This is a genomic window from Bacillus sp. 007/AIA-02/001 (genome assembly GCF_004634455.1).
Lineage (GTDB): Bacteria > Bacillota > Bacilli > Bacillales > Bacillaceae_G > Bacillus_A > Bacillus_A cereus.
The window spans coordinates 1-57,671 of the sequence record NZ_SEIY01000004.1 but is presented as its reverse complement, the minus strand read 5'-3'; the positions used below and the strand labels follow the sequence as shown (position 1 = coordinate 57,671).

Below are 57,671 nucleotides of genomic sequence, written 5' to 3'. Positions count from 1 at the left end.
ATTATGTAGTATTTCCATATATCTTGCAGCGAGAGCAACTCCACTTGATAGAGAGACTGCAGGTTTAATAGGAAGATGCTTTCCAAGGATTGTACTCACAAATAAAAAACTACGTTTCTTATTTATTCTCGCAGCCATTTGAAAAAGATTGTCTAGCGCTAAATTATATGGATTATCACGTACTTCTACATGAACTTGTATAGTATTTAAAACGTTATACGTGTTGCTTTGCGTTTGTAATAAGGAGATCGGTGAATTGTTTGTTTTCATGTAGCACCCCGTAAATATTAGATTTTAAAATGGTTTTGCGAGCCCACCCATAATGAGGTTTTACTTCATTCATTTTGTTAGAAAAACTGCTTTTTAGCACTCCATTATACGTATCTGCATTTTGTAAAATTAATCTCGCATCTAAATAATCTTCCATTGTGACAATGTGCATTGCCTGTACAACTTTAATATGAGATGGGTGAATAACTGTCTTTCCGATTAAGCCATTTGCATGGTCAAGTGATACCTCTTGAATAAGCCCTTCTTCATGATCATTAGAAAAATATTCCCATACACATCCTGAAATAATATATTCATTTGTTGTCCTTGAGAAAACGTTAATAATGTCTGAAATACAATCACGGACAACAGTAATATGATAGATAGGTGTGTATTTATTACGCCGAATACTAAATATACTTGAAAAATCAGTAGCACCAATACGTACATTTAAGATGTAATCGTGATAAGAATCTAGTAAATCCTTTATTTGTAATAATGATTCTGCCCGTGTTTCCTTATACATAATTTCGGGTGATTCTAAAATCGGCATGCCATATAGCGATAATGAGTATAACTCGTTTATATATGCAAGCTGATCGATATAAGTCTTTCCGTTAATCGGTGTGAATTTTGGAAAGACAAAACCACATAAACAATGAACGGCACTACCTAATTCAGTAACAATTTTCTTCATTTGACTTGGCTGTCGAACTCTAATAAAAAGGAGTGGGATGTCTGCTTGATTTAGTATGTTGGCACTGACTAAGTTAGCGATTTGCTGTATTTGAACGACGATGTTTTGCTCTGCAAGTTTTACTTCCTCATCGCTGATAGCGTCCTCTAGACAAAGAATAATTGAGATAGCATCCACATGTTTCCTTCTAATTATATCTTCCGCAATCGTTTCTTTCGTGCCAGGAGTATATAGTGTAGCGCCTAGTGCGTAAGCTAGTTGTTCTTTTCCTATATTTTTTGAAAAACTAAGAGGTTCTTTATAGAAAAAATTTTGCCGTTCTTCTGAGGAGAGATAAGAAAAGTAATTCAAATTGTCACCACCTTATTTATAATGATTCTGTTTAATCGTAACATAATAAGAAAAATCTTCCATAAAAATGAAGCAAGAAATTAAAAAATATATTGAGAAAGATGAATTATAAGATGAATATCGAATATTGTTAATAGAAATATAATAGGGGGAAAGAGAAAGTGGATATACATAAATTAACAGAGGTAGAAGCAAATGAGATAAATACTTGGACGTACGAGGAACCATATAATTTATATAGTTTTTCAGGCGAGAAAGAAGTAATGGAAGAGCTATTAGATGGAACGTATTATGGCTGTTGTGATGATCAAGGAGACCTCATCGGTTATTTTTGTTTTGGAGCAAATGCACAAGTACCAGGTGGAAGAGATGCTCATTTATATGGTGGAGAAGATGTGATTGATATTGGACTTGGCATGAAGCCGGCGTTAACTGGGAAAGGAATGGGGAAAGAATTCTTCCAAGCTGGAATAGCGTTTGCCACGAAAGAGTTTAATGCAAAAATGTTTCGATTAAGCGTAGCGACATTTAATACAAGAGCGATTACGTTATATAAAAATATCGGATTTAAGCAAGGGCCTATTTTTTTGAGTCGCGGAAGAGAATTTATGCTGATGGAATATGAAAGACCGTCAGCATGAACCTGACGGCCTAGAAAACACTATTATTCTGAGTGCTCAGCTCGGTGTGCTAAACGGCTTGAAGCAGCGGCAGCGATTCCGCCAACGATATCATCAAGGAACGTGTGCACCTTTCCAGTTGATTTATCATTTAAGTATTCTAAAATACCAGGTTTTAATTTATCAATATATCCAAAGTTCGTGAAACCGATAGAGCCGTACACATTCACGATAGAAAGTGCGATAACTTCATCAATTCCGTATAAGCCTTCGTCACGTTTTACAATATCTTGTAACGGTTCACTTAGCATTCCCTTTTCAGCAAGGATATCAAGCTCGATACCAGTAATCAGTGCGTTTTGTACTTCACGTTTTGATAGTACACGTTCTACATTGTAACGGCATTCTGACATCTCTAAATTTGGATGATATTTTTTTTGAAGAAAATGAACAAGTTCAGCAATATCGTCAATTGTTACACCGCGTTCTTGTAATAGTTTTAATGCTCTTTCTTGTAGTTGATTTGATTCTTTCATGTTTATCACCTTTTTTTCTTTTTAGTATTTGTATACGTTTCGTTGCTTTATCATGTGCATAGGAATGAAAGGCGAGCACAAGCTCATATATATAAAGAAAAACCATAGGTGGCGACTGCGATGATTCAGCATATTTATGAGCATTATCACATGCATGTTAAAGAATTAATCCCCCTTGGCCCCTATAAAAGCTTTTGGATTCGCAACAAAATTTATGTACTTGTTCCAATTGGAGAAATGGAGGAAGAAGTACTTGTAGAGATGAAAAAGCTCAGTGATTATATGAACCAGCAAGGGGATATAACTGTAGCGACTTTCGTTCCGACTATACACGGCTACTATGTAAGTGAGATAGAAGAACAAAATTATTGCTTATTAAAAGGTATGCGCACGTTAGAACGACATGCTATGTCATTAGGAAGTGAGCTTTCTATATTCCATAAACGAGGTGCATTCTTTCCAGAAGAAATTGAGCAATTAAGCCGAATTGGTGAATGGAAAGCGTTATGGGAAAAAAGGCTCGATCAATTAGAAAAGTTTTGGCAATCACAAGTGATGAACCACCCTTCAGATGTATTCGATCAATTGTTTATTGAATCCTTCCCGTATTACTTAGGAGTTGCAGAAAATGCCATTCAATATGTTGTCGATACAGAAATGGATGATACGCCGCAACTAACGGATGCAGCAACAATTTGCCAAGAACGATTCACACCTTTATTATGGCATCAAACGAAGCGTCTCAAACTTCCTTTTGATTGGGTGTATGATCACCCGAGTCGAGATATTGCAGAATGGATCCGCCATATGACGATAGAAAAAAAGAAAGACTGGGAGCAAACAATCGTTCAATTTGTTACGGATTATGAACGGAATTATTCGCTATCCTCATTTGGCTGGCGCTTATTATTTGCAAGGCTCCTGTTCCCGCTGCACTATTTTGAAACGGTCGAACGATATTACCAAACTGGAAACGAAGAACAAAAAAGCATATATAGAGATCGCTTAGAAGCCATTTTACACGATGTGAACCGCTCAGAGCAATTTATGAAGCATTTTTATGGTTCGCTTCGTTTACCAGTAGATAAGCTTGGGATTAGAAAATTAGATTGGTTATCTTAAAAATATAAAAAAGAGACCGAGTGAGGTCTCTTTTTTATATACCACAATTTTATGTAATACATTATGCCCCTACCTGCTGATCTGTACATATATTTAAAACGAATTGATGCTTTTCGAGCTTTTCATTTACTTTACCCAATAATTCTTGCTGGATTTCTTTAAATAAAAATTGATAGCTTGTATTCCACGTTGGTATAGCGGATGAAAGGCCTAATAAATACTCTTTTTTCTTTTCTAGTTCTTGAATTGTTAAAAAAGTGTTCCCCATTTTTGGCATGTGTCGTCCCCCTATGTTTTTTACTTTATATGTGTGAACGATTCACTATATAGTATTAATTATCGCATTTTTTGAGAGGGATTTCCAATTTTGTTTTATGATGTTAACGGATAAATGTGATTTGAATAAAAAAAGGAGACCAAATTTGGTCTCCTTTTAGCAAGTGACTTTGAACGAGCCGCTTCCGCTTTTAATTAAAATACTTGTTCTACTTCGATAACGCCTGGTACTTCTTCAAGTAACGCGCGCTCGATACCAGCTTTTAGTGTGATTGTAGAACTTGGGCAGCTTCCGCATGCACCCATAAGGCGTAGTTTTACGATACCTTCTTCAATGTCTACTAATTCAACGTCTCCGCCATCGCGAAGTAAGAATGGACGTAATTTATCTAATACTTCTAATACTTGTTCTTGCATATGTGGGTTTTCCATTTTTATCGACTCCTTTCATCAGTTTTATTATAATCAAGATAGAGGGGAAAATCTATTTTTTCTCTTCTTGTTTTATTGTCGAAATTTTGTATCGTGTTTTTTCAGTATAGGGGTATGGAATAAGTTTGTAAAACGATGTGCTTATGTAATAAGACATCTGAATATACTGTTGGGACAAGAAGTGGGGGAGAAGAAATGGTTAATGTTCAAGTGTATGGGACGAAAGTAATTTGTGCGAGCTGCGTTGGAATGCCATCTTCAACAGAAACGTTTGAGTGGTTACAAGCGGCAATTGGTCGTAAATATGAAGGACAAGAAAATAAATTTAATTTCGAGTATATTGATTTCCAAGAAGAACAAGAAGATGCGGATAAAAAAGCATTCGCAGAGCGCGTAGTGGAAGAAGATTTATTTTATCCGGTCGTTCTTGTAAATGGAGAAATTGTTGGAGAAGGAAATCCTCGTTTGAAGGATGTTTACGAAGAAATCGAGAAATATTTATAAAACAAGAAGTCTTTGCGAATTTGCAAAGGCTTTTTTTATTGGAGGGATAGATATGAAAAATGGAGTGAAGCATGCGTTACCAACGGAAGTAGAGCAGTTAATGGAGCGGTACACAGTAGAATTAAAAGAAATTTTTTTGGATGAAAAAATAGTCGGGGTATATATTTACGGATCCATCGCACTAGGTGCATTTCATAAGGAAACGAGCGATGTTGATTTTGTTACAGTGATAAATGATTCCGTGAATGAAGCTGAAAAACAGCAGCTTGTGGAACTACATAAGAAACTTAGTGATAATATGCTAGGTAAAAGAATGGACGGTATGTATATTCCGCTTGCTGACTTAGGGAAATACAATGATGAAATGAACGAGTATGTGTATTGTGCAGATGGTAAAGCTAATGTTGGTCATTGGGACATTAATGCGGTCACATGGTGGACGTTGAAAAATCAAGGCATTACAGTTACCGGAAAAGAAGCAGAAGATCTTCCACTGCAAATACAATGGAATGATGTAGTAAATACGATGAAATATAACGTAGAACAGTACTGGAGTGAAAAGGCGAAGAAGCCATATTTATTTTTTATAGAAGAGTGGGTAGAATCAGCTGTCGTTACGATGGGACGTATTTTATATACACTAGATCATAAAACAATCGTTTCAAAAGATAGAGGCTTGCAATACTTGTCACAACGTTCAGCGGAAGAATGGGAGCTTTTATTAAAAGAAGTAGCTAGAATACGGCAGAACCCAAAAGAAAAGCGAATGCTCTCAAGGTGGAGAAGGGCAGATATGACGAAGAGGTACTTACTGCATTTAATTGAGACGTGTAGAGAGAAATGGTAGGGAAAAAAATGGACAATACAGTGGGGGGTATTGTCTTTTTTATTTTGTAGTAGATAGAAAAGTATTTACAAGTATTGTGTAGAGGAAAAATAATAGAAAAAAATATGTGCATGGGGGAAGATGATGAGTAAATATAAATTACATATAGATAGAGAACAATTATGGAAAGGATGCGTTTTAAATTCGATTGCCCATGCAATTAATGTAGCGCATTGTCCAGATTTCTCACATGAAAGTTCATGGGATGGATTTAACTATAGTATGCAAGATAGCCAAGGCGGACAAGGGGCAATTACGTTTCATCCGAATTACACGATTGTATGTCTTCAAGATGTGAATAGTGAGAGAATGGATGAGTGGATTGATGCGAAAAGTTATTTTGAAGGGGCACCTTCGGAAGTAATAGATATTGTGAAAGAAGAAGCACTTCAATACGTATTAGAAGAAGTAGAAGGCGAAACAGTTCCTTTTATTACAACTGCATTTTGGATTGAGGATAGTGGTGCGTATTCAATTGATTCATTTGAAGAGATGGAAGAGCACGGTGGATTCTTATTAGAAATTCCATTACTTGATACAGAATCAGCAATGGAAAGACTGGAAGAAGAGTATGAACTGACAGAGGAACAAATAGAGCTTTTACAACTCGTGTATGAGAAAAAAATCCAAAGGCCAAATGAGGAAATTAAGTTGTCTAAAGAAGAAGTAGCAATGATTGGAACGGAAGATAGCGAAGGATTGGAAGCTAGTAAGGAGTCATTTGCAGAAATGAATATTACTTGGGAGTTGTAGGATAGGATATAAAATTGTGATAAAGGACTAGTAGAAAGAACAATGTGAAATTACATTGCACTTTCTACTAGTTTTTTTATATACATATCAATTTCATGAAAGAATACGGGCTCTTTTTCCTCGGTATTCAGATGCACGGCGCAATGTAAATATTGCTGTAAATAGTGATTAGCTTGTTCGTACTGTTTTAATTTGTAGAAAGAAAAACAGGTAAGAAGTAGAAACGCTTTTTCTTCTAATATTGGAACGACAGCTAGTACCGGAGTAATGGAATGTATATTTATTTCCACTAAATTTTCATAAGATGTCCACGTTTGAAACCAGTCGAAAATAGTAGAAAGGTAACCCGGAATGTTGATAGTTTCATGTGAAACATTATGCAGAGGAAGTTAATAATGAACTATTCATGAGTTGTGTAAGTGGAAATATGTTTGAAATAGTAGAAGGCTAATTTGTGAGCTCTTTTAAGTCGAGATGTTTGTTTTAAAATAGTAGTATATATTCACTAAAAAAGATGTATAAAAATGATTTTGATGCATCCTTTTTAGTGAATATATAAAATAATTAACTTAGTGTATTAAATATATGATACATGATTATTTTAATATATTTAAAAGTAAAATGAAATAAGAAACGGATAATTGTCGGAATATATTCGATTTCCGTTCATTTTTATGAAATATGTGTACTTTTTGTTAGATTCCTTCATTTTGTGCATATACAATAAATGTATATAGAAATAAGAAAAGGATGATGTACGTGAAGGACACTGTTTTAAAAGAAACGATTTCTCCACAAGAATTACATAAAGTTGTTCAAAAGAATACAGCTTATTATGACTTTAAGTGGGGGAAAGTAGAAAATCCAGCGCAAGGGAATACATGGAATTGGGTAGCCTTTTTCTTCCCAACTTTTTGGTTAGCTTATCGAAAAATGTATAAGTTATTTATTATATTTGCGTTATTGGCTATACCTAGTATATTTATACCCCCTTTTATAGATATTCCAGATGGGATTTATGTAACATTTAGTTTAGCTCTTCAATTAGGAATGATGATATTTACTGGATGGCAAGGAAACCGTTTATATTATAAGCATGCTGTTCGTGTTTTTCGTAAGGGAGAAGATGCGTCTGATCATGAGAAGGCGTATTTCTTACAATCAAAGGGTGGCGTGAGTATTGCTGGTATGATTGGTTTACAGATTATAGTCGGGATTGTGTTTGGGTTAGCTGCGTTCGGGCTGTCCTTTTTACCAACTGAACCGAATATTAAAAACGTTGTTCGTTCAAGTGGTGAAGGGGTTACGTTAGAGATTATGACTGATAATCCAACTTGGAAGTTTGTGAAGAAAGAAAAAGATTATGACGTAGTAGAGTTTACTGGTTATGATTATACAGAGAAGAAAAACGTGAAAATTAAATTTGCTGTTTATTTCGATGAAGATTATTTCGAGTGGCAAGAGGTATATGAAAATAATAAGAAGTTAAGTGAAGAAGAAGTGGAAGAATATCAAATTTACATTGAAGAAAATAATTTGGGTTTCTAGAGAGAACTCGTTCATTTTGAAAAGAAGAATCTTGTGAAGGTTCTTCTTTTGTTTATTAGGGGGAGAGCAATGATTTCAGCATGAATAGAAGCTCTAATAGGATCTATTAGTTTAAGTACGGGTTTACACACGAAAAAGATTGATGTTAACATACGTTACTTGCAGCAGTATGAATGGTTTCGAATGATATATGAAGACGAGAAGTATCGAAAGTTATTTATTACGAACTACAAAGTTCGCTCATATTTACAAAGTAAGCTAAGAGTTCGATTGCTCGTAAAAAATAAAAATGCACAACGAAGATTTTTAAAATTAGTAGAAGAGCAAATAGAAAAACGGCATACAAATTGAAATTTTGTAAAATACAATAAAAAATGAGAATTTGAGGTAGGGTTGTCAATAACGTGAGACTATGGCACTATAAAGAAATGCTATACAAATTTTATTTATCGAGATGTAAACATCAATTTTGATTTTTACGTATAAATAATGAACGGAGGAAATGAATTTATGGCTACTTTACCAAATTGTCCAAAATGTAATTCAGAATATACGTATGAGGATGGCGTTCTTTTCGTATGTCCAGAATGTGCTCATGAGTGGGGCCAAGAAGCAGAAGCTGAAAATAATGATGGTGCAAAAGTTGTAAAAGATGCGAACGGAAACGTTCTTCAAGATGGCGACGCTGTTACTGTTATTAAAGATTTAAAAGTAAAAGGAACTTCTTCAGTTGTGAAGATCGGTACGAAAGTAAAGAGTATCCGTCTAGTTGATGGCGATCACGATATCGATTGCAAAATCGACGGTTTCGGAGCTATGAAGTTAAAATCACAGTTCGTTAAGAAGGCATAAGTAAATAGAAGAGGAGGCGAATAGCCTCCTCTTTTTATTATGTCACTTTTTGTCGGTAAATCGATATTTCGTACAAAATCGTTGATATATTCTGAGTTATGATAGATATATTTGAAAAATCGTTGATATATTGCAAGTTATGATAGATATATTGAAAAAATCGTTAATATAATTTCACTCACCGAGAACGATGCATCATTTACTGAGCGAAAGTTACGATTTACCTCGCATCATAGTCAACCTCTTTCAACTGACATCGCTTATTAAAGAACGTTTTATATCCAAGCTGTAAAAAGATAATGACAGCAAAGGCAGTACTTCCAGAAATACCGAGTATGATGGCGATTTGATATTGAATGGCTGTGAATGGTGATACACCGGATAATATTTGACCAGTCATCATGCCTGGTAAGCTTATAATTCCCATTCCGACCATAGAATTAATTGTTGGTAAAATAGCAGAGTCAAAAGCGTCTCGAATGAGCGGAGCAGCTGCTTCTTTCGGTGTTGCGCCGAGCATAAGTGCACCTTCAATTTGACCTCTTTGCGATTTCATATTGTTTAAGAACGTATTTGCACCAAGAGAAACACCAGTCATGGCATTCCCAACTAACATTCCTGTAATAGGGACGATATATTGCGGAGCATACCAAGGGTCATGACCGATAATAACAAAGATAAATAGTAGAAGTGGTCCAATTGATCCGGCGATCATGGAAAGGGCGGCTACTCGTTTTAATTCTTTAGACATTGGGATGTTAACCCGTTTATAAATATTAAAAATTGCAAAGGTAGTAATAGAAGTGATGAGAGCGATTGTATAAAATGGATTACTGTTTTCAAATACGTATGTAAGGACATATGCAACAAGTACGAGCTGAATCGTCATACGGAATGTTGCGAGCGCGATTTGTTTTTCGCGAGGTATTCCTTTTAATTTTACAAGTCCAATTAAAATAAGAATGAAAATATAGGCAGCTGCAAGTTGCCAAATTTGGAGTTCAATAACGCCCTTCAACTGAGAGCACTTCCTTTCTAGTTGCACCCTTTGTTTTGCTAATTTCAATAATATCGTCTGCAATTTCTTCTGGAAGTTGTTGCGAGTGTGTGATGAAGATAACTGTTTTTTTCTTTTTTCGTGCTAGTTCAGTAAATTGTTTCATAACGCGGCGTTCTGTATCACTGTCTAATGCTGAAGTGGGTTCATCTAATAAATAGACAGGCGGATCCATAAGTACGATACGTGCAAAGGCAAGTCTTTGTTTTTCACCGCCGGATAATGAGGAGGTGCTATCTTCTAATTGCTTGTCTAAGCTAACGGTTTGTAATGCACTCCGCAGGGCATCATCATTTGGAAATGGTTTTTCAGAAAGACGAAGTCCCATTAATAGGTTGTCTTTAACGGTTCCATCAAAAATAGGTGGAGTTTGCCCAAGCATAACTACGTCACGACGTAATTGAATAGGGTAATAATCAGAAATTAACTTTCCGTTATATTCAATTGTACCGGATGTTGGGGATTGTAAATCGTTTAACATGCGAAGTAATGTGCTTTTTCCGCTTCCGCTTTCACCGATAATACAAGTAATCTTTTCTTTTTGAATCTGTAAATAAGGAATGTGTAGTATATCTTTATATATAACGTCTTTTAATATAAACATAAATCGCTCCTTTCTGATTCTAGTTATATCGTATCAAAGAAAGAGGGGAAAATGGTTATAACGAACAACGTTTTTTCTTCGTCTTGAGTTTTATTAATAAGTTAAGTAAACGATCTAATTCTTGGCTGAAAGAAATCACTTTATCATGAGTGAATCCGTATCGTTCAACGAGATAGATTAGCTCTTTCTTTTTCGCTTCTATTCGATTGTTTAGTTTCGATAAGTTCATAAGTGGAATGTAATGCCTCCTACAAAAGTATTTATCACATAAAAAATAAGACCGAATGAACTCGGTCTTAAAGGAAGTAATAAAACAACTTACAAATAGCATACAATGTTTATCAATATTTTTTAATATAAAAATGAAAAATAAATCATTATAAATATTGAGAAAGATGTGTCTGATAATTTTTAAAAACTGATGCAAAGAGGCTGCCTACATAGTAGACAGCCTGTAAGGTATTAACCTTTATGATATTTGTACATCCAAAGAAGACCAGATTTTAATAATCTCGGTACACGTCCCATTAATGGTTGGTTTGCTAGTAAACCAAAGCCGTGCTTCTTACCAAGAGATCCTAGAACACCTTTTAATTTAATAACAGGTAGTTCATCCGGGAGTGGTTCATTATTCCAACGTTTTAATAATATTTGGACAATTTGTTCTCCTTGACCTTCAGCCAGTTGGGCAGATGGTGCATGTGGAAGTGCTGCGCAATCTCCTACAACGTAAACATGATCGTTATTTGGAATATTATGATATTTAGTTAAGACAACCCGTCCGCTACCATCTTGTTCAACTGGAAGGTTTCGAACAACTTCATTTGCTTGAATACCAGCTGTCCAGACGATTGCATCACATTCAAGTGGTTCATCGTGGTTGTACACAATATTTGGTTCTACTTTTGTAATGTTAGAGTTTCGTATAATGTTAACTTTATGCTTTACAAACCATTCTTCTACGTATCTACTTAATTTCTCTGGATATGGGAATAAAATTCTATCTTTTCGATCAAATAAATAGATTTTTAAATCAGAACGGCTTTCACGAAGTTCACTTGCTACTTCAACGCCACTTAAGCCAGCACCAACGACAGCTACTGTTGCATTTGGTTCTAGACTATTTAATTGTTCATATGTCTTACGTGTTTGTTCAATTGATTGTAGACTATGTGTATATTCTCTAGCTCCAGGAACGTTATGATATTTATCTTCACAGCCAAGTCCGATAATTAAATCATCATATTGGATCGCTTCGCCGCCATCAAGATGAACAGCTTTTTCTTCGAGGTCAATATTTGTTACTGTGCCGTATTGAATATTGAGGCGTGGGTGTTCAGGAAACGGTATACGAATATGCGTTTCTGAAATAGTACCCGCAACTAATGCATAATATTCAGTTTTGAAGCAATGATATGGTACTTTGTCGATTAATGTCACTTGTACATCATCTGGAAGTTGGTTGCTTGGAAGTAGCCTTTGCAGAATTCTCATTCCACCGTAGCCCCCACCTAGTATTACGAGGTGTTTCATGATGGATTACCCCTTTTCTGTTGAAATATCCCCTAATCATAAAATTTTATATTAATAAAATATTTTGACTTTACTCAATCAAATTATATCGAATTTGTGAACAAATAACAATGCATGAATGAATACTCTGTTGTACAATAAGAAGAAAAGTAAACTGTTTTTCTTTTTAAGTTACTCTTTCATTGTAAGTAGCATGTTATATAGAAGAAATCATCTACTTTGAAGTGAAGTAATGAAGTAACTAAATAGTTTAGACTGTGTAACGAAAACAACAAGAAACAGCTTAGTTTTCTTCTTATAGATAAAGTGAAAAGGTAATTTGTTTTGTAGTACAGGGGGGAGAATTTTGATTAAACCATTAATTGAATTTTGTGTAGGTAACCTTGCAAGTGGTTCACAAGCAGCTCTAGAAAAATTAGAAAAAGATCCGAATTTAGATGTAATGGAGTATGGTTGTTTAGGATATTGTGGCATTTGTTTTGAAGGACCATTTGCACTTGTAAATGGTGAAGTTGTACAAGGTGCAACAGTAGAAGAGCTTGTTAATAATGTATATGAGTATTTGGATGAAAATCCAATGTTTTAAGGTGTTGCGAATTAGTAGCACCTTTTTCATTAGATAAAACTTTATTTCGTGGGGAAGACTAATACTGAGTATTAGTCTTCCCCAATCGAAAATAGTAGGATAAATAAAAAAAGGCCCTTTTTAGAAGGGCTTTTTTCTTACACAAATTGTGTAAGAGTGGCTCATCGCCAAACGTTGTCAAATATGAGAAACGGGGGACATTCATATTGTGTTCTAAAAGCATGCATTTTATACTTAACATAACAAATTATTTTTGGAGTGAATATAAATGAGCCAATTTTCTTTTACAAAAATGCATGGCCTTGGCAATAGTTATATATATGTAAATATGTTTGAAGAGCAAATTCCTGAAGAAGATTTAGCCCTTGTGGCCGAAAAGGTTTCAAATATTAATACTGGTATTGGAGCAGACGGGATGATTTTAATTTGCCCTTCAGACGTAGCTCCGGTGAAGATGCGTATGTTTAATAATGATGGTTCTGAAGGAAAGAGCTGTGGTAACGGTTTACGCTGCGTAGCGAAATATGCGTATGAGCATAAACTAGTAGAAGAAACAGTTTTCACAATTGAAACGTTAGCTGGTATTGTAACGGCTGAAGTAACAGTAGAAGATGGTGTCGTGACATTAGCAAAAATCGATATGGGAGCACCTCGTCTAACACGTGCAGAAATACCGATGCTTGGTGAAGGTGAAACACCATTTATTCGTGAAAACTTCTTATACAATAATCATCGTTATGCATTTACAGCTGTTTCAATGGGAAATCCGCATGCGGTTATTTTTGTTGATGATGTAGAAAAAGCACCTCTTACAACACTTGGACCAGTTCTCGAGACACATGAAATGTTCCCAGAGCGAGTAAATGTTGAGTTTATCGAAATTTTGAATAATGACGAGATGAACTTCCGCGTTTGGGAACGTGGATCTGGTGTAACGCAAGCTTGCGGAACAGGAGCGTGCGCTGCAGTTGTAGCTGCTATTTTAAATGGAAAGATGGAACGTGGTAAGGAAATTACAGTCCATTTAGCTGGCGGCGATTTAATGATTGCGTGGACTGAAGAAGGAAACGTGTTGATGAAAGGACCTGCGGAAGTAATTTGCCGCGGAGTGTATGAGTACAAGATAGAAGCGTAAAGATGTATAATGAACTAAGAACAGAAAGGAAGGTGTATTTCATGATTGAAGTAACAGAACAAGCAGCTTTTCAAATTAAAGATATGTTAAAAGATGCTGAAGATGGAGAGAAGTATGTGCGCCTTGCTGTACACGGCGGCGGATGTAGCGGTCTTTCTTACGGCTTAGGATTTGAAGTAGAACCAAAAGAAGACGACACAGTGCTTGAGTTTTTCGGTGTTGAATTTGTTATCGATACAGAAAGTGCTCCAATTGTTAAAGGAGTAAAAATTGACTATAAACAATCTATGCTTGGCGGCGGATTCACAATCGACAATCCAAACGCAATCGCATCATGCGGATGTGGATCATCTTTCCGTACAGCATCGAATGCTGGTAAGCCAGAAGAGTGCTAAGTTTTTAGCAGAAATAGAGAAAGACCTTTTTAGCGATAGAATAAAATCGTTAGAAAGGTCTTTTCTTTTTGCGTTAAAACAGGAAATGTATGTAAAGTTAATCTAGATATTAATTTAAATGTTATTATATATGGTATATATGATTAATGCTGTGAATTCGAGATTCATATTGTTCATTTTAAGATAAGATTATGTAGAAAAAATGTAAATGATTAGCAAAAATATACTATTTATTAGTTATATTTAATGTTAATATTTGTAACGAAGATGATTGGCGAGGGCTGATTAAAGTTTCACTTTATACAAAAAAGGTGCATGAGCGAGAAGGCTATAGCAAATTGTATAGAACTGAATAGTTCCGTATTAATTAAAATACGTTGATTATTAGATATAAAAAACACCGGGGGGATTAGAGTGAAGTCATTTAAGAGAGTACTTATAGTAGGGATGGCGTTGACTACAGTATCGATTTTTGGAGCTTGTTCTAGCGATACAGACGTATTAACAAAAGCAGGAGCAAAGCAACCAGCGAAGGCGGAAGGTGAAGTACTAAAAGATCAGAAGAAAACACCTATGACTACGAGCAAACGTGAAAGTATTAAAAATGAGGATGCACCATCATCACAAAAGCATTATATTTCTCATGATGAATCTCAAAAGATTGAGGAAGGGATGACGTATACGGATATTCTTAATACGATTGACTATGGTGGTGAGAACATAAAACATTATAATAACCATGAAAAACGCGTATTTTATACTGAAAAAGATACGGATGGTACATATGAAATTATGGTTGAATTAAATACATATGGTTATGTTGTAAACATTGAACGTACTGCTATAAAGGATGAAGATAAAGATACAGATAAAGAGAATCAGGTATTTACGAAACGTAGTGAAGGGCCTGTAAAGGAATATGAAGAAAAAAACGATCGTGTACCGTGGTATAAAGATGTAAATAACAATTCGGCAGCAGTAAGTTACAATCATTATTTGAAAATCAAAAAAGGTATGCCCGCGAATCAGGTAAAAGCTGCAATTGGACAGCCACATGTGATTGAGAAATATAAATCTTATTCAGTATATGACTATACTGGTTATGGTGGAGAAGGATCATTACGTGTAATCTTTGAACCGAATGGAACTGTTACGGATGTAGTGGAAGACGGTTTACCACGATAATAAATTAGTTACGGGAAGAATTGTAGTAAAGTTGTCTTTGATTTTATAAAGTTTTTGGGAGCATCTCCGAATATAGGTGAAAAAATAATTCTCTTAGCCATGTTAACTACAGTATTAGTATTTACCGAAGTTTCTTCCAAATTCAATAGCGTTATCGTGGATGTTGTTGTCGTATTATCTTTGTTGATATATACCGCAGTAGGGCAGAAATTGTAACTGGACGCGGAGGAGTAGCAGCTTCCTTTTAAAAGAAGGAGGAAAATATGATGGAGGATATTCTTGAATTTATAGGGAGATACGTAATTAAACCTATTATTAGTTTAGTGAGATATCTTGTAATAGAGATTATAATTGAGGGCATAATAGAAGGCGTAATAAACGGTATAAGGAAACTACGTGATAAGTGGCGAAATTGGCGTGAAAGACGTTATTGGCGGTAGTGTAGCTGATGAGCGTGAGAAACAAAAACGTTATACAGAAGCTTAATGGAATGACAATTTCTAAAGTGAAGAAATAATTATTATCTTACAAAAGTGTAATGTTCATGTCATGTTTTTGAATTTCTTCTTTAAGCTCCGGGCTTTAAGATAAGAATATAAGAAAAAACATATGAGGTGAAGGAAATGAAAAGATACATTGCACTATTTAGTATTTTAGTTGTATTTGCAAGTTTGTTAGTTGGTTGTGATTTAAACCGTATGGGTAAAGATGAGTATTATGTTCAAATTACAGTAGATGGAAAAGAATTTGATAGTAAAGCTAGTAATGGGCAGAAATTTAAAGATTATGAATATAAGCTGACTGGCTTTGATAAAGACGGTAAAGAGAAAGAATTAGAATTCATAGCTCAAAAAAATCTTCGTAAAGAAGCATTCCTACGCGTATACCACTCAGATAAAAAAGGTGTAACAGCTTGGGAAGAAGTGAAAAAAGACGAGCTTCCAGCGAAAGTGAAAGAAAAACTAAGTGTGAAATAAGACAGATAAAAAGGAATTGACGAACAGGGTCAATTCCTTTTTTTGTTTTCAAATTCTTCTTCTGAAATGACTTTAAATCCGTGTCTTTTAAATAAAGCAGTTGTCACTCCGAAACCAGTTTGCTTATTACCTTTAAATTCTCCAGTGTAAATCGTAGAACTACCACAAGATGGGCTGCGTTCTTTTAAAATAATATATTCTGGGTGTAAATCTTTAATTTGTTCTAATGCTTTATAAGCACCATTTACGAAAGCTGCTGTGACATCTTCACCATTTTTTGTTATCACTTTCGCTTTTCCGTCTAAAACGTCGTCGCCATTCCCGCCAATAATTTCAGCGGAAGGACGAGGTGTTGGTAGTCCTCCTAATACTTCAGGGCAAATGAGGACTGTATCTTCTTTTTGCAGAAGCTCCTCTATTTTTGAAACAAGATTGTCATTCCCGTCATAACGGCAAGCAATCCCACCTAAACAAGCGCTAATTACGATCATATTTTCATCTCCATTAAAAAATATTAACTATCACGCCAATTTCGCTTCCTGCCTCTTACTTATAAATGAGGTGATATAAATGGGAAGCTTATATAATTTAATGAAACCATATAGTGAATTTCGAAGTAAAGAAGAGTTTAATACATATCAAAAACAAGTTTTGAAGTGCTACCGATTTCAATTGAATAAAACTGATTCTATCATTATTCATTTTTTAGGAAAATATGCGGTGAATGAGAAACAAAAAACAGTAGGAGTCGCTTGTCCATTAATGGGGACGATTGCGACGAATGTTGGAAAGAGTATTCGTACAGTACGCCGTTCAATTGCAAAGTTAGAGGAACTAGGAATTATAAAGCGTGTTGCAACAAAAGAAAGGCATAAACGCGGCGGGTATAGTGCGAACTTATATGTATTTCTTACATCTGCGATTGACCGCATGGATGACCGTATGAAAATGTCCGCTTGTAAAACTGAGGATAATGCAACTGGCTGTAGTAAAAATGAGCAAAAAATTGCTGGGAAAACAATTCTTTCTAAAAACATTTCATAAATAAAAGAGAAAAGAAAAGGAACGTATGAGCTTGATGAGACGTATTGCCGTCATGATATACCGAAGCCTTTTATATACGCACTGGTGCCGATGACGAGTAATCCGAAGAAAATTAATATATTTTGGAGTAAGGTCGAGCTTGCGTATAAAAAGAGTGGGTTACTAGAACAAGGTGTTTTACTAGAGCAAATATTAGCTGACGAAGAAGTGTATGGAAATTTAATTTGGCGCGTGAAAAGTGTTGTAAGAGCATATAAATATGGGGAAATTCGTAAAGACATTGGGGCACTTTTATACAGTACAGTGCGAGATTTATTTTTAGAGGTTGGATTAGAATGGGGAGCAGCATTAAGGAGAAGTAAGGGAATATCACTATTTGATCCATTCAAAAAAGAGCCATGCGTATAATACATGACTCTAAGTGGCTAATCGAACTTCCTTACAACTGGAATACGAATCGCTACAAATAGTACGAAGACGATAACAGCTATTGCACCACTTTTCATAACGGTTACGATTGGAATTCCCATTGCAAGTGCAAGTGATGTGAATGCATAAGAGAGCGGGATAAAGCCCATTGATGATAGCATAAGTAAACTCATTACGCGTCCCATCATTTCTTCTTTTACTGTCGATTGAATCATTGCCATAAGCGGTACAATCGCCATTGCGATTGTAATACCATAAAACATGCCGGCTAATAGTGCTTGCCAAAGTACGGTACTAAAGTTGATAGCTAAGAAGAATATACCAGACAATAGCATCATGATAATACAAAATAGACCGCGTCTACGATTAATATTTTTTAAACCGACAATGACAGCACCGATTGCCATTCCGCCACCTACAGATGCTTCTAAGTAACTAAAATGGAGCGAATCACCATGCAGAACGTTTTTAACAAAAAGCGGGAAACCAACTTGCATCGGGCCGATTAAAAATAAGTTTAAAAAAGCGCTACAAATAAGGAAAGTTGAAAGGAATGGCGATTCCTTTACATATAAGATTCCTTCTTTAATGGAAGTGAACATACCTTTATCTGTATCTTTTTGTTCTGGCATCGTAAATTGTATTTTTTGAACGAGTATGGCAGCGACAATCAGTAATAAAATCGTAATGGAAAAGATTGTCTCATAGTTCGTAAATTTAATGAGAATACCACCAAGTACAGGGCCTAAGATGACCGATGCTTGGTTCGTCATTTGTGTAAGCGAATTTGCTTGTGTTAACCGGCTTTTTTCTACCAATTCCGGTAAGATAGATCCATCTGCTGACCAGAAGAAAGCATCAGCAAGTCCAAAGAATAAAGCGAATAAAGCAAATGTATATAGTGTTACATCACCGACAATGAACCATGTGAGAATGGTTGCGACAAGAATCGCTCGAATGATATTGGAGTAAAACATAATGTTTTTTTTCGGGAATTTATCAGCTACAGCGCCGCCGACAATCATAAAAATAAGCCTTGGAACACTAAGAGCTACGAAAACAACACCGAGTGAAGCTTCAAGGTTTAATGTTTTTGCTATGTACCACGTTTGTGAAAAAGTAAAAAAGGCTAAAGCAAAGCTTGAAAAAAGAGTAGCTGCCCAAAGAAAAAGGAAATTCGTATTTTTTAATAACGGTTTTCCGCTTCCTTCTAAAGCAGTTTTATTTTGTTGTAGTTCCTCCATATTGCTTCCTTTCTATGTGACGAATTTAAACTAAAAAACTTATTAACAATCGTTTTATACAGTTTCTAATATTTCTATACTGCACTTTCTCATTGTAGACAATAATAATGAATTTGCCCAGTAGCTATTTAACGACAAAAAAAGATGCCGAATGGGCATCTTTTTTTAGGCTAACGCAATATAAATATCCAATTGAACGTTGTTTGGATCTAACGCTCTTTCATCGTAAAGCTCAAAGTCTGTTGTGAAGGCACGTTTATTTTCTTTCGACCATTTCCAAATATATTCCCAAGCTTCACAAACGACTTCAGCAACTGGTCCCTTTCTTGTTGTAAATACCGCATATGTAGCGGCAGGTATTGTTAAAGTTGTCATATTTTCAGGAACGTCTTCTAATGAAGAAACAGGCATACCGATTGTAAATTGATATGTACCGGTTTCATCTGATTCGTAGTTTGAGTAGAAAGCGAATGTTTCTTTCGTTTGTTGATTTGGGATGTGATGCATCATTTGTTCTTGAAAGTATCGGTTCCAAAGCCCGGGAATTTGTCCTTCAGTAGATGCCTCTTTTTCATTAGTCGTCGTAACCGAAACGCCGATTGCGTGGAAAGCTTCTTTTTTTACGATAATAGGTTCGTGTAGCATAAAAAATTCCTCCTTTTTTTTTAAAAAAAGAACGTTTGTTCTTGTTTAATATAACATATTTTTACATGTAACGATTGTTATTTTTAGAAAATTTTAATCATAAAAAACAAACTGAAAATAACTAAAAAATGGTAAATTTTCTATTGTATGTATAAATAGGATGAGGAGTATGTTAAAATTTTTAAGTATCCTTTAACTGTTATATAAACCTATACAGCACGGTGTTTTTACTATATTAAAAGTATGGTAAAGGTTTGTATAAGTGTCCGGTATATATGCTATTTTTGATAAATTAAAATAGTAATATTCTATGAGATTTATATTGTTGACATTGGGATTTCAACGATACATTTTCGTAGGTCGGATTGTTGCGAGTGGATATATATTGCTATGTATTCGTCTACTAAATGAAAGGGTTACTGCAATTTAGTAGACGGATAGCAAGTATATAGAAAGGAGAAAGGTAGAAAATATGAAGCAAGTATTGAAGTGTTTTAATGTCGTAACAATGATCACACTTCTTCTATCCATCATATTGCCTTCGCCCAGTGCTTTTGCTACAGAGATAAATAAAAAAAGCTGGGATGAGTTACAAGGAAATGATGTGAAAATTAAGGCAGATCAAGTGAATGCTGAAATGTATAAGGGAGAAGTAGCGGAGAGGGAGCACGTATTTCAATATAAGATTGAAAATACGGGAGATACACCAATCCGAGAATTAGTAATTAAACAAAATAATGACAATGGAATTGAGTTTCTTTCGCAATCTATGAAAGTAAACGGAGAGAAGTTACTTGAAAATAAGGTAGCGGATTTCTATGTAGAGGAAAAAGATAATGGAGGAAAGGTTCTTTCTTCTAATCTTAAAATTCAAGATTTAAAATCACATGAAAAAATGACTGTATTAATAAAAGCTCGTCGTGCGCAACATTTTAATAAAGAGTATAAGCAAAAAATTAGTGTGCAAAAGGATCAACTACAAATAGGAAACATGTCTGTAGATGTTGAAGGGCTTCCTTCTGAAGAGAAGTTAGAAGCTAATACCGATGATGAGGCTGACAGTAGTAAGAAAGCTATCGGATCAACAACTGATTCAAAAACTAAAGAAGTGGATGGAAAATTAAAAGTATCTGTAGAAGATAAAAATACATCTGCACAAAAAACAGAAATAGAGAAGATAAAACAACCTGAGGCTGAGAAGCAACTAGAAAAAGAGAAAAAGCAATCACCTTTAGCAGTAAAGCAGAGTGATGCAGAAGTACAAGCTGCATCAGAAAATGCTTCGAAGGTTCAAATCCAAACAGGAGATAAACAAGGATTTGGAGACCCGTTGTATTCTACAATTGCTCCTGGTAATTTAGTACAGACTGGTAATGTGACGCTTGGTTTGACATCTGATCATTATGGCAGACAAAGTATGGGTTATAAAACGAATAAAATGACGGTTGATGTTGATAACGATGATAGTACTTTTAATTCGTCAACAGGTGCATTTCCTAACATTCCTGCTGGAAGTAAAGTGAAAAAGGCTTACTTATTCTGGACAGCAGCAATGGGGTTACCAGGAAATATCGCTGATAGAAAGGTTACCGAGGATCAAGTAAGGCAACCAGTCAAAATGAGAATGGGAAATAAAGAATATGCAGAGGTAACTGCTGATAGCATAAGAAAAGCTGATTATCTACCTTATATTTCTAATTACTCAGGTAGTGGCGCAGGATATGTAGCGTATGCAGAGGTAACAAATATAATTGCACAGCAAGGTATTTCTCAAACGTTGACAGTTGCAAATGTGCCACAAATTAAAGATGTAACAGGTGGCGGCTATTACTGGGGTAACTGGAATCTTATATTAGTTTATGAAAACTATAAAGAAACAGTAAAAGACATGAAGATTTGGGAAGGGCTAGTCTCTCAAAAAAGTACAGCCTGGACAGATATTAGTGTTAATAAAATAAACACACCAAAAGAAGGCGCTTTTAAGGCGAAATTTAGTTATTTTTCATCGCAAGGTGATCCAGCTGATAATGATGGATATGCCTATGATTATGGAGAGTATGATTTTGGGTTAGGGTATCAAAAGTTTAAAAATATTAAAGGTAAAGATAATGATGTTAATGACTCATCTATGACAGAAGTACAAGTAGATGGCACTAACGAATTTGTTACGAAAAAATACCCAGGATATAATCCAGATTGGACAAATTCTTTCAGTACAGATATTCATACGTATCACCTTGAAGGACCCACTCAAGTAAAGAATGATTTGAAAGAAGGAAAAATGCGTTTTAGAGCATATGGTGGTGGCGGTGATATTTACGTATTAAACAACGCCACATTCGTTACAGAACATAATGCTCCAAACTTACAAGTTGATAAAAAGGCATTAGATAGTACCGGTAAAGAAGTTAAGGAAATTAAAGCTGGTGAAGAGTTTACGTATCAAATTGAAGTGAAAAATGATACGAAAAATAATCAAGCGCCGGTATCGAATGTAAAAGGTTTTGATAAATTAGATGACCGTTTAGAGTATGTTCCAGGGTCTATTCAATATGTTTCTGGAAGTAGTAAAGGAAATAAAACAGATGATGCAAGCGATGATGAAGCGGAGTTTGTAAATAATCAAATTGATTTCCGTGTTGGTGAAGGTGCTAATGCTAAAGACGGCGGTGTTTTAAAGCCTGGTGAAAGTACCGTTATTACATTCAAAGTAAAAGTGAAAGATTCTGTACAATCAGATACAACAGTAAAAAATGTCGTTGTTGTAAAGGGACAAGATAGTGCCGAGATAAAGTATGAAACTGAGGACGATGCAAATGTTACGGTTACTACCCTAAAAGAAGTTCCAGGGGAAATAGAGGCGAGAAAAATAGCTTCTAATAAAACACCGAAGTTAGGTGATGAGGTAGAGTATCGTATTACATTTAAAAATAAGACAAAAGATGGACGTCTAGATGTATTGACCATTGAAGACGAATTACCAAGTAGTCTTGAATACGTGAAAGATAGTTTGAAAGCTGAAGGTGTAAAACCAGAGCCAGTAGAGCTGAAGTTTGAAAATGGAAAAGTAATTGCAAAGTATCCAGAAATTATGGATATGGAAGAAAGAAGTATCGTCTTTAAAACAAAAGTAAAAGAAACTGCAAAAATTGGTGAAGAAATTGTTAATAAAGCAACCGTTAGAGATAAAACAAATCCACCAAAGAATCTAGAAGAGAAGATTACACCACAGCATAAGGCCGGTAAAATTGCTGCAAAGAAAAAAGCAACAAATAAGAAGCCGAAGCTAGGAGAAGAAGTTGAATATCAAATTAGCTTTAAAAATACGGTGGAAAACGGAAAACTAGATGCAGTTACAATAGAAGATGAAATTCCAGCTAACTTAGAATTTGTTCAAGGCAGTGAGAGAGCTGAAGGTACTGAACCAAATCCAGTAGAGTTAAAAGTAGAGAATGGTAAGGTAATCGCAAAATATCCAGAGATTACGGATACAAAAGAGCGAAGCATCGCCTTTAAAGTGAAAGTAAAAGAAGAGGCAAAAGCGGGAGAAACGATTGTTAATAAAGCGGTTGTGAGTGAGCCAAATGGACAAACTGAGCATCCAGAGGAAAAGATTACGCCGGATTATAAATACGGTAAAGTGGATGTAGAAAAAAGCGTAACGAATCAAACACCAAAACTAGGAGAAGAAGTGGAATACCGAATTACATTTTATAATACGGTAGAAAACGGAAAACTAGAAAAGGTGCTAGTAGAAGATACACTACCTAAAGGTGTTGAATACGTGAAAGATAGTTTGAAAGCTGAAGGTATAAAACCAGAGCCAGTAGAACTAAAAGTGGAAGATGGCAAAGTAATGGCCAAGTATCCAGAAATTACGGATACAGAAAAAAGAAGTATTGTTTTTAAAGTGAAAGTAAAAGATTCGGCAAAAGTAGGGGAGGCAATCGTAAATAAAGCAATTGCAAAAGATCCGAAAAATGAGCCTGTTGAATCAAAGGTTGTTATTACACCGCAAAGTAAAAAAGGTGAAATTGCTGCTACAAAGGTAGTTAATAATAAGAAGCCAAAGTTAGGCGAAGAAATCGAGTACCGCATTAGTTTTCATAATACGGTTGAGAACGGAAAACTAGAAAAGGTGCGAGTGGAAGATACAATTCCAAAAGGTCTTGAATATGTAGAAAATAGCATCAAGGCCGAAGGAGAAGCACCTGAACCAGTAGAATTAGCTGTTGAAAATGGGATAGTCAAAGCTAAGTATATCGATATTATGGATATGAAAGAAAGAAGTATCGTCTTTAAAGTAAAGGTGAAGGAAGAATTAAAAGTAGATAAAGAGATTGTCAATAAAGCAATTGTTGATGATACGAAAAATCCACCGATTGAACCGGAGGAAAGAATTACTCCGCAACATAAGGATGGAATAATTGATTCGAAGAAGACAGTAGATAATTCATCACCAAAACTAGGAGAAGAAGTAGAATACCGAATTAGCTTTAAGAACACGGTAGAAAACGGAAAACTAGAAAAGGTAATAATAGAGGATACAATTCCTAACGGTTTAGAGTATGTAAAAGGCAGCGAAAAGGCTGAAGGTGATAAACCAGCTCCATTAAAGTTAAGTGTGAAAGATGGAAAAGTTATTGCTGAATACGACAATATTACGGATATGAAAGAAAGAAGTATTGTCTTTAAGGTAAAGGTGAAGGAAGAAGCGGAAGTGGGGAAGGAAATCATCAATAAGGCAATTGTTGATGATATGAAAGATCCGAAAGAACCAGAAGCGAAAATTACACCATTACACAAAGATGGAAAAATTAAAGCGAAGAAAATCGTAAATAATGAAACACCGAAGTTAGGAGAAGAAGTAGAATACCGAATTAGTTTTAAAAACACGGTAGAAAACGGAAAACTAGCAGAGGTAAATATAAAGGATGCATTACCAAATGGTTTAGAGTATGTGGAAGGCAGTATCACGGCAGAAGGTTCTAAACCGAAACCAGTAGAGCTACATGTGAAAAATAATAAGGTAATGGCAAAGTATCCAGAAATTACAGATACAGAGGAAAGAAGCATTGTCTTTAAAGCGAAGGTAAAAGAAAGCGTAAAAGTGGGAGAAGAAATCGTAAATGAGGCAATTGTAGATGATACAAAGAATCTGCCAGAAGAGCCTTATGTACCGATTACACCACAATATAAAGATGGGAAAATTGAGGCAAGAAAAGAAGTAAGTAATCATGAACCGAAGTTAGGTGAGGAAATCGAATATCGAATTATTTTTAATAACACGGTGAAAGATGGAAAACTAGCAGAGGTAAAAATAGAAGATAAAATTCCAGCTGGATTAGAGTTTGTAGAAGGAAGCGAAAAAGCTGAAGGTGAAGAGCCAAAACCAGTGGAGTTGAAAGTAGAAAATGGTAAGGTAATGGCAAAGTATTCAGAGATTATGGATACGCAAGAAAGAAGTATTGTCTTTAAAGTGAAGGTAAAAGATTCGGTTACAATAGGGAAGGACATTACAAATAAAGCGATTATCCATGTTGATGATCCGAACCATCCAGTAATTGATCCGACAGCAAAAATTACACCACAATATAAAGATGGTAAAATTGCTGCTCATAAAAAGGTGAATAATCATAAACCGAAGCTAGGTGAAGAAATCGAATATCGAATTTCATTTAATAATACGGTGAAAGATGGAAAACTGGCAGAGGTTAAAATTGAGGATGAAATTCCGTTTGGTTTAGAGTATGTGAAAGATAGTCTAAAAGCAGAAGGTGATAAGCCGGCCCCAGTAGAGTTGAAAGAAGAAGCTGGTAAGGTTAGTGCGAAGTATGAAAATATCACTGACATGAAAGAAAGAAGCATTATCTTTAAAGTGAAGGTGAAAGATTCCGTTGAAGTGGACAAGGTAATTGTAAATAAAGCAATTGTTGATGATACAAAAAATCCACCAGAGCGACCAGAAGTAGATGTTACACCGCAGCATAAAGATGGTAAATTTAAAGCTAATAAAAAGGTAAGTAAAAAAGATCCAAAGCTAGGAGAAGAAGTAGAGTACCGAATTAGTTTTAAAAATACGGTAGAAAACGGAAAACTAGCAGAAGTGAAAATTGAGGATCAACTACCAAATGGATTAGAGTATGTGAAGGATAGTTTAAAAGCAGAAGGTAATGAACCAAATCCGGTAGAGTTAAAAGAAGAAGCTGGAAAAATTACAGCGAAGTATGAAAATATTACTGATACAGCTGAGCGTAGCATTATCTTTAAGGTAAAAGTAACAGAAGCAGTAAAAGTCGGGAAGAAAATCGTGAATACGGCAATTGTGGATGATGATAATCCGAAGAATCCTCCGCAAAAACCAGAAGCGATTATTACACCGGAGTATAAGAATGGAAAAATAAAAGCTGAGAAAACAGTAAATAACCCAGCTCCAAAATTAGGAGAAGAAGTAGAGTATCGAATTACGTTCCGTAACGTAGTTGAGCACGGAAAATTAGCGAAGGTGAAAATTAAGGATGAATTACCAAACAGTTTAGAGTTTGTAGAAGGTAGCGAAAGAGCTGAGGGGGATAATCCAAAACCGTTGCATGTAAAAGTGAAAAACGGCATAGTACTCGCAGAATATCCAGAAATTACGGATACGAAAGAAAGAAGTATCGTCTTTAAAGCAAAAGTGAAAGAAAAAGCTAAAATTGGCGAAGCGATTGTGAATACGGCGGTTGTGGAAGATACTATAAATCCACCAGAGAAACCGAATGTCGCGATACAACCTCAACATAAAGAGGGTGTATTACAAGCTGAAAAGACAGTGAGTAACCATGAACCGAAGTTAGGAGAAGAAGTAGAATATCGAATTAGTTTTGAAAATACGGTAGAAAACGGCAAACTAACTGAGGTAAAAGTAGAGGACGAAATTCCAGCTGGTTTAGAATACGTACAGGATAGTATAAAGTCTGATGGGCCGGAACCAAATCCAGTAGAACTTAAAGTTGAGAATGGAAAAGTAACAGCAAAGTATCCAGAAATTACGGATACGAAAAAAAGAAGTATCATCTTTAAAGTGAAAGTACAAGAAACGGTACAAGTAGGAAAAGAAATTATAAACAAGGCGGTTGTGGATGATAATAATCCGACAAATCTACCAGTTGAGTCACTTATACCAATTACACCTCAATATAAAGATGGGAAACTAGAGGCAAGGAAAGAAGTAAGTAACCATGAACCAAAGCTAGGGGAAGAAATCGAATATCGAATTACTTTTAACGGCACAGTAGATGGCGGGAAGTTAGTTGATGTAAAGATTGAAGATGAAATTCCGTCTGGTTTAGAGTATGTGAAAGAAAGTCTGGAGGCCGTAGGTGATAAGCCTGTACCAACAGAACTTAAAGTTGAGAATGGAAAAGTAACAGTGAAGTATCCAGAAATTACGGATACGAAAGAAAGAAGTATCATCTTTAAAGTAAAGGTAAAAGAATCAGTAAAAGTTGGAGAGGAAATAACAAATAAAGCGATCATTCATGTAGATGATCCAGATCATCCAGTTATGGAACCGACAGCGACAATAAAGCCAGAATATAAAGATGGTAAGTTAAAAGCGACGAAGACAGTAAATAATAAAGAACCGAAGCTAGGAGAAGAAGTAGAATACCGAATTAGTTTCAAAAATACGGTAGAAAACGGCAAACTAGCAGAGGTAAAGGTAGAAGATGAAATTCCAGCCGGTTTAGAGTACGTGCAAGATAGCATTAGATTTGAAGGGGCTGAACCAAATCCAATAGAGTTAAAAATGGAGTTTGGAAAAGTAATAGCAAAGTATCTAGAAATTACAGATACGAAAGAACGTAGTATTATTTTTAAAGTGAAGGTAAAAGCAGCACCAAGTAAAGGGATAACAAATAGAGCGGTAGTGGACGATAAAATAAATCCACCACTTGAGCCTACAGTTACAATTTTACCGAAAACAAAAGAAGATCTTAAGATACCAGAAGAGCCGAAGGAACCAGAAGTGAAACCGGAAGAGCCGAAAGAACCGAAGGAACCAGAAGTGAAGCCGGAAGAGCCGAAGGAACCAGAAGTGAAACCGGAAGAGCCGAAAGAACCGAAGGAACCAGAAGTGAAGCCGGAAGAGTCGAAGGAACCAGAAGTGAAACCGGAGGAACCGAAAGAACCAAAAGAACCAGAAGTGAAACCAGAGGATCCGAAAGAGCCGAAGGAACCAGAAGTGAAACCGGAAGAGCCGAAAGAACCGAAAGAACCAGAAGTGAAGCCGGAAGAGCCGAAAGAACCGAAGGAACCAGAAGTGAAACCGGAGGATCCGAAAGAGCCGAAGGAACCAGAAGTGAAACCGGAGGAACCGAAAGAACCAAAAGAACCAGAAGTGAAGCCAGAAGATCCGAAAGAGCCGAAGGAACCAGAAGTGAAACCGGAAGAGCCGAAAGAACCAGAAGTGAAACCGGAGGAACCGAAAGAGCCGAAGGAACCAGAAGTGAAACCGGAGGAACCGAAAGATCTGAAGAAACCAGAAGTGAAACCGGAGAAACCGGAAGTAAGACTGGAAAAGTTAATTAAAGAACCGCAAGTAAAAGTAGAAAAAGAATTACCGAAAACAGGGGCAGCACATTCATGGATGATGTCAGTTGGTGCGGGAATTTCATTCTTAGTTGGCGGAGTATTATTCGTATTAGGTAGAAGAAGAAAACAATAATTTTTTAGACGAAAAGCACACTGAGTTCGATAGTTTATTGGACTCAGTGTGCTTTTATGTTATATAAAAGGAAAGCTCCTTCCACGTATGGAAGGAGCTTTATTTTTGTATATTAAAACATACTTGAGCTATGCATCGGTTGAAGTTTTGCATTTGGATCGAAGTAAGCTTTTGCATTGTTTACTGCTGTCGGTGCTTCGCCAAATCCACAAGCGATAAGTTTTACTTTTCCTTCATATGTACAAATGTCACCAGCAGCGTAAATGCCAGGAATATTTGTTTCCATTTTTGAATTTACAAGGATGCTGTTTTTTTGTATATCTAAGCCCCAGTTTTTAATTGGGCCAAGAGAAGAAACGAAGCCGTAGTTTACGATTACGTCATCAACATCGATGATAATTTTTTCCTCCGTTTTTACATGTTGAAGAACGACTTGTTCAATCTTGTCATCACCAATGAGTTCTACTGGAACGTATGGTGTACTTACTTCTGCACGAGAATTCATTAAGCTTTCTACGCTATGTTCATGCGCACGGAATTTATCACGACGATGAACGATTGTAACTTTTTCAGCAATCGGTTCTAACATCATTGTCCAGTCTACTGCTGAGTCGCCACCGCCAAATACTACGACGCGCTTACCAGCAAATTTATTCATATCATCAACGAAATAATGTAAGTTTTTCTTTTCGTATTTCGCTGTACCTTCTAATTCTAAGCGGCGTGGTTGGAAAGCACCATTGCCAGCAGTAATAATAACTGATTTAGAATAGTGAGTTTGCTTATTCGTAACAAGTTTAAATATACCGTCAGCTTGTTTCTCAAGCGTATCGACAGCTTCTTCTAAACAAACAGTTGGGTCAAATTTCTTCATTTGCTCTTTTAAGTTATCAACTAATTCTTGTGCGCGCACTTTTGGAAATCCAGCCACATCATAAATGTATTTTTCAGGGTAGAGTGCGGATAATTGTCCGCCAAGTTGAGGTAAGCTTTCAATGATTTTTACACTTGCTTGTCTCATACCGCCATAAAATGCTGTGAACAGTCCCGTTGGACCACCACCAATAATTGTTATGTCGTAAACTTTTTGATTTTCTGCCACTTTCATTCCCCCTATAGATGGAATTTTGATATTGATTTCATATATTGTTCATATGTACACGAAAATCCTGCAAATGATGACACTTTCAAATAAATGATAGCATATTTGAGTTCATAATACTTCTGAAAACGACTGAATTGTGTGTAAGTTTTCGCATCGGTTCTTTTTTATTGTATAAAATATACAGAAAGGAAAATACATGAAAAAAAGGCTAAAAAACCCTTGAAAACGCTATGTTATTTTAAAATATTGATAATTCTCCAGACGCTTGAATTCTGGAATAAAACCGACTAATATAGGGAAGTATTATGTTAAATTTCTATGACAAAATTCGTACGATTTTTTGACTGCGTTTTGTTATGATATAGAATGTGATAAATTCCACATTCTTGACAAATAGAGTTTTTAGTACTTGGTATTATTTTTTATTACTATTATATAAAGAAAAGGGTTGTGATTTGGTGAAGACTCCAAAAATCGTAGTTTTAGGTGCAGGTTATGGCGGGATGATTACGACTGTTCGTCTGCAAAAAGCATTATCTGTAAATGAAGCTGAAATTACGCTAGTAAACAACAACAGCTATCACTACCAAGCGACTTGGTTACATGAGAGCGCAGCTGGTACATTACAAGATGAAAAAATCTGTCTAGATATTCAAGACGTTATTGATACAAATAAAGTGAACTTTGTACAAGACACAGTAGTAGAAATTAAAGCTGCTGAAAAACGCATTATCTTAAAAGATGGTGAGTTAGAGTATGATTACTTAGTAATTGGTCTTGGTTTCGAATCAGAAACATTCGGAATTACAGGATTAAAAGAGCATGCATTCTCAATCGCTAACATTAATGCAACTCGTGAAATTCGTGAGCATATGGAAGCTAGTTTCTCTAAATATGCAACTGAACAACGCGATGAGTTAGTAACAATCGTTGTTGGTGGTGCTGGATTTACTGGTATCGAGTACGTAGGTGAGCTTGCAAACCGTGTTCCTGAACTTTGCAAAGAGTATAATGTACCACGTGAAAAAGCACGTATCATCTGTGTAGAAGCTGCTCCAACAGCACTTCCAGGTTTCGATCCAGCGTTAGTAGAATACGCTGTAAAACAGCTTGAGAAAAAAGGTGTAGAATTCCGCATCGGTACAGCAATTAAAGAAGCAACTGAAGAAGGTATTATCGTTGCGAATGGCGATGACACTGAATTAATTAAGTCTGAAACAGTAGTTTGGGCTGCAGGTGTTCGTGGTAATGGTATTGTGGAAGAGTCTGGCTTTGAAGCAATGCGCGGACGTGTAAAAGTTGATGAGTACATGCACGCTCCAGGATACGAAGATGTATTCATGGTTGGTGACGCAGCGTTAATCATTAATGAAGAAATTAACCGTCCTTACCCACCAACAGCACAAATTGCAATTCAACAAGGTTACAATATTGCACACAACTTAACTGTATTAGTTCGTGGCAAGGGCGAAATGAAGAAATTCGCATTCGATAATAAAGGATCTGTATGTTCTTTAGGTCATGACGATGCAATGGGCGTTGTTATGGGTAAAAAGTTAACAGGTTGGAAAGCTTCCTTCATGAAGAAAGTAATCGATAACCGTTACCTATTCTTATTAGGTGGACCTTTATTAGTTCTTAAAAAAGGTAAATTAAAGTTCTTTTAATATATAGTAGAAAAAGCAGAAACGGCTAAGAGCTGTTTCTGCTTTTTTCATATTAAAAATATAGTATAATATATAAAAAAAGAAAGAATATTCTGTCCGTTCTGATGGAGGAGGTTATTACATCATGGAGAAACGAGGGAAGGTATGGCTAGCTGTTAGTGGTTTAGTAGCTACAAAAGATGGTAGGTGGCTATTTGTTAAGAAGAAATACAGTGGATTAAAAGGGAAATGGTCTTTACCGGCTGGTTTTGTAAATGAAGGTGAGACGGTTGATGAAGCTGTGAAACGCGAAGTGTTAGAAGAGACAGGCATTGTCGCTCATGTGAAGGGGATTATTGGTGTTCGATCGGGTGTTATTCGTAATGAGATTAGTGATAATATGATTATTTTCCTTTTGGAACCTGAAGGAGAAAATATTATTGTACAGGAGAAAGAATTGTCTGAAGTGGCGTTCTTACATCCGGATAAGATTGTAGACGATCCGAATACGTCTGTGCTTATTAAATATTTGTTAGAAGGAAGATCAGAACTACATCTTGAAGTGGACAAAACATTAAATCCAGGTGAACCATTTGGTTATACAGCTTATCACGTATTTACGGCACGTGCGGAGGAGAGGGGAAAAGAGTGAGTATACCGGTACTACTTATTTCAATGATGTTATTCTTTATTTTGTTCTTTGGAATTGGATTTTTACTCAATATGATTTTGCGAGCTACTTGGGTAATGGTTATTGTGTATCCGATTGTTTGTATGCTTATTATTAATAAAGCGAGTATGTGGGATTATTTTTCAAAACCGAAAGAAACATTTTCTTCATTTGGGACAAGTGTATCGCACTTAGGACAAGCAGACGTATTTATTCTATCTACTGGATTAGTAGGGGCTGCTTTAGCAGGAGTCGTAATCAAGAAACTTCGGAAAAGCGGATATCAAATGTTTTAATCTCCAATTAAGTTGGAGATTATTTTTTTGCATATTCCTTCATCGTATAGGGAATGATTAACGATGAAGGAGTGTGGAATATAAAAATGTTAAAACGATATTGTATTCGCATTATGATGACTTGTTTACTTGCAATTGCATTATGCGTAACATGGAATGCTTTCACAGGAGTTTCTTTATTAGAGATTGTAAAGAAATATGAGGGAATGAGTGCAAAAGAAGTACATGCAGCAGAAGTTAAGAGAAATGTTGCTCCGAGTAAAGAAGTGATAAATGCTTTAGAGCAGGCAAACGACTGGTCTAAATATCGTTCAATTGAAATGACTGCAACAGGTTATACATCGGGGATTGAGTCAACTGGTAAGAGGCCGGGGCATCCAGAGTATGGTATTACATATTCAGGTGTTAAAGTGAAAAGGGATTTATATTCCACAATCGCTGCGGACTTACGCGTATTTCCGATTGGAACGATTCTATTCGTACCAGGTTATGGATATGGTGTAGTAGCTGATAAGGGCGGTGCAATAAAAGGAAACCGTCTTGATCTATATTATGATACGGTGAAAGATGTTTATAGCCAATGGGGTAAGAAAAAAGTAAATGTGTACGTAGTAAAAGTAGGAAATGGTAAGTTTACAGAAGAAGAGTTAACGATGTTAAATCAAGACGAAACGATGCAAGTGTTTCGTGGTCAATATTTAAAACAAAGATAGTCTAGTCGTAATTACGCTAGACTTTTTTTCTTGGCTTATTTCATGATAGAGGAGATTTTGGATCTGCGATTTTACACGCCATATAACTGTAGTTAGAATTATCGCATTTTATCGAAAATAAAGTTATAATGGTGGTAGAGAAATTTAGGGGGTCTGAACATGTTTCAAGTACAAAAAGAATTAGCAGGTCATGAAGCGGTAATTGTTGCTTTATTTGAAGAAGAGAAAATGAGTAGTTTTGTACAAGAACTGGACAAAGCGTTTGAAGGGCAATTACAAGTTTTACTAGAAGAGAAAGAATTATCTACGAAGAAAAAGGCCATTTCGAAAGTACATAGCTTAGGGAAAACAAATGTGAAACGTTATTACTTTGTTGGTTTAGGAAAGAAAGAATCTTACATGACAGAAACGTTACGTGCGGCTCTTGGTAAGGCGTTTAAAACACTGCAAGCAGCAAAAGTACGAGATGCAGCAATCTTACTTGATTCTTTCGTAACAGAGAAATTAGACGCGATTGATGTCGCTCATATTGCGGCAGAGGTACAAGGCCTTGGTACATATGAGTTACAAACGTATAAATCAGATAAAAAGGATCGTGTAGAGTTAGAGAAGTTCACGGCTATTACAGCGGAAGATGCACAAGAAATTGAAGCAGCATTAACAGTTGGCTACGTACATGGACGTGCAACAAATTCAGCTCGTACACTTGTAAATATGCCGCCAAACGTATTAACAGCGACAAAGCTTGCTGAGTATGCTGTTGAATTAGCGGAGAAATATGATATGGACTATAAAGTTCTTGAGAAAGAAGAGATGGAAGACCTTGGTATGGGTGCGTTACTTGCAGTAAACCAAGGTAGTGTAGAGCCACCAAAAATGATTGCTCTTATTTATAAAGGAAAAGAAGAGTGGACAGATGTCATTGGGTTCGTTGGAAAAGGTATTACATACGATACTGGTGGTTATTCTTTAAAACCACGTGAAGGCATGGTTGGTATGAAAGGTGATATGGGCGGTGCAGCTGCTGTATTAGGTGCGATGGAAATTATCGGTGAACTTCGCCCAGAACAAAATGTGATCGCTGTTATTCCTTCAACTGATAACGTTGTAAGTGGTACGGCATTTAAGCCAGACGATGTAATCACATCTATGAGCGGAAAAACAATTGAAGTATTAAATACGGATGCAGAAGGTCGTCTAGCTTTAGCTGACGGTATTACGTATGCGAAAAAACTTGGTGCAAACTACCTTGTTGATGTTGCAACATTAACAGGCGGTGTAATTGTTGCACTTGGAAACTATACGACAGGCGCAATGACAAATAATGAAGAGTTATTTGAGCAAGTGCTAGAGGCTTCTATGGAAACAGATGAGCCAATTTGGCAACTACCGATTTTTGATCGTGATAAAGAACGTGTGAGAAACAGTAAGTTTGCTGATTTAAATAACTCACCAGGTCGTGAAGGACATGCGGTTATGGCAGGTACATTCTTAGGCGAATTCGCTGAAGATACACCATGGGTACACTTAGATATCGCTGGAACATCAGAAACAAAAGGTGCGCACGACTTAGGTCCAGCTGGAGCAACTGGCGCAATGGTACGTACACTTGCGACACTTGTGGAGCGTTTTGGAGAAGAATAAGAGTATAAGTGAAGACTGTTCCGATATTTTGGAACAGTCTTCTTTTTTGTAGGTTTGTTTATCCCACTATTTGCCGGGTAGTAAGACCCATAACTCAAAATTCAGCGAAAGGAAAGCAGTTAGGTCGGATTGCCGGTAAACGCTCGATTGGTGAGGGCTGATTAAAGTTTCACTTTATAAAGAAATCGTATACAAAACCCCATTTAAAGCAAAAGAAGTACGGCCCGTTTCTTCAGAGACAACTAATATAAGTGCATCACTCTTTTCAGATAAGCCAATTGCAGCTCTGTGACGTGTTCCTAGCTCAGGATCAACTTCTGTACTTTTCGTTAAAGGAAGAATATTAGCAGCTGAGACAATATGATTATTTTTTACGAGAACGGCACCGTCATGAAGAGGGTTACCTGGATAAAATATTGATTCGAGTAATGGCGCAGTTAAATGAGCGTTTAATGTCGTTCCAGTTTGAATGAGAGCTTCAAGCGTCTCGTTTCGTTCCACGACGATAAGAGCACCATGTTTTCTGGCGCTTAAATGTTGGATAGCTGTCGTAATAAAAGATGAACTTTCCGTATAAGGTGATAAATATGCCTGAATATAGTATGTAGCTGCCAATGTTTGTACATTTGCTAACATATGATGAATATCTTCCATTTTGCATAAAATACATTCGTCTTCTTTATCGATTGCGTTCCTCATAATCGATAGTTCTTTTTCAGCAATTTCAATCATTTGCTTTGTTTGTATTTTGAGCTCTTCTGACAAGCCCCATTCGTGCATAATCCTCATTCCCTTTAGTGGAGTATTTAACAATAGTGTATACAAATATTCCTAGTAAAATCCTGTTAGATTTTATAAAATATTGAGATACAGCATGTTTTTTTCATATAATAAAGGTATGACGAGCGAGAGGAGAGAGAAGAATGAATTGGAAACAAGAATTTAGTCGCTGGCTTTCTTACGCACAATTAGATGCAGAATTAAAAGAACAGCTAGAAAATATGAAGCAAGATGAGAAGAAAATCGAGGATAGCTTTTATAAAAATCTAGAGTTTGGCACAGGTGGTATGCGTGGTGAACTTGGTGCTGGTACGAACCGTTTAAATGTATATACAGTTCGTAAAGCAACAAAAGGATTAGCAAGCTTTATCGAAAATTTAGGTGAGGAAGCGAAAAAACGCGGTGTTGTTGTAGCCTATGATTCTCGTCATAAATCACCTGAGTTTGCAATGGAAGTTGCTGCTACACTTGGTGCATGTGGTATCACAACATATGTGTTTGAAAGCTTACGTCCAACGCCAGTACTTTCTTTCGCAGTTCGTCATTTACATACAGTAAGTGGAATCGTTCTTACGGCAAGCCATAATCCGCCTGAATATAACGGATACAAAGTATACGGTGAAGATGGTGGACAGTTGCCTCCAAAAGAGGCAGATGAGTTAATTAGCTACGTAAATGCAGTAGAAGATGAATTAACAGTTGAAGTCGCTGATGTAGAGCAATTAAAAACTGACGGTTTATTACATATTATTGGACAAGAAGTAGATGATGCATATGCTGCAGAATTGAACAATGTCATCATTAATAAAGAAATGGTGCAAAAGGTCGGCAAAGACTTAAAAATCGTCTTTACACCATTACACGGAACATCAAATATTTCTGTACGCCGTGGTTTAAAAGAAGTTGGATTTACAGATGTAACAGTTGTAAAAGAACAAGAGTTACCAGATCCAAACTTCTCTACAGTAAAATCACCGAACCCAGAAGAGCACGCAGCGTTTGAGTATGCAATTCGTGACGGTGAAAAGGTAGGCGCAGATGTATTAATCGCAACTGATCCTGACGCAGACCGCCTTGGTGTAGCAGTGCGTAATCATAATGGTGAGTTCCAAGTATTAACAGGAAACCAAACAGGTGCATTAATGCTTGATTACTTACTATCTCAAAAGAAAGAAAACGGAACGCTTCCAGAGAACGGTATCGTATTAAAAACAATCGTAACGTCTGAAATTGGTCGTACAATTGCAAAAGCATACGGTTTAGATACAATTGATACGTTAACTGGATTTAAATTTATCGGTGAGAAAATTAGACAGTATGAAGAAAGTGGACAATATGAATTCCAATTCGGTTATGAGGAAAGCTATGGTTATTTAATCCGCCCATTCTGCCGTGATAAAGATGCAGTACAATCTGTTCTATTTGCATGTGAAGTAGCTGCATACTACAAATCACAAGGGAAAACGTTATATGACGGTCTATTAGAAGTATTTGAGAAGTACGGCTTCTTCCGTGAAGACCTTGTATCGTTAACGTTAAAAGGAAAAGATGGAGCGGAAAAAATCCAAGAGATGATGGCAACGTTCCGTGAGAATCCTCCGAAAGAAGTGGCGGGCTTAACAGTCGTAGCAGTGGAAGACTATAAAGCAAGCATCGTTACATCTTTACAAGATGGACATAAAGAAGAGATTCACTTACCGAAATCAAATGTGTTAAAATATCAATTAGAGGATGGTTCATGGTTCTGCCTACGTCCATCTGGAACTGAGCCGAAGATTAAGTTTTACTTTGGTGTGAAAGATAGTTCTTTACAAAATAGTGAACAAAAGTTACTTACTATTAAAGAAGACATTATGAATCGTTTATAATACAAAGTAATTTTAAGTAGTAAGGAACAAAAGGGAGCGAAATCTCCCTTTTGTTTTATGTAGGAAATGCTTGCTATTGATTCCGACAGGAGAGAGGGTATTTTGTGATGAAAAAAGTAAGAAAAGCGATAATCCCAGCAGCTGGATTAGGAACACGTTTTTTACCAGCAACGAAAGCAATGCCGAAAGAAATGTTACCGATAGTAGATAAACCAACGATCCAATACATTGTAGAAGAAGCAGTGAAATCTGGAATCGAAGATATTATTATTGTTACTGGTAAAACAAAGCGCTCTATCGAAGATCATTTTGATAACGCATTTGAACTAGAACAAAACTTATTAGAGAAGAAAAAATATGAGTTGCTTGAAAAAGTACAAGCTTCTTCAAAAATGGTAGATATTCATTACATCCGTCAAAAAGAGCCGAAGGGACTAGGACATGCTGTTTGGTGTGCACGTAAATTCATTGGTGATGAGCCATTTGCAGTGTTACTAGGTGATGATATTGTCCAAGCTGAGAAACCGTGTTTACGTCAATTAATGGATGAGTATGAAAAAACACTTTCTTCTGTTATTGGTGTACAAACTGTTCCAGAGTCGGAAACACATCGCTATGGAATTATCGATCCATTAGAACAAGAAGGTCGTCGTTACCAAGTTCGCAATTTCGTTGAGAAACCAGCACAAGGTACAGCTCCTTCAAACTTAGCGATTATGGGGCGCTACATTTTAACGCCTGAAATCTTTATGTTCTTAGAACAGCAACATGTCGGTGCTGGTGGTGAAATTCAGTTAACAGATGCAATCCAAAGCTTAAATGAAATCCAACGTGTATTTGCCTACGATTTCGAAGGAAAGCGCTACGACGTAGGTGAAAAGCTAGGATTCGTTCAAACGACAATTGAAATGGCCCTGCAACACCCAGAATTACGTGATGACATGGTTGCAATGATGAAGAAAATTTTAGAAGAACAAGCGAATCAAGAGTCATAATAAAAAATGAGTTATTTCAGTATACTGAAATAACTCATTTTTTTATTATGAAATCGTCGAATGAGAATGCTGATAAGCAGAACGACGCACAGCATAATATATGCGAGGTGCGATAATAGCACCGATAATTGTAAATGCAATATCTTTTACTGCAAACCACATCATAATCATCCAAGCAGCTTTATAGCTCATATTACCGCCCATAAAGAGATTGACTGCCCCGTACATGTAAGTAGTACCGATTATATAAGTTAAAATAATTCCTGTGAAAGAGGCAATTGCAAATGTAATGAATGTTGGTCTTTCTTTTTGTTCTACTAGTTTTCCGGATACGTAAGCAACGATAATAAATGCGATAATAAAACCACCAGTAGGATCTAAAAGTGCTCCAAATCCAGCTTTGAAGTTAGCGAAGATTGGTGCGCCGGCTACGCCAACGAGCATATATACAGTCATGGATAAGGCACCAAGTCTACTTCCAAGAAGAAGACCTGCTAAAATTGCGAAAAATGGTTGCATAGATAATGGGATGCCTGCTACTTGAAGGAATGGTGCCCAAGATACAATATTTGCACCGATTGCCATAAGAGCAACGAACATGGCAGCTAATGCTAAATCTAAAACATGAAATCTTCTCATAATGTTAACCTCCTGTTGTTTTTAGGTTAACATTATCGTAGCGAAAATATTTACTTGTTGTCAATCAAAATATTTTGATAAGAAGGCTTTAAATAGTCTCTTAGCAACGTATATGGAATACGAAATTGCGGAATTCCACTTGAATAGGGAGCAATCTCATATAAAGGGAAATAAATGACGAGATTGTCTGGCTCTAAAAAGAAGTGGAATTTTTTCATACTCATTACTTTTTCAGTTGCATCAGGAAAATAAATGCTTTCATTTTGTTTAATTTGTCGTACAATCTCCGCACGGATTACATCTTTATATTTATCCTTTTGTTCAAATAAATCGTCTAAGTGCAGTACCTTTTTTTCGTTTAAATCGAATGTATTTGCCTTCCACGTATAAAGACCGTGTGCTCCGCCAGTATATTGATAGTAATTCACATATAGGCTAAGAAAAGGTGGTTTGTTTAAAGAGACTTTATAATCAACATTTGCTACGTACGGATGAAATGGTGTACTAGATCCTTCTGTCTCTTTATAATATTTTTTTGCTTCTTTTTCTAATTTGGTTTTAAATTTGTCAGTGGATTTTTTGTAGTATAAATTGAGTTTATTTTGAAATTTAGAGTCAGAAAATTTGTGAAAAGAAGGCCTGTTTATTTGATATTCTATATAAGGTTTCTTACCTTTTTGCGTTACAGTCTTAACATCGATTGTCAGGTTAGATGCTTTGGCTGTTATTGCACAATTTGGTACAATAGTCAGCAAGGAGAACATAAGCAGTAATATACAAAATTTCTGTTTCATTTAGGTGAAGCCTCCTTATATAAGTGTTATAAGTAGTTTGAAAATAAATAGGTAAAATTATACATTTAATTAAAGTAAGAGAAGGGGGAAGCGATATGGCAAAAACTTTAATGGATTCACTTGGAATTGAGTTGTTAGAGATGACAGAAGATAAGGTGGTTGCTACGATGCCTGTTGATGAGCGTACGCATCAGCCATTTGGATTTTTACATGGTGGTGCATCGGTTGCATTAGCAGAAACAGTGGCAAGTGTTGGTTCATATAATTTAATTGATCAAGAAAAATGTATTTGTTTCGGATTAGAAATTAATGCGAACCACATTCGCTCAAAGAAAGATGGAATTGTAACAGCGATTGGAACACCAATACATAGAGGACAATCGACAATGGTTTGGGATGTTCGCATTATTGATGAAAATGATGATTTACTATGTATATCAAGATGTACAGTAGCAATTAAAGAAAAACGTGAAAAATAAAAAAGAGGCGCTCTTATGAGCAGCCTCTTTTTCTTATAATTAGAACTGGATTTTCTTCTCTAAGAAACCTTTTAGTTCGCTAATTGGCATACGAACTTGTTCCATTGTGTCACGGTCACGTACTGTAACAGCTTTGTCTTCAACTGAGTCGAAGTCGTATGTGATACAGAATGGTGTACCGATTTCGTCTTGACGACGGTAACGTTTACCGATAGAACCAGTTTCATCAAAGTCTACCATGAAGTCTTTAGCTAATTCTGTGAATACTTCAGTAGCACCTTCAGATAGCTTTTTAGATAATGGTAAGATAGCTGCTTTGTATGGTGCTAAAGCAGGGTGGAAACGAAGAACTGTACGAGAATCGTTTTCTAATTGCTCTTCTTCATATGCATCACATAAGAATGCTAATGTTACGCGGTCTGCGCCTAAAGATGGCTCGATGCAGTATGGTACGTAACGCTCATTCGTTTGTGGATCGATATAGTTAAAGTCTTCGTTTGAGTGTTCCATGTGACGTTTTAAGTCGAAGTCTGTACGAGATGCAACGCCCCAAAGTTCGCCCCAACCGAATGGGAATTTGAATTCAATGTCAGTTGTTGCATTACTGTAGTGAGATAACTCTTCTTCACCGTGGTCACGAAGACGCATGCTCTCTTCAGACATACCAAGTGAAAGTAACCAGTTTTTACAAGTTTCACGCCAGAATGCGAACCACTCTAAATCTTCACCAGGCTTACAGAAGAATTCAAGTTCCATTTGTTCAAATTCACGTGTACGGAATGTGAAGTTACCAGGTGTGATTTCGTTACGGAAACTCTTACCGATTTGGCCGATACCAAATGGAAGCTTTTTACGCATAGAGCGTTGAACGTTTTTGAAGTTTACGAAAATACCTTGTGCTGTTTCAGGACGAAGGAAGATTTCGTTTGTGCTAGACTCTGTAACACCTTGGAATGTTTTGAACATTAAGTTGAACTGACGTATTTCAGTAAATTCTTCACTACCGCAATCAGGACATTTTACTTCATGTTCTTTCATTAAGTCAGCCATTTGGTCGAAAGTAAGACCGTCAACAACCATTTCGATGCCTTTTGCATCTAAAGCATCCTCAATTAATTTGTCAGCACGGTGACGAGCTTTACATTTTTTACAGTCGATCATTGGATCGTTGAAGTTACCAACGTGACCAGAAGCGATCCAAGTTTTAGGGTTCATTAAAATAGCTGCGTCTAAACCAACGTTGTGTGGAGATTCTTGAATGAATTTTTTCCACCAAGCTTTTTTAACATTATTTTTTAATTCGATTCCAAGTGGACCGTAATCCCAAGTGTTTGCAAGACCACCGTAAATTTCAGAACCAGGGAAAACAAAACCGCGATGTTTCGCTAAGTTTACAACTTGTTCCATTGAATACATAAGAAAATCCTCCTTTTGAAAGTTAACGTATTGGCGATGACATACTCTGATACTTTGGAAACGGGCAGTATATGTTAAAAAGAACATAAAAAAACGCTCATCCCAAGGCTTATTTGCCTAGGGACGAGCGTTTGCCCGCGGTTCCACCCTAGTTGATACACAAAAGGTGCATCCACTTTATCATGTATTGCTCGAGACTGCCGTTTCCTTGCGTCTTCAGGCTTTCACTATCCCTGAATCGCTTTTTATGCAAGTACTTATAAGTCCGTCATCGCTACTTATATTAATAATAATGAACATATTCTAACACGTTCTTTTTTAAATCTCAATAGAGGAACGCGTCTATCTATGATAGAGTCTCGCCTATTTTTTCATTATTTATTCCGTAATTTTGCTTAATATGCTTAATTGCTTCACGCTTACTTAATGGAGCGAGCTCATTGTTTTGCACGTATTCCCAAACTACATCCTGATTTGTTTTTGCATATTCACGAAGGACCCAGCCAATTGCTTTTTGAATGAAAAATTCTTTTGAAGAATGTAGTTGTCCAATAATCCAGAAAAGAAGTTCTTCATCCATCTTTTGTTTATATTTGAGTTGGAATAAAATAGTGGCACGTTGTAACCAAATGTTATCTGATGCAATCCATTTTGGGATATAGGCAGAAATCAATTCTGGATGTTGTAAAAAGATATTACCTAAAAATGTAGGTACGATGCTATCGACAGTGTCCCACCAAGATTTTGTTACAATCAATTCTTCTAAGAAGGGGATATGTGTTTCGTTTATATGCTTTTTATATTTTTGCATAATATCAAGTGCAGCCGCTTGGAATTCACGTTCTGGTAAGTCCCAAAGTTCACGTACGATAATTTGGAAGTCTCTTTTATCTGGGAGAGTATGTATTTGAATGATGTCTTTTAATAATTGGCGTCTTTCCGGTGTTTGAATACCTAGAAATGGGAAGTGATTTTTCATATAACGAGCCATGGGTTCTGCTTTTTCAAGATTTTGATGAGCTGTAAAATGCTCTTGTAATGCTTTTACAAATGGATGCATACGTGTTTCTCCTCTCTTATTCTCTTTCTTCTCTTATTATACAAAGAGTTTGGATAAATTTTAAAACATAACTTGCAATGTAATGAAATATGTTGAAAGTAGAGAGGAGAGGATAAGATGGAGGATCAAGGCGTACTAGCAGGTTTCTTTGCTCTTAGTTTTGCGTTTATTCTTGTTATATTGATTTGGGCAATTATTTCATATTTGTTAACGGCTTTTGCACTTTATTCGATGGCGAAAAATGATGGTGCAACGGACGGGGTGCTTGCGTTTATTCCGTTTTTGAATAGTAAGACGTGGGGGGACTTAGCGAAAGATAAATTACCAGATTTTTTGAAAGAAGAAGCAGGGTGGAAAGTATTCGGCATATATGTTGCATGTTTCATTTTTAATTTCGTACCAATTATAAGTTTACTAGCAACAGCTGTATCGATTGTATTGTCCATTTATCTTATCTACGCTATTTTAGACAGATACGGAACGAACTCTATATTATTTACGATTATTCATGTAATCACATTTTCGGTGTTCTTACCGATTCACTTATTTATTATTCGAAATGAACCGGTGAGATATAAAGAGTAGATTTTTCATTTTTGTTGATAAGTAGCTATAAGTAAAAAAGCGCCCTGATTATCAGAGCGCTTTTTCTACTACATAAGGTAGCGTAAATAAATATAAATGTGAGAAATGATTAATGAAACGATCATAATTGGGAAACCGACTTTTAGGAAGTCCATGTAACTAAATTTATGTCCTTCGCGGCTCGCGATACCTGCAACGATTACGTTAGCAGAAGCTCCGATTAATGTTCCGTTTCCGCCCAGACAAGCACCTAGTGCTAATGCCCACCATAATACATCGATTTGTGCGTCAGATGGTGATAAGCCTAGCCCAACTGCCATATCGTTAATAAGTGGAATCATTGTTGCGACGAATGGGATGTTATCAATTGTTGCAGAGGCGATACCAGATACCCATAAAATAAGGATGGATGCGTAAGAAATATCTCCGCCTGTTATACCAATTACTTTTTGAGCTAACATTTTGATAAGACCGATATCGATAAGTCCTCCAACAAGTACGAATAACCCTGCGAAGAAGAAGATTGTTACCCACTCTACGCTTGCAAATACTTCTTCAATTTCATGTTCTTTCACACCAATTAACATAAGTACAGTAGCACCAGTTAAGGCGATAATAGCGGCATCGATATGGAAAATAGAATGAGTCATGAAACCTACAATCGTAAGTCCAAGTACCGTTAAAGATTTTTTCATTAATACTGGGTCTTTAATGTACTGTTTTTCATCTAAGCTCATTAATTTTTTAACTTGTACAGGATCGGCAATTAATTGTTTGCGATACATGAAGTAAAGTATTATCGCTGTAACTGCAATAATAATAATTACAATTGGTGCTAGATTCAATAGGAAAGCATTGAAGTCTAAATGCTTATTTGCAGAACCAATCATAATGTTAGGTGGATCACCAATTAATGTTGCTGTTCCTCCAATGTTTGAAAAAATAATTTCAGAAAGTAAATAAGGAACAGGATTTACTTGCAGTATGCGCGTAATAGATAAAGTAACTGGAACAACAAGAAGTACAGTTGTAACGTTATCTAAAAATGCGGAGCCAAGCGCGGTAAGTAAGGAAAGTGAAATTAAAATTTTAATTGGATTTCCTTGTGCCCCTTTTGCTGCTTTAATGGCAACGTATTGGAAGACACCTGATTTACTCGTAATGTTCACCAAAATCATCATACCGATGAGTAGCGTAATCGTTCCCCATTCAATATGTTTCGTAAAGGCGTTATGTAAATCGACGACCCCCACAATTACCATGAGTGCTGCACCAAGAAGTGCGATGACAGCGCGATTAATTTTTTCAGAAATAATAATGGCATATGTAATTAAAAAGACTGCGATAGCAAAATAATACTGCCAGTTAGCGAGTTCTTGCGTTGTTTCGTGCAAAAATCTCATCTCCTTTCATTCACTTTTTCTTAGTGTGTCAAAAATGCTCTAGAAGAAACACACATAACGTCATTATAAAGTAGGAAAATGGCGGATGTAAATGAAAGGAGAGATTTTGTCATATTTTCTGCATAGGTCATTTTTTCTTATTTTTTAAAATATTTGTGGGCATTTGACATATATATAAGATACATCCAATCTGAATATTTAAAATGGAATTAGCATTCGAGCTTGTTCGTGTAGGAGTGTCAAATAGAAAGGAATGACAAAAATGATAAGGAAGGGATCGTATGGATGAACAACGATTTTTATTTTTAGACTTTGAGTTTACGATGCCCCAGCATAGAAAGAAACCGAAAGGATTTTTTCCAGAGATTATTGAGGTAGGACTCGTTTCAGTTGCTGGCTGTAAGGTAGAAGATACGTATTCATCACATGTTAGGCCGAAAACATTTCCCTCTTTAACGGATCGATGTAAGAAGTTTTTAGGAATAAAACAAGAAGTCGTGGATAAAGGGATTTCATTTCCTGAACTCGTTAAGAAGCTTTCAGAATACGAAACGAAATGTAAACCGACAATTGTAACGTGGGGAAATATGGATATGAAAGTGCTGAAGCATAATTGTGAAATGGCAGGGATAGCTTTTCCATTCTTCGGACAGTGTCGTGATTTATCGCTTGAGTATAAGAAGTTTTTTGGAGAAAGAAATCAAACAGGATTATGGAAAGCAATTGAGGCGTATGGAAAAGTAGGGACAGGGAAGCATCATTGTGCGCTTGATGATGCAATGACGACGTACAACATTTTTAAACTAGTAGAAAAAGATAAAGAGTATTTAGTAAAACCAGCACCTCCAACATTAGGAGAACTTGTTGATTTTTCAAAAGTGTTAAAGAAAGTGAGCACACAGTAACGACCAAATTGCACATTATGTAATTTGGTCGTTTTGTTTTTTAGAGTTTGTAGTCTTTCTTTAACTGTTCTAATGTTTCTAGACTACGCTCTGCAAAAGGTGAATCATCTTCAGAAAATGAATTCATTTGAGTTTCTAATGCTAATTTTAGTGAATCTGTATAATCCGGAATTTCTCCTTCATATTTCTTCACCATTTGTTCTGGAATGTTCGTTTGCTCACGAAAAGCTAAAGCACGTCTTTCGTGGAAAAATGGTACGTCAGCTTGTTTTACGTTATGTAAGTCACCTTGCACCGGATGTTTTAAAACAGCTAATACTTTTACGACGTAACTGCCAGGGCGGCTATTTGTAACCTCGCCAATGTATTTTCCTGTTTTATAAATACCAGTAACGATTTCACCAATTTCAAATGTTTCTCTCATATTTTTCACCTCAAGTTTATAGTAAGGAAAGTGAGGGAAGGAGTCAAAGAAATCCTTAGTTTTCAGAACGCCCCTTGAGAATATGGGTAGGTTGCACTATAATTTAAAATGATATAACAGAAAATTCTGATGTTTTATAAATCCTATAATAAGGAGTGTTCTATATGATGCCTTTATATTTTCCGGAAGATAAAACAGAATATATTATTCCGGGGATTGTTTGCGTTCTATTTATTATCGGTGCTATTGCCACGTGGCGTATGTTCATTCGTATATCAAAAAGAGAAGCAGACCGATTACAGAAAGTTGAAGAAAAACTATTAGCTGAAAAGAAACAGTAACTCATTTTTGTATGTTTCCTTCTATGCTCGGACAATCTAAGGGCAGAATATATTTTGGAGGGAATAAAATGAAAAAACGGCTTTTTTTCAGTTGTTGTTTACTATTTCTGATGGCAGGTTGTGACCAAGGAAAGCCGAAAGAAATTGACGTGAAATTACATAATGCTTCAGGTGATGAAGTGGGGACTGCGAAAGTAACTCAGCAAACAAGCGGAGTGAAAATTAAGATTAAAGGGGAAGGTTTCACGCCAGGCCCGCACGGCATACATGTGCACGAAATTGGTGAGTGTAAAGCACCACGATTTGAATCATCTGGGAATCATTTTAATCCTGATAATAAAAAGCATGGACTCCTTAATCCGAAGGGTGCAGAAAACGGTGATTTACCGAACGTAGTTGCAGATGGTTCTGGAAAGATTAAAGCAGAAATCGATGCACCTCACATTACACTTGAAGAAGGGAAAACGACGATTCATAGAAAAGATGGAGCGTCTATTATTATTACAGAAAACCCTGATGATGGTATGACTCAACCGACAGGTAAATCAGGGGATCGAATTGCTTGTGGCGTAATTGTAAAAAAAGCATCGGATATGAAGAAAAAGTAAAAGCTACCGTGAATGGTAGCTTTCTTTGTGAAATGTAATTGAAAATATATCAGCGATTATTGGAATATATCGACTGTAACTCAAATTATATCGGCGATTATTGGAATATATCGACCGTAACTTGAAATATATCAGCGATTATTGAAATATATCGACTTACCGACAAAATATGATAAAGGAGTCTGCCCAAGAATGATTAGGGGCAGACTCCTTTCTTATTATGAAAACGTATGACGCAGTCTGTTTAAAATTTCTTCTAAAACAGATTGTGGACAGCCGATGTTAATTCGAATATGTTCTTCGCCACCTAACCCGTATTTCTCACCAGGTTCAACGATGATTTTTCCTTTTTCCTCAAGTAGTGCGGTACGCTCGTTTTGAGAAAGCTTTAGACGAGAACAATCAATCCATAATAAAAAGCTACCTTCTGGCTTCGTTACGGAAAGAGCAGGTATGTGAGTTTTAATATATTCACAAGCAAATTGAGCATTATCTTCTATATATAATCGAATTTCGTTTAGCCAATCATTACATTCTGTATAGGCGCTTTGCATCGCTGTATAAGCGAAGATATTTAACCCGTGGAAGCCTTGTCTATACTGGATAGCTGTAAAGGCATGACGGAGCTTTTCGTTTGGAATGATAATGATCGACGCTTGTAATCCAGCGATATTAAATGTTTTACTTGGAGCCATGCAAGTGATAGTGCGCTCTGCTAATTCTTCAGATAAGGAAGCGAACGGTGTATGTGTATGGTCTGCATAAATGATATCGGAATGAATTTCATCCGCCACAACGATTACGTCATATTTAGTACATAACGATCCGAGCTGCACAAGTTCCTCTTTCGTCCAAACGCGTCCGATTGGGTTATGAGGGCTACAAAGAAGCATGAGTTTGATGCCTTGCTGAAACTGCTTTTCTAAATGCTTGAAGTCTATCACATATGTATCATTTTGTTTCTGTAATGGACTCACGCATAACTGCCTGTTGTTTGTTGTGACCATTTCAAAAAATGGAGGATAAATAGGTGGTTGTACGAGAACAGATTCGTTTTCTTTTGTGAAAGCCTGTATGCTCGTACTAAGAGCTGGAACGATTCCGGCGCTAAAGACAATCCATTCTTTTTGAATATCCCAGTCGTATTGTTGTTTTGTCCAGTTACAAATAATATCTCCAATATTTTCGGGAGGAAGTGTATAGCCAAAAATCGGATGTTCGATTCGTTGTTTTAAGGCAGTTTGAATTGGTTTTGGTACTTCAAAATCCATATCAGCAATCCAAGCATGGATAAGTTCTTCGTTTTTATATGTATCCCATTTTATACTATGCGTTCCACGTCGATTGATTGCTTTATGAAATAGTTGCATAAGTTTGCTCCCTTCTTCTGTAAAACCAATAAGTTATGAAAGTTCTCTCTCTTCTTATAGAATAGCTGATGTGATAGGATAAAGAAAAGTATTAAAAAGTGAAAAGGCGGGAAGCGAATGGGTACATATGAAAAGATGATAGAGGTTGTGAAGAATTGGGATCCGTTTCAAATGGGACCGGAGTTTTATGAAACAGAAGCGAGCGATGTTGTGAGCGTCATAAGTGTGTTTGACGATCCAAAATATATCGCAAAGAAGATTCAACATATATACTTTATGTCTTTTGAGGAAGTACCTGCGCTTGAAAAATGTGAGAAATTAGCTGTGAAATTACTTGTAATAAAAGAAGGCGGAAGCTGTTCATTATAGGCTGTCGGGATTTCCGACAGCCTTTTTTATATTATCCCGCTATTTGCTGGGTAGTAAGACCTTCACCTCAAAATTTAGCGGAAGCAAAGAAGTTAGGTGGAGGCTGATTAAAGTTTCATTTTATTGCGCGGAAAAAGCGATAATTTCTTCATAAACATGTTCAGGCTTTTCTTCAGGTAGTAAATGTCCTGTATTTTCGTAAGAAATAAATTTTGAATTCGGTAAATCTTTGTGTAGACGATGACCTACATGTACAGGGACGACGCGGTCTTTTTCACCCCAAATCAGTAGGATAGGTGTTTCAATTTTTTGTAATTCAGTTGAAGATAAGTCACCTTCACGGTCTCGTATCATGCGAGTTAAAGCGGGAAATATACGGTCGTCATAAAAAGGAGCGGAGTAACCTTTTTTCATTTCATCGTCAATTAATGAGTGATCATGAACGACATTCATTAAGTTATGAACAATGCCGCGCCTTATAATCCAGTTCTTTACGTATAAATGAAAGAACGGTAAATAAGAAGAGTATAGTAAAGGTAAGGTTGCGCGCGCTAAATAGCTCGAGCTACATAGTAAAATCGTCTTTGAAATGAGTTCAGGACGTATACGGTTTACATAGAGAGAAATTTGCCCACCCATAGAATGCCCAACTAATACAATGTTTGAGAGAGATAAATGTTCAATTAAATCAATAATAATCGTTGCTAAATTGTGATAAGAATACTTAAACAGATGAGACTTATCACTTTTTCCGAACGGTGGCAAATCAAGAGCAATGACTGTTCCTTCCTTCGATAGTAAAGGAATTAGACGGCGGTAACTGAATGAGGAAGATAAAAAGCCGTGAACGAGTATGAAAGTAGGACGTTCTGTTTTATTATCATGTTCATACAATTCGTAATGAACAGTAGTGCCGCGAGTGGAAAAAGTGAAATAAGGACAAGTATATTTATGATTCATTTTTTGTCACTCCATTGATTTTTGTTCATATCATCTCCAAGGAAGAAGAAAATATGTTAACAAAAAAAGGCAAGATGACGATGTCATCTTGCCTTTCGTTTATTCAGTATTACCCGCGAACAATATTAGGCGGTGTTTTTCCTTGTAACCCTGCAACTAAATTTTCAGCGGCGGTCATGGCCATTTGCTGACGAGTTTTTAATGTTGCAGATCCGATATGTGGTAAAGTCACAACATTTTGTAATGATAAGAGTGAATTATCTTTTTGAATCGGCTCTTGTGTAAATGTATCGATACCTGCTGCAAAGATTTTCTTTTCTGTTAAAGCATGGATTAACGCTTTTTCATCTACTGTTTTGCCGCGAGAAGCATTAATGAAGATTGCTGTGTCTTTCATTAATGAAAATTCCTTTTCTCCGATAAGGTGATATGTTTCATCTGTTAATGGAGTAAGAAGAACAATAAAGTCAGACTGATTCAGTAGCGTCTGTAAATCACAATATGTAGCATCGAATTTTTGTTCAGCTTCTTCTTTACGACGGCGGTTATAGTAAAGAACATTCATATCAAATCCGAATTTTGCTCGTTTTGCAACGGCTTCTCCAATTCGGCCCATACCGATAATACCAATTGTGCTATGGTGTACATCTAGTCCGAAGTGTTCTTTTCCGATTTCAGCGTTCCATTCACCATTTTTCACGTAAGAATCGAGTTCGCAAACGCGGCGCCCAGCTGATAGCATAAGGGCGAAAACGAGATCAGCTACTGTATCATCTAATACGTATGGTGTATTTGTTCCGATAACATTTCGGTTTTTCATCGCTTGTAAATCAAAATTATCGTAACCGACAGAAATGTTGCTCACTACTTTTAAGTTAGGAGCTACTGTCAGTAATTCTTCATTAATAGCAGATCCGAAATTTAATAACCCATCTTTATCTTGTATTTTCTCTAATAGAATATCACGAGGTACTTTCTCATTTTGATCCCATTTTTCATAATCACAGTGTTCTGATAAATAGTTTTCTACAAATGTTGGAACTGGTTCAGCAATATAAACTTTTGGTTTCACGGTTCCATCCCCTTTCGCTTTATCCCGCATTTTTCCGCTGATTAAAGTTTCACTTTATTTTGACATAATTCAATAGAAAAATCTTCTTTTCAAACTTGAAAGGGTATTTGTATAATTTAGACACAAACGAAAAGGAAGGATGATTTATATGGTGACAGAAAAAGAATTAGAATTATTAGTTTGTCTTGAAAAGAGTAGTCGATTATCTGTAGATACATTAGCGAAGCTGTTAAATATAGAAGTAGAAGAAGTAAAGAAGATGGTTGCGAGATTAGAAAATGAAAAGATTATTGTGGATTATGTAACACATATCGATTGGACGAAAGTGAAAGAACATACAGGTTTAACGGCAATGATCGATGTGAAAGTTACGCCAAAGCACGGCGTTGGATTTGATGCGGTTGCTGAGCAAATTTATCGTTATTCAGAAGTGAAATCCGTTTATTTAATGTCAGGGACATATGATCTTTCTATTACATTAGAAGGGAAAACGATGGGGGAAGTAGCGATGTTTGTTTCTGAGAAATTAGCAACAATTGAATCTGTCGTTTCTACAACTACTCATTTCATTTTGAAGAAGTATAAACATGAGGGTGTTATTTATGAAAAAGACGATGATGATAAGCGAATTGTGGTGACACCATGAAGCAATTTGAACTATCTAGATCAGCAGAATCTTTAAAACCATCTGGTATTCGAAAATTTTTTGATTTAGCAGCAAATATGAAAGGTGTTATTTCCCTCGGGGTAGGAGAGCCAGATTTTGTTACCCCTTGGAATGTAAGGCAAGCATGTATTCGTTCTTTGCAACAAGGGTATACGTCATATACAGCAAATGCAGGATTATTGGAGCTCCGTCAAGAAATAGCAAAGTATCTAAAAAAACAATTTGCAGTATCTTATGACCCAAGTGATGAAATCATTGTTACAGTTGGAGCGAGCCAGGCGTTAGATGTAGCGATGCGCGCCATTATAAATCCTGATGATGAAGTGCTCATTATTGAACCAAGCTTCGTTTCTTATGCACCACTTGTGACATTAGCTGGAGGAGTTCCGGTTCCTGTGGCGACTACTTTAGAAAATGAGTTTAAAGTACTACCAGAACAAATTGAAGCAGCTATTACAGCGAAAACAAAGGCGATTTTGCTTTGTTCACCAAATAACCCGACAGGTGCAATGCTAAATAAATCCGATCTTGAAGAAATAGCAGTGATTGTTGAGAAGTACAATCTAATTGTATTATCTGATGAAATTTATGCAGAGCTTGTATACGACGAAGTATATACAAGTTTCGCGAGTATTAAAAATATGCGTGAGCATACGATTTTAATTTCGGGATTTTCAAAAGGGTTTGCGATGACAGGATGGCGTCTCGGTATGATTGCAGCTCCTGTTCAATTTTCAGAATTAATGCTCAAAATCCATCAGTATTCAATGATGTGTGCACCGACGATGTCTCAGTTTGCAGCACTTGAGGCGTTACGCGCAGGGAACGATGAAGTGATTCGAATGAGAGATAGTTATAAGAAGCGTCGTAACTTCATGACGAAATCTTTCAATGAAATGGGCTTAACGTGTCATGTGCCAGGCGGAGCATTTTATGTTTTCCCTTCTATATCTTCAACAGGATTATCTTCAGCGGAATTTGCAGAACAGTTATTGCTGGAAGAAAAAGTGGCTGTTGTCCCTGGTAGCGTATTTGGCGAAAGTGGTGAAGGTTTTATTCGTTGTTCTTATGCAACATCGCTTGAACAACTTATGGAAGCAATGAAGAGAATGGAACGGTTTGTAGAGAATAAAAAAAGGACAAAACGTAATACGTTTTGTCCATAAAAGGGGGGGAATACTAGAAAGCCATGTGTTAGTAGTCTATCCCAATATTGGATAATTATACTTCTTTAAGGGAAATTTTTCATGAATTTTGAATGAGTTCTGTCATAGTGGTATAATTTACTAATATAAGGTATACGCATTCTAGATAACGTTATCTAGAATGCGTACTAACCAATCGGATATTTAAAATAAATATATCTGCTTTGCTCTCTATAATTGTAGAGAGAATGGTAAACGTATGGGAGTGTTTCATATGTCAGAACAATATACAACAGGAGTGGTTGTAACAGGGAAAGTGACTGGAATTCAAGATTACGGTGCGTTTGTAGCGTTAGATGCAGAAACACAAGGGCTTGTGCATATATCTGAAATTACAAATGGATATGTAAAGGATATTCATGACTTTTTAAAGGTCGGCGATACAGTAGAAGTAAAGGTACTTTCAATTGATGAAGAGCACAGAAAAATGAGTTTATCGTTAAAAGCGGCGAAAAGAAAACAAGGAAGGATTCTTATACCGAACCCATCTGAAAACGGATTTAATACGCTGCGAGAAAAGTTGGCAGAATGGATTGAAGAGTCCGAGTTAACAAAGTAAAAGAGGAACGCATATGAGCGTTCCTCTTTTACTTTATCTTATGATATATATTTGCAAATATGATTGCATGCAATCATATTCGTATGTCGGAGGTGAAAGGACATACTGATTATCGAATTTCGTTTGTTTCTGGGTGCGTACCAAGATTTTCAGATGGTTTAAACAGTAAACCAAGGTTGATAAGCCCAGATATACCAACGATGCCGTAAATAATACGTGCAAGAGCTGAATTTTGTCCACCGAAAATGGCTGCTACTAAGTCAAACTGGAAAAACCCGATTAGTCCCCAGTTCACAGCGCCAATTACAGTAAAGACTAATGCGATACGTTGTAAAGTACTCATGAAAAAGCCCCCCTTAATTGTGAAGCATGAGCAAGCGATGAGTTAATTAACTCTTTTATAGAATGGGGTAGTTATGTTGTTTTTATACATAAAAAATGTTTGAAAGAAGATGTATATACATCTATACCGAAAAATGCGAATTTTTATGCAAAAAATGAACTTTTTCTAAAAAATATATATTGGTTACGTTTACAATGTTTGAATCGCTTGATTTACAACTTCAGTTTCGCTAAAGTGAATACAGAAATACATATCCATAATTGGAGGGAAAAAGATGAGTACACATGTAACGTTCGACTATTCTAAAGCGTTATCCTTCATCGGTGAACATGAAATCACTTATTTACGTGATGCAGTGAAAGTAACACATCACGCAATCCACGAAAAAACTGGAGCTGGGAACGATTTCCTTGGGTGGGTAGACCTTCCGCTTCAATATGACAAAGAAGAATTTGCTCGCATTCAAAAATGCGCAGAAAAAATTAAAAATGACTCTGACATTTTACTTGTTGTAGGTATCGGTGGTTCTTACTTAGGAGCACGTGCAGCAATCGAAATGTTAAACCATTCTTTCTACAACACGCTTTCTAAAGAACAACGTAAAACTCCACAAGTGCTATTTGTTGGACAAAACATTAGCTCCACTTACATGAAAGATTTAATGGACGTATTAGAAGGTAAAGACTTCTCTATTAACGTTATTTCCAAATCAGGTACAACAACAGAGCCAGCACTAGCATTCCGTATCTTCCGTAAGTTATTAGAAGAAAAGTATGGAAAAGAAGAAGCTCGCAAACGTATTTATGCAACTACAGATAAAGCGCGTGGTGCATTAAAAACATTAGCTGATAACGAAGGTTACGAAACATTTGTTATTCCAGATGATGTTGGAGGTCGTTTCTCTGTATTAACGCCAGTTGGTTTATTACCAATCGCAGTAAGTGGCTTAAATATTGAAGAGATGATGAAAGGTGCAGCTGCTGGTCGTGATGACTTCGGAACATCAGAACTAGAAGAAAATCCAGCTTACCAATATGCAGTAGTTCGTAACGCTTTATACAATAAAGGAAAAACAATTGAAATGCTTGTTAACTATGAACCAGCACTTCAATACTTCGCTGAGTGGTGGAAACAGTTATTTGGTGAAAGTGAAGGAAAAGATCAAAAAGGTATTTTCCCATCTTCAGCAAACTTCTCAACTGATTTACACTCATTAGGTCAATACGTTCAAGAAGGTCGTCGTGACTTATTTGAAACAGTTCTTAAAGTAGGTAAATCTACACATGAACTAACAATCGAATCAGAAGAAAACGATTTAGACGGATTAAACTACCTTGCTGGTGAAACCGTAGACTTCGTAAACACAAAAGCATACGAAGGTACATTACTTGCACATAGCGACGGGGGAGTACCAAACTTAATCGTCAATATTCCTGAATTAAATGAGTACACATTCGGTTACCTTGTATACTTCTTCGAAAAAGCATGTGCGATGAGCGGCTACTTATTAGGCGTGAATCCATTTGACCAACCTGGAGTAGAAGCATATAAGAAAAACATGTTTGCTTTACTTGGTAAACCAGGATTTGAAGAATTAAAAGCAGAATTAGAAGAGCGTTTAAAATAATAAAAAGCGACCGGAATCCGGTCGCTTTTTATTATTTTATCGAAAAGTCCATCAGTATATTCAAACTAAAGTGGGTATGCTAAAGGAAAAGTCTAGGAGGGATGGGCTTGATTCCGATTCAATCAAATTTAGAAGGACGTACATATGCGTTATATAAGTTAGAAGAGATTATGAAACCACTTGGATATAGCATTGGTGGTAATTGGGATTATGATAAAGGATGCTTCGATTACAAAATCGATGAAGAAGATGGGTATCAATTTTTACGAGTTCCATTTACAGCCATTGATGGAGAACTAGATGTACCAGGCGTAATAGTTCGTCTTGGAACGCCGTATATTCTTTCGCACGTATATCAAGACGAACTAGATGATAATGTGAATACTTTAACAGCTGGAACAAGTGGAATGGATCAATTTGCTGAGCCGAAAGATCCAGATGGAGATGTGAAAAGAAAATATATCAATATTGGGAAAGTGCTCATGCAAGAATTAGAGCGTCATTTTACTAATGGTGAATAACAATGAGTATGTCGCTTTCAATGAGAACAAAGGAATGAACTGGATTAATCATATATTGTTCGTCGCGCTTTATACCTAGTAAGAGAATGTTTTGCTTTAAAAGAGTATAGCTACAATTGGCAAAAGTTTGTCCGGTGCAGGACGATGGAAGCTCCATCAGTTGTAATTTATTATCAGAGATTTCGTCGTAAAGTGAAAATAGTACACCTGAAATGGAAGGGAATAAAAGAGAAGCGGTAAATACATAGCTCGTTAATTTATTTCCTTCTATAATTTCTGACGCGCCAGCTCTCGTTGCATTTTGTATTTGTTCAGAAGTAAGAAGTTCAGCGATGCAGTGAATGTTTGGGTTGAGCCCTTTTGCAGTTAAAATATTTAAAATGGACTGTGTATCCGCTAAGCTTTCGTTTTTTTCTTTATCAGCTGTTATTAATATGGTGTGTGCCGTTGCAATATTAGCCTTTAATAAAGTTTGATCGTGATGCGGACAACCTTTTATAAATTCTAAATGATGAAATGGTTTTGGGAGTAAAGAAAGTGTTTCATCAATTAAAACGATATCAAGGTTTGGTTGTAATACGTGCATTTGCTTTACAACATGTTTTGCGCGCTCATTCCAGCCGACGATAATCATATGACCGTTAGAAGTAGCGGCTTCTTCACCTTTAATTTTCATATATTGTTTATTAATCATTTCAGTAGCAAACAGCACCATATAATAAGAACAAAAGCCAGTTCCTAATAAAATAATACTTATACCTATTAGTTTTCCTATCGTCGTATGGGGAGCAAAGTCGCCATATCCAACTGTAAAAATGGTAACGATTGACCACCAAATTCCGTCAAACCATGTAGTGAAATGAAAAGGTTCTAATCTATGTATAAGAAAACCGGAAAAAGCAGTCAGTACAATAATAAAACAAATTAAACGAAAAATAATGGAATCACGAAATGTATCTACTAAATTCGGACGGGATTTCAATTGCCTATTCCTCCTTACTTTGTAGGACTACATTCATTGTTGCCATTATAGAAAAAAGAAAAACTCTCTAATTAAAGAGAGTTTGTTTTACGTTACATACTTTCCACTTCAGTTTGTTGGACACTTTCAAGATGCTGGAGAGCATAGTAAACATCAGCGGTATGTCTTTTTTGATCAATGGACAGTTTAAGATGTAAATAGTGAGAACCGTTTTCTAATGTTTTAAGCTTCATATTCTTAACTTTTATATCCATTTCTTTTATTTCTTCAATTACGATTGGGATATTGTCCATATTTCGTACAACAAGTTTCACAGCGATATCACGTTGACGAAATGATCTAGGGCCTACATATTTCATTGCGAGTGGTATAAGTTCGACACTAATCATAAGGAAACACATTCCGAATATCGCTTCAATATAGAATCCGGCCCCAACAGCAATACCAATACCAGAAGCACCCCAGATCATAGCGGCAGTCGTGAGCCCTGCAATGCTATCGTTGCCTCTTCTTAAAATTACGCCAGCACCTAAAAAACCAATTCCTGATACAATTTGAGCGGCAAGTCGAAGTGGATCCATATTCATATGATCGGTATGTGGTAAGTTATAAGCTGCTTTAATAGAAACAATCGTTAGGAGGCAACTAATAATAGAAATAACTAAACACGTTTTTAAACCAAGTGGTTTCCGTTTTAATTCGCGTTCTAAACCAATGGCAAATCCTAAAATAGCCGAGAGACCTAGTTTGATTAATAAATCGGTATAGTCCATATATATTCCTCCTTGTATGATATGCTATATGAATAAAACGCTTATTATAGAAAGAAACGTCTTTTGATAGAGTAACTTTATATAAAATATATGTAGGAATTGCTCATACATGAAAGAGATATTTCGTTTAAGTATATGATATAAAAAAAGAAATGTGGGCAGTTTTAAAAAAAGTTTATAAAAGGTGTTGCATTTCATTTTTCACCATGATATATTAATAACCGTCGCTGATGCGGAAACGCAGAAAACGACAAAAAAGAAATTGAAAAACTTAGTTGACATCGAAAAACGAAGATGTTAACATAAGGAAGTCGCAAATGAGCGACCGAGTAGTTCTTTGAAAACTGAACGAAACAAACAACGTGAAACGTCAATTTTTATTTTAGATGCTAGACAAACTAACTTTATTGGAGAGTTTGATCCTGGCTCAGGATGAACGCTGGCGGCGTGCCTAATACATGCAA

General features: G+C 36.2%; 58 protein-coding genes, 1 rRNA gene and 3 pseudogenes (1 of these 62 running past the window's edge). 35 read left to right on the top strand and 27 right to left on the bottom strand.

Annotated elements, in window-relative coordinates:
• Positions 1-270, bottom strand: the beginning of a protein-coding gene (locus ES895_RS11915; RefSeq protein WP_118415290.1) for a phosphoribosyltransferase family protein. It extends 1,077 nt beyond the left edge of the window; the window shows 270 of its 1,347 coding nt (coding positions 1-270); it begins with the start codon at positions 268-270; its stop codon lies beyond the left edge, outside the window.
• The gene (locus ES895_RS11910; protein WP_097856203.1) at positions 215-1,318 is read right to left on the bottom strand and encodes an HpcH/HpaI aldolase/citrate lyase family protein; all 1,104 of its coding nucleotides are present in this window, start codon (positions 1,316-1,318) and stop codon (positions 215-217) included. The genes ES895_RS11915 and ES895_RS11910 overlap by 56 nt, the downstream gene beginning before the upstream one ends.
• A 161-nt stretch (positions 1,319-1,479) precedes the next feature.
• Between ES895_RS11910 and ES895_RS11905 the strand changes: the two genes are divergently transcribed.
• The gene (locus tag ES895_RS11905) at positions 1,480-1,959 is read left to right on the top strand and encodes a GNAT family N-acetyltransferase (RefSeq protein WP_000351155.1); all 480 of its coding nucleotides are present in this window, start codon (positions 1,480-1,482) and stop codon (positions 1,957-1,959) included.
• Positions 1,960-1,982: 23 nt separating this feature from the next.
• Here the strand turns inward: ES895_RS11905 and ES895_RS11900 are convergent, their stop codons facing one another.
• The gene (locus tag ES895_RS11900) at positions 1,983-2,474 is read right to left on the bottom strand and encodes a phosphatidylglycerophosphatase A family protein (protein WP_135238366.1); all 492 of its coding nucleotides are present in this window, start codon (positions 2,472-2,474) and stop codon (positions 1,983-1,985) included.
• Positions 2,475-2,594: 120 nt separating this feature from the next.
• On the opposite strand from ES895_RS11900, the gene yutH reads away from it, so the two are divergent.
• Positions 2,595-3,596 carry a spore coat putative kinase YutH gene (gene yutH, locus ES895_RS11895; RefSeq protein ID WP_000614218.1) on the top strand — a complete coding sequence of 334 codons (1,002 nt, stop codon included), beginning with the start codon at positions 2,595-2,597 and terminating at the stop codon, positions 3,594-3,596.
• 61 nt (positions 3,597-3,657) lie between these two features.
• Here the strand turns inward: yutH and ES895_RS11890 are convergent, their stop codons facing one another.
• Positions 3,658-3,873 (bottom strand): hypothetical protein, encoded by a 216-nt coding sequence (locus tag ES895_RS11890; protein WP_001125494.1) that lies wholly within the window; start codon positions 3,871-3,873, stop codon positions 3,658-3,660.
• A gap of 194 nt (positions 3,874-4,067) precedes the next feature.
• Complete coding sequence (locus ES895_RS11885) at positions 4,068-4,304, bottom strand: NifU family protein (protein WP_000431159.1); 237 nt, start codon at positions 4,302-4,304, stop codon at positions 4,068-4,070.
• Positions 4,305-4,499: 195 nt separating this feature from the next.
• On the opposite strand from ES895_RS11885, the gene ES895_RS11880 reads away from it, so the two are divergent.
• The 3 genes from ES895_RS11880 to ES895_RS11870 all read left to right on the top strand — a co-directional run bounded on the left by ES895_RS11880 (position 4,500) and on the right by ES895_RS11870 (position 6,447).
• Entirely contained in the window at positions 4,500-4,808 is a 309-nt protein-coding gene (locus ES895_RS11880; protein ID WP_000248588.1) for a YuzD family protein, read from the top strand.
• Between the two features lie 52 nt (positions 4,809-4,860).
• Positions 4,861-5,655, top strand: coding sequence for a nucleotidyltransferase domain-containing protein (locus ES895_RS11875; RefSeq protein ID WP_135238365.1), 795 nt, complete (start codon positions 4,861-4,863; stop codon positions 5,653-5,655).
• A 123-nt stretch (positions 5,656-5,778) separates the two neighbouring features.
• On the top strand, positions 5,779-6,447 hold the full coding sequence (locus ES895_RS11870) for a hypothetical protein (protein WP_098204741.1): 669 nt from the start codon (positions 5,779-5,781) through the stop codon (positions 6,445-6,447).
• A gap of 50 nt (positions 6,448-6,497) precedes the next feature.
• On the opposite strand, the pseudogene ES895_RS30105 reads toward ES895_RS11870, so the two are convergent.
• Positions 6,498-6,830 (bottom strand): annotated as a pseudogene (locus ES895_RS30105) (DUF4304 domain-containing protein); the annotation flags it as partial.
• A 367-nt stretch (positions 6,831-7,197) separates the two neighbouring features.
• On the opposite strand from ES895_RS30105, the gene ES895_RS11860 reads away from it, so the two are divergent.
• The 3 genes from ES895_RS11860 (at position 7,198) to phnA (ending at position 8,847) form a co-directional block, all read left to right on the top strand.
• Entirely contained in the window at positions 7,198-7,995 is a 798-nt protein-coding gene (locus tag ES895_RS11860; RefSeq protein ID WP_114159709.1) for a DUF2628 domain-containing protein, read from the top strand.
• 84 nt (positions 7,996-8,079) lie between these two features.
• The gene (locus ES895_RS29725) at positions 8,080-8,346 is read left to right on the top strand and encodes a hypothetical protein (RefSeq protein ID WP_224765022.1); all 267 of its coding nucleotides are present in this window, start codon (positions 8,080-8,082) and stop codon (positions 8,344-8,346) included.
• Positions 8,347-8,505: 159 nt separating this feature from the next.
• Positions 8,506-8,847, top strand: a complete 342-nt coding sequence (phnA, locus tag ES895_RS11855; protein WP_000212737.1) for an alkylphosphonate utilization operon protein PhnA — start codon at positions 8,506-8,508, stop codon at positions 8,845-8,847.
• Positions 8,848-9,067: 220 nt separating this feature from the next.
• Here phnA and ES895_RS11850 read toward each other — a convergent pair whose 3' ends face one another.
• The 4 genes from ES895_RS11850 to ES895_RS11835 all read right to left on the bottom strand — a co-directional run bounded on the left by ES895_RS11850 (position 9,068) and on the right by ES895_RS11835 (position 12,041).
• On the bottom strand, positions 9,068-9,865 hold the full coding sequence (locus tag ES895_RS11850) for an ABC transporter permease (protein WP_000679246.1): 798 nt from the start codon (positions 9,863-9,865) through the stop codon (positions 9,068-9,070).
• Entirely contained in the window at positions 9,849-10,508 is a 660-nt protein-coding gene (locus ES895_RS11845; RefSeq protein WP_000470265.1) for an ABC transporter ATP-binding protein, read from the bottom strand. The genes ES895_RS11850 and ES895_RS11845 overlap by 17 nt, the downstream gene beginning before the upstream one ends.
• 55 nt (positions 10,509-10,563) lie before the next feature.
• Positions 10,564-10,737, bottom strand: coding sequence for an aspartyl-phosphate phosphatase Spo0E family protein (locus ES895_RS11840; protein WP_001054089.1), 174 nt, complete (start codon positions 10,735-10,737; stop codon positions 10,564-10,566).
• A 233-nt stretch (positions 10,738-10,970) separates the two neighbouring features.
• The gene (locus ES895_RS11835; RefSeq protein ID WP_000682077.1) at positions 10,971-12,041 is read right to left on the bottom strand and encodes an NAD(P)/FAD-dependent oxidoreductase; all 1,071 of its coding nucleotides are present in this window, start codon (positions 12,039-12,041) and stop codon (positions 10,971-10,973) included.
• Positions 12,042-12,387: 346 nt separating this feature from the next.
• Here ES895_RS11835 and ES895_RS11830 point away from each other — a divergent pair, with 346 nt between their 5' ends.
• From ES895_RS11830 to ES895_RS11810, 6 genes and pseudogenes are all read left to right on the top strand, one after another.
• Positions 12,388-12,627 (top strand): YuzB family protein, encoded by a 240-nt coding sequence (locus ES895_RS11830; RefSeq protein WP_000595026.1) that lies wholly within the window; start codon positions 12,388-12,390, stop codon positions 12,625-12,627.
• A 268-nt stretch (positions 12,628-12,895) separates the two neighbouring features.
• The gene (dapF, locus tag ES895_RS11825; RefSeq protein WP_000077397.1) at positions 12,896-13,762 is read left to right on the top strand and encodes a diaminopimelate epimerase; all 867 of its coding nucleotides are present in this window, start codon (positions 12,896-12,898) and stop codon (positions 13,760-13,762) included.
• A gap of 41 nt (positions 13,763-13,803) precedes the next feature.
• A complete protein-coding gene (locus ES895_RS11820) occupies positions 13,804-14,157 on the top strand; it encodes a HesB/IscA family protein (protein WP_000573825.1) in 354 nt (117 codons plus the stop codon).
• A gap of 414 nt (positions 14,158-14,571) precedes the next feature.
• Positions 14,572-15,342: a hypothetical protein gene (locus tag ES895_RS11815; RefSeq protein ID WP_109102941.1), complete on the top strand. Its 771-nt coding sequence runs from the start codon at positions 14,572-14,574 to the stop codon at positions 15,340-15,342.
• 411 nt (positions 15,343-15,753) lie between these two features.
• Positions 15,754-15,822, top strand: a pseudogene (locus ES895_RS29720) (methyltransferase); the annotation flags it as partial.
• 143 nt (positions 15,823-15,965) lie between these two features.
• Positions 15,966-16,319, top strand: a complete 354-nt coding sequence (locus tag ES895_RS11810; RefSeq protein WP_000833145.1) for a YxeA family protein — start codon at positions 15,966-15,968, stop codon at positions 16,317-16,319.
• Positions 16,320-16,348: 29 nt separating this feature from the next.
• Here ES895_RS11810 and ES895_RS11805 read toward each other — a convergent pair whose 3' ends face one another.
• Positions 16,349-16,810 (bottom strand): 2-thiouracil desulfurase family protein, encoded by a 462-nt coding sequence (locus tag ES895_RS11805; RefSeq protein WP_135238364.1) that lies wholly within the window; start codon positions 16,808-16,810, stop codon positions 16,349-16,351.
• Positions 16,811-16,889: 79 nt separating this feature from the next.
• Here ES895_RS11805 and ES895_RS11800 point away from each other — a divergent pair.
• Positions 16,890-17,771 (top strand): annotated as a pseudogene (locus ES895_RS11800) (helix-turn-helix domain-containing protein).
• 17 nt (positions 17,772-17,788) lie between these two features.
• On the opposite strand, the gene ES895_RS11795 reads toward ES895_RS11800, so the two are convergent.
• Together ES895_RS11795 and ES895_RS11790 are read right to left on the bottom strand one after the other, a co-directional pair.
• Positions 17,789-19,036, bottom strand: a complete 1,248-nt coding sequence (locus ES895_RS11795; protein WP_098022390.1) for an MFS transporter — start codon at positions 19,034-19,036, stop codon at positions 17,789-17,791.
• 165 nt (positions 19,037-19,201) lie between these two features.
• Positions 19,202-19,681, bottom strand: a complete 480-nt coding sequence (locus tag ES895_RS11790; RefSeq protein ID WP_065702943.1) for a GyrI-like domain-containing protein — start codon at positions 19,679-19,681, stop codon at positions 19,202-19,204.
• Positions 19,682-20,153: 472 nt separating this feature from the next.
• On the opposite strand from ES895_RS11790, the gene ES895_RS11785 reads away from it, so the two are divergent.
• Positions 20,154-28,388 carry an isopeptide-forming domain-containing fimbrial protein gene (locus tag ES895_RS11785; RefSeq protein ID WP_135238363.1) on the top strand — a complete coding sequence of 2,745 codons (8,235 nt, stop codon included), beginning with the start codon at positions 20,154-20,156 and terminating at the stop codon, positions 28,386-28,388.
• Positions 28,389-28,500: 112 nt separating this feature from the next.
• Here the strand turns inward: ES895_RS11785 and ES895_RS11780 are convergent, their stop codons facing one another.
• Positions 28,501-29,490 (bottom strand): NAD(P)/FAD-dependent oxidoreductase, encoded by a 990-nt coding sequence (locus ES895_RS11780; RefSeq protein WP_000829788.1) that lies wholly within the window; start codon positions 29,488-29,490, stop codon positions 28,501-28,503.
• A 461-nt stretch (positions 29,491-29,951) separates the two neighbouring features.
• Here ES895_RS11780 and ES895_RS11775 point away from each other — a divergent pair, with 461 nt between their 5' ends.
• The 5 genes from ES895_RS11775 (at position 29,952) to pepA (ending at position 34,462) form a co-directional block, all read left to right on the top strand.
• Positions 29,952-31,160 carry an NAD(P)/FAD-dependent oxidoreductase gene (locus ES895_RS11775; protein ID WP_000856612.1) on the top strand — a complete coding sequence of 403 codons (1,209 nt, stop codon included), beginning with the start codon at positions 29,952-29,954 and terminating at the stop codon, positions 31,158-31,160.
• Between the two features lie 124 nt (positions 31,161-31,284).
• Entirely contained in the window at positions 31,285-31,791 is a 507-nt protein-coding gene (locus tag ES895_RS11770; protein WP_000415320.1) for an NUDIX hydrolase, read from the top strand.
• The gene (locus ES895_RS11765) at positions 31,788-32,105 is read left to right on the top strand and encodes a YuiB family protein (protein ID WP_000027016.1); all 318 of its coding nucleotides are present in this window, start codon (positions 31,788-31,790) and stop codon (positions 32,103-32,105) included. Before ES895_RS11770 ends, ES895_RS11765 begins: the two co-directional genes overlap by 4 nt.
• A gap of 86 nt (positions 32,106-32,191) precedes the next feature.
• Positions 32,192-32,818, top strand: a complete 627-nt coding sequence (locus ES895_RS11760) for a 3D domain-containing protein (protein WP_135238362.1) — start codon at positions 32,192-32,194, stop codon at positions 32,816-32,818.
• Between the two features lie 159 nt (positions 32,819-32,977).
• Entirely contained in the window at positions 32,978-34,462 is a 1,485-nt protein-coding gene (pepA, locus tag ES895_RS11755) for a cytosol aminopeptidase (protein WP_135238361.1), read from the top strand.
• Positions 34,463-34,636: 174 nt separating this feature from the next.
• Here the strand turns inward: pepA and cdaS are convergent, their stop codons facing one another.
• The gene (gene cdaS, locus ES895_RS11750) at positions 34,637-35,242 is read right to left on the bottom strand and encodes a sporulation-specific diadenylate cyclase CdaS (RefSeq protein WP_000545253.1); all 606 of its coding nucleotides are present in this window, start codon (positions 35,240-35,242) and stop codon (positions 34,637-34,639) included.
• 143 nt (positions 35,243-35,385) lie between these two features.
• On the opposite strand from cdaS, the gene ES895_RS11745 reads away from it, so the two are divergent.
• Positions 35,386-37,110, top strand: a complete 1,725-nt coding sequence (locus ES895_RS11745; RefSeq protein WP_135238360.1) for a phospho-sugar mutase — start codon at positions 35,386-35,388, stop codon at positions 37,108-37,110.
• A gap of 107 nt (positions 37,111-37,217) precedes the next feature.
• The gene (galU, locus tag ES895_RS11740) at positions 37,218-38,105 is read left to right on the top strand and encodes a UTP--glucose-1-phosphate uridylyltransferase GalU (protein ID WP_002097988.1); all 888 of its coding nucleotides are present in this window, start codon (positions 37,218-37,220) and stop codon (positions 38,103-38,105) included.
• 45 nt (positions 38,106-38,150) lie between these two features.
• Here galU and ES895_RS11735 read toward each other — a convergent pair whose 3' ends face one another.
• Positions 38,151-38,744: a biotin transporter BioY gene (locus tag ES895_RS11735; protein ID WP_001252163.1), complete on the bottom strand. Its 594-nt coding sequence runs from the start codon at positions 38,742-38,744 to the stop codon at positions 38,151-38,153.
• A gap of 50 nt (positions 38,745-38,794) precedes the next feature.
• Positions 38,795-39,538 (bottom strand): DUF3298 and DUF4163 domain-containing protein, encoded by a 744-nt coding sequence (locus ES895_RS11730; protein ID WP_000810322.1) that lies wholly within the window; start codon positions 39,536-39,538, stop codon positions 38,795-38,797.
• 95 nt (positions 39,539-39,633) lie between these two features.
• Here ES895_RS11730 and ES895_RS11725 point away from each other — a divergent pair, with 95 nt between their 5' ends.
• Positions 39,634-40,017 carry a hotdog fold thioesterase gene (locus tag ES895_RS11725; protein ID WP_001140612.1) on the top strand — a complete coding sequence of 128 codons (384 nt, stop codon included), beginning with the start codon at positions 39,634-39,636 and terminating at the stop codon, positions 40,015-40,017.
• Between the two features lie 39 nt (positions 40,018-40,056).
• On the opposite strand, the gene ES895_RS11720 is transcribed toward ES895_RS11725, so the two are convergent.
• Positions 40,057-41,433, bottom strand: coding sequence for a glycine--tRNA ligase (locus ES895_RS11720; protein WP_135238359.1), 1,377 nt, complete (start codon positions 41,431-41,433; stop codon positions 40,057-40,059).
• A 346-nt stretch (positions 41,434-41,779) separates the two neighbouring features.
• Positions 41,780-42,493, bottom strand: coding sequence for a DNA alkylation repair protein (locus ES895_RS11715; protein ID WP_000553303.1), 714 nt, complete (start codon positions 42,491-42,493; stop codon positions 41,780-41,782).
• A 117-nt stretch (positions 42,494-42,610) separates the two neighbouring features.
• On the opposite strand from ES895_RS11715, the gene ES895_RS11710 reads away from it, so the two are divergent.
• Entirely contained in the window at positions 42,611-43,078 is a 468-nt protein-coding gene (locus tag ES895_RS11710) for a hypothetical protein (RefSeq protein WP_000390061.1), read from the top strand.
• A 68-nt stretch (positions 43,079-43,146) separates the two neighbouring features.
• Here ES895_RS11710 and ES895_RS11705 read toward each other — a convergent pair whose 3' ends face one another.
• Entirely contained in the window at positions 43,147-44,472 is a 1,326-nt protein-coding gene (locus tag ES895_RS11705; RefSeq protein WP_000545231.1) for an ArsB/NhaD family transporter, read from the bottom strand.
• Between the two features lie 290 nt (positions 44,473-44,762).
• Between ES895_RS11705 and kapD the strand changes: the two genes are divergently transcribed.
• Positions 44,763-45,386 carry a 3'-5' exonuclease KapD gene (kapD, locus tag ES895_RS11700; RefSeq protein ID WP_000344358.1) on the top strand — a complete coding sequence of 208 codons (624 nt, stop codon included), beginning with the start codon at positions 44,763-44,765 and terminating at the stop codon, positions 45,384-45,386.
• 40 nt (positions 45,387-45,426) lie between these two features.
• Here kapD and kapB read toward each other — a convergent pair whose 3' ends face one another.
• Entirely contained in the window at positions 45,427-45,810 is a 384-nt protein-coding gene (gene kapB / locus ES895_RS11695) for a kinase-associated lipoprotein KapB (RefSeq protein WP_001209340.1), read from the bottom strand.
• A gap of 164 nt (positions 45,811-45,974) precedes the next feature.
• Between kapB and ES895_RS29265 the strand changes: the two genes are divergently transcribed.
• The gene (locus ES895_RS29265) at positions 45,975-46,151 is read left to right on the top strand and encodes a hypothetical protein (protein ID WP_000982755.1); all 177 of its coding nucleotides are present in this window, start codon (positions 45,975-45,977) and stop codon (positions 46,149-46,151) included.
• Between the two features lie 68 nt (positions 46,152-46,219).
• On the top strand, positions 46,220-46,759 hold the full coding sequence (gene sodC / locus ES895_RS11690; protein ID WP_000746503.1) for a superoxide dismutase [Cu-Zn]: 540 nt from the start codon (positions 46,220-46,222) through the stop codon (positions 46,757-46,759).
• Between the two features lie 218 nt (positions 46,760-46,977).
• Here the strand turns inward: sodC and ES895_RS11685 are convergent, their stop codons facing one another.
• Positions 46,978-48,129 carry a MalY/PatB family protein gene (locus tag ES895_RS11685; protein WP_135238358.1) on the bottom strand — a complete coding sequence of 384 codons (1,152 nt, stop codon included), beginning with the start codon at positions 48,127-48,129 and terminating at the stop codon, positions 46,978-46,980.
• A 117-nt stretch (positions 48,130-48,246) separates the two neighbouring features.
• On the opposite strand from ES895_RS11685, the gene ES895_RS11680 reads away from it, so the two are divergent.
• Positions 48,247-48,498, top strand: coding sequence for a YugE family protein (locus ES895_RS11680; protein ID WP_135238357.1), 252 nt, complete (start codon positions 48,247-48,249; stop codon positions 48,496-48,498).
• 120 nt (positions 48,499-48,618) lie between these two features.
• Here the strand turns inward: ES895_RS11680 and ES895_RS11675 are convergent, their stop codons facing one another.
• Together ES895_RS11675 and ES895_RS11670 are read right to left on the bottom strand one after the other, a co-directional pair.
• Positions 48,619-49,458, bottom strand: coding sequence for an alpha/beta fold hydrolase (locus ES895_RS11675; protein ID WP_001015858.1), 840 nt, complete (start codon positions 49,456-49,458; stop codon positions 48,619-48,621).
• Between the two features lie 109 nt (positions 49,459-49,567).
• Positions 49,568-50,560, bottom strand: coding sequence for a 2-hydroxyacid dehydrogenase (locus tag ES895_RS11670; protein ID WP_087964809.1), 993 nt, complete (start codon positions 50,558-50,560; stop codon positions 49,568-49,570).
• A gap of 118 nt (positions 50,561-50,678) precedes the next feature.
• Between ES895_RS11670 and ES895_RS11665 the strand changes: the two genes are divergently transcribed.
• The 3 genes from ES895_RS11665 to yugI all read left to right on the top strand — a co-directional run bounded on the left by ES895_RS11665 (position 50,679) and on the right by yugI (position 52,961).
• On the top strand, positions 50,679-51,176 hold the full coding sequence (locus ES895_RS11665) for an Lrp/AsnC family transcriptional regulator (RefSeq protein WP_135238356.1): 498 nt from the start codon (positions 50,679-50,681) through the stop codon (positions 51,174-51,176).
• Positions 51,173-52,363, top strand: coding sequence for an aminotransferase (locus ES895_RS11660; protein WP_135238355.1), 1,191 nt, complete (start codon positions 51,173-51,175; stop codon positions 52,361-52,363). Before ES895_RS11665 ends, ES895_RS11660 begins: the two co-directional genes overlap by 4 nt.
• 253 nt (positions 52,364-52,616) lie before the next feature.
• Complete coding sequence (yugI, locus tag ES895_RS11655; protein WP_000003764.1) at positions 52,617-52,961, top strand: S1 domain-containing post-transcriptional regulator GSP13; 345 nt, start codon at positions 52,617-52,619, stop codon at positions 52,959-52,961.
• Between the two features lie 109 nt (positions 52,962-53,070).
• On the opposite strand, the gene ES895_RS11650 is transcribed toward yugI, so the two are convergent.
• On the bottom strand, positions 53,071-53,304 hold the full coding sequence (locus tag ES895_RS11650) for a DUF378 domain-containing protein (protein ID WP_000105788.1): 234 nt from the start codon (positions 53,302-53,304) through the stop codon (positions 53,071-53,073).
• Between the two features lie 274 nt (positions 53,305-53,578).
• On the opposite strand from ES895_RS11650, the gene ES895_RS11640 reads away from it, so the two are divergent.
• Complete coding sequence (locus ES895_RS11640; RefSeq protein ID WP_000103658.1) at positions 53,579-54,931, top strand: glucose-6-phosphate isomerase; 1,353 nt, start codon at positions 53,579-53,581, stop codon at positions 54,929-54,931.
• A gap of 107 nt (positions 54,932-55,038) precedes the next feature.
• Positions 55,039-55,452, top strand: coding sequence for a YugN-like family protein (locus ES895_RS11635; RefSeq protein ID WP_000612334.1), 414 nt, complete (start codon positions 55,039-55,041; stop codon positions 55,450-55,452).
• Here the strand turns inward: ES895_RS11635 and ES895_RS11630 are convergent.
• Positions 55,439-56,434, bottom strand: coding sequence for a potassium channel family protein (locus ES895_RS11630; protein ID WP_087964813.1), 996 nt, complete (start codon positions 56,432-56,434; stop codon positions 55,439-55,441). The two genes, ES895_RS11635 and ES895_RS11630, sit on opposite strands and share 14 nt — an antisense overlap.
• A 92-nt stretch (positions 56,435-56,526) precedes the next feature.
• Positions 56,527-57,207 carry an MgtC/SapB family protein gene (locus tag ES895_RS11625; protein ID WP_000386676.1) on the bottom strand — a complete coding sequence of 227 codons (681 nt, stop codon included), beginning with the start codon at positions 57,205-57,207 and terminating at the stop codon, positions 56,527-56,529.
• Between the two features lie 404 nt (positions 57,208-57,611).
• On the opposite strand from ES895_RS11625, the gene ES895_RS11620 reads away from it, so the two are divergent.
• Positions 57,612-57,671 (top strand): 16S ribosomal RNA (locus tag ES895_RS11620); the annotation flags it as partial.

Excerpts from the sequence above, each read along its gene's own strand:
- ES895_RS11805 (WP_135238364.1), bottom strand. The coding sequence starts at position 16,810 with ATGATCGTAATTAGCGCTTGTTTAGGTGGGATTGCTTGCCGTTATGAC.
- sodC (WP_000746503.1), top strand. The coding sequence starts at position 46,220 with ATGAAAAAACGGCTTTTTTTCAGTTGTTGTTTACTATTTCTGATGGCA.
- ES895_RS11725 (WP_001140612.1), top strand. The coding sequence starts at position 39,634 with ATGGCAAAAACTTTAATGGATTCACTTGGAATTGAGTTGTTAGAGATG.
- ES895_RS11810 (WP_000833145.1), top strand. The coding sequence starts at position 15,966 with ATGAAAAGATACATTGCACTATTTAGTATTTTAGTTGTATTTGCAAGT.
- ES895_RS11650 (WP_000105788.1), bottom strand. The coding sequence starts at position 53,304 with ATGAGTACTTTACAACGTATCGCATTAGTCTTTACTGTAATTGGCGCT.
- kapB (WP_001209340.1), bottom strand. The coding sequence starts at position 45,810 with ATGAGAGAAACATTTGAAATTGGTGAAATCGTTACTGGTATTTATAAA.
- ES895_RS11710 (WP_000390061.1), top strand. The coding sequence starts at position 42,611 with ATGGAGGATCAAGGCGTACTAGCAGGTTTCTTTGCTCTTAGTTTTGCG.
- yugI (WP_000003764.1), top strand. The coding sequence starts at position 52,617 with ATGTCAGAACAATATACAACAGGAGTGGTTGTAACAGGGAAAGTGACT.
- ES895_RS11730 (WP_000810322.1), bottom strand. The coding sequence starts at position 39,538 with ATGAAACAGAAATTTTGTATATTACTGCTTATGTTCTCCTTGCTGACT.
- ES895_RS11660 (WP_135238355.1), top strand. The coding sequence starts at position 51,173 with ATGAAGCAATTTGAACTATCTAGATCAGCAGAATCTTTAAAACCATCT.
- ES895_RS11785 (WP_135238363.1), top strand. The coding sequence starts at position 20,154 with ATGAAGCAAGTATTGAAGTGTTTTAATGTCGTAACAATGATCACACTT.
- ES895_RS11900 (WP_135238366.1), bottom strand. The coding sequence starts at position 2,474 with ATGAAAGAATCAAATCAACTACAAGAAAGAGCATTAAAACTATTACAA.
- ES895_RS11795 (WP_098022390.1), bottom strand. The coding sequence starts at position 19,036 with ATGGAGGAACTACAACAAAATAAAACTGCTTTAGAAGGAAGCGGAAAA.
- kapD (WP_000344358.1), top strand. The coding sequence starts at position 44,763 with ATGGATGAACAACGATTTTTATTTTTAGACTTTGAGTTTACGATGCCC.
- yutH (WP_000614218.1), top strand. The coding sequence starts at position 2,595 with ATGATTCAGCATATTTATGAGCATTATCACATGCATGTTAAAGAATTA.
- ES895_RS11680 (WP_135238357.1), top strand. The coding sequence starts at position 48,247 with ATGGGTACATATGAAAAGATGATAGAGGTTGTGAAGAATTGGGATCCG.
- ES895_RS11670 (WP_087964809.1), bottom strand. The coding sequence starts at position 50,560 with ATGCGGGATAAAGCGAAAGGGGATGGAACCGTGAAACCAAAAGTTTAT.
- ES895_RS11860 (WP_114159709.1), top strand. The coding sequence starts at position 7,198 with ATGATGTACGTGAAGGACACTGTTTTAAAAGAAACGATTTCTCCACAA.
- ES895_RS11735 (WP_001252163.1), bottom strand. The coding sequence starts at position 38,744 with ATGAGAAGATTTCATGTTTTAGATTTAGCATTAGCTGCCATGTTCGTT.
- ES895_RS11770 (WP_000415320.1), top strand. The coding sequence starts at position 31,285 with ATGGAGAAACGAGGGAAGGTATGGCTAGCTGTTAGTGGTTTAGTAGCT.
- ES895_RS11835 (WP_000682077.1), bottom strand. The coding sequence starts at position 12,041 with ATGAAACACCTCGTAATACTAGGTGGGGGCTACGGTGGAATGAGAATT.
- ES895_RS11685 (WP_135238358.1), bottom strand. The coding sequence starts at position 48,129 with ATGCAACTATTTCATAAAGCAATCAATCGACGTGGAACGCATAGTATA.
- ES895_RS11640 (WP_000103658.1), top strand. The coding sequence starts at position 53,579 with ATGAGTACACATGTAACGTTCGACTATTCTAAAGCGTTATCCTTCATC.
- ES895_RS11845 (WP_000470265.1), bottom strand. The coding sequence starts at position 10,508 with ATGTTTATATTAAAAGACGTTATATATAAAGATATACTACACATTCCT.
- ES895_RS11875 (WP_135238365.1), top strand. The coding sequence starts at position 4,861 with ATGAAAAATGGAGTGAAGCATGCGTTACCAACGGAAGTAGAGCAGTTA.
- ES895_RS11820 (WP_000573825.1), top strand. The coding sequence starts at position 13,804 with ATGATTGAAGTAACAGAACAAGCAGCTTTTCAAATTAAAGATATGTTA.
- galU (WP_002097988.1), top strand. The coding sequence starts at position 37,218 with ATGAAAAAAGTAAGAAAAGCGATAATCCCAGCAGCTGGATTAGGAACA.
- ES895_RS11760 (WP_135238362.1), top strand. The coding sequence starts at position 32,192 with ATGTTAAAACGATATTGTATTCGCATTATGATGACTTGTTTACTTGCA.
- ES895_RS11625 (WP_000386676.1), bottom strand. The coding sequence starts at position 57,207 with ATGGACTATACCGATTTATTAATCAAACTAGGTCTCTCGGCTATTTTA.
- dapF (WP_000077397.1), top strand. The coding sequence starts at position 12,896 with ATGAGCCAATTTTCTTTTACAAAAATGCATGGCCTTGGCAATAGTTAT.
- ES895_RS11675 (WP_001015858.1), bottom strand. The coding sequence starts at position 49,458 with ATGAATCATAAATATACTTGTCCTTATTTCACTTTTTCCACTCGCGGC.
- ES895_RS29265 (WP_000982755.1), top strand. The coding sequence starts at position 45,975 with ATGATGCCTTTATATTTTCCGGAAGATAAAACAGAATATATTATTCCG.
- ES895_RS11745 (WP_135238360.1), top strand. The coding sequence starts at position 35,386 with ATGAATTGGAAACAAGAATTTAGTCGCTGGCTTTCTTACGCACAATTA.
- ES895_RS11715 (WP_000553303.1), bottom strand. The coding sequence starts at position 42,493 with ATGCATCCATTTGTAAAAGCATTACAAGAGCATTTTACAGCTCATCAA.
- ES895_RS11665 (WP_135238356.1), top strand. The coding sequence starts at position 50,679 with ATGGTGACAGAAAAAGAATTAGAATTATTAGTTTGTCTTGAAAAGAGT.
- ES895_RS11720 (WP_135238359.1), bottom strand. The coding sequence starts at position 41,433 with ATGTATTCAATGGAACAAGTTGTAAACTTAGCGAAACATCGCGGTTTT.
- ES895_RS11885 (WP_000431159.1), bottom strand. The coding sequence starts at position 4,304 with ATGGAAAACCCACATATGCAAGAACAAGTATTAGAAGTATTAGATAAA.
- cdaS (WP_000545253.1), bottom strand. The coding sequence starts at position 35,242 with ATGCACGAATGGGGCTTGTCAGAAGAGCTCAAAATACAAACAAAGCAA.
- ES895_RS11890 (WP_001125494.1), bottom strand. The coding sequence starts at position 3,873 with ATGCCAAAAATGGGGAACACTTTTTTAACAATTCAAGAACTAGAAAAG.
- ES895_RS11840 (WP_001054089.1), bottom strand. The coding sequence starts at position 10,737 with ATGAACTTATCGAAACTAAACAATCGAATAGAAGCGAAAAAGAAAGAG.
- ES895_RS11880 (WP_000248588.1), top strand. The coding sequence starts at position 4,500 with ATGGTTAATGTTCAAGTGTATGGGACGAAAGTAATTTGTGCGAGCTGC.
- ES895_RS11790 (WP_065702943.1), bottom strand. The coding sequence starts at position 19,681 with ATGCTACACGAACCTATTATCGTAAAAAAAGAAGCTTTCCACGCAATC.
- ES895_RS11870 (WP_098204741.1), top strand. The coding sequence starts at position 5,779 with ATGAGTAAATATAAATTACATATAGATAGAGAACAATTATGGAAAGGA.
- phnA (WP_000212737.1), top strand. The coding sequence starts at position 8,506 with ATGGCTACTTTACCAAATTGTCCAAAATGTAATTCAGAATATACGTAT.
- pepA (WP_135238361.1), top strand. The coding sequence starts at position 32,978 with ATGTTTCAAGTACAAAAAGAATTAGCAGGTCATGAAGCGGTAATTGTT.